Below are 57,671 nucleotides of genomic sequence, written 5' to 3'. Positions count from 1 at the left end.
GGCAGACACACCTGCTCCAGGCGGAGTTCGCCCGGCGCCGGCACGTCGACCTCGGGGACCGGACGCAGGTCCGGCGCGTGCCGCGACAGGTCGCGCAGGGCGTCCAGCAGCACACCGGTGGTCTTGTCGTCGTCCGCGTGGGTGAGCTGGGCGCTGATCCTGCGGTGGTCGGCGAGGTGCGCGTCGACGGCGTGGTGTTCGCGCAGCCAGTCGGCGGCCCGGTAGCCGGACGTGCCCAGCCCGCTGACGTCGATCACCACGGGCAGCGGGTCGAAGTCCTGGGCCAGCCCCGGGCCGCAGAAGTCGGCCCGGTCGTTGACGTGCAGTCCGTCGATGTCCTCGATGGCGGCGCGCACCCGCGCCGCCAGCTCCAGGGCCCGGCCGAGCAGGTCCCGTCCGTGCAGGGCCATCTGCCGCCGCCAGCCGTCGAGCCCCGCGTACAGCAGCACCGAGGGGCTGGTCGTGCCGAACAGGTCCGCGCGTGATTTCAGTACGGTCGGCCGGATCAGGTCGCCCTGGAGGTGGAACACGGAGCCCTGTTCCAAGCCGCTGCCCATCTTGTGGATGCTCGTCACGCAGACGTCGGCACCGGCGTCCATCGCCCAGGACGGCAGGTCGGGATGGAACGGCAGGTGGGCTCCCCACGCCTCGTCCACGATCAGCGGGCGGGAGCGCCGGTGGCACACCTCGGCCAGCGCGCTCAGGTCGGCGCAGCTGCCGTACGGTGTCGGGCTGGTCACCAGCGCGCCGCGGGCATCGGGATGCTCCTCGAACGCCCGCTCGAAGGCGTCGGCCGATGGCGGGTGGGCGATCCGGCGCTGTGCGTCCCACTGAGGGTCCAGCCAGATCGGCTCCACCCCGGACAGGATCAGGCCCGACACCACGGACTTGTGCGCGTCCCGGCCGACCAGCAGCTTCTCGTGCGGTCCCGCGACCGACAGCATCGCCGCCTTGACGGACAGGGAACTGCCGCACGTGGAGAAGAACGTGTGCGAGGCGTGCACCGCTTCGGCCATGAGCGCTTCGGCCCGCTCCAGTACCCGGCCCCGGCCGAGCCGGTCGTCCAGCCCGCCGGACGCGAGCAGATCGCTGTGGAAGACCGCGTCGCCCAGCACCTCGCGTACCAGCGGGTCGGCGCCGCGCGCTTGCTTGTGGCCCGGTGGGGTGAAGGACACCTCCTCGGCCCGCTGGTAACGGGCCAGTGCTTCCAGTACAGGGGCCTGGGTGTGATCGGCAGCCATGGGCGAGGGGTTCCCCGGCCCGGACGGGTCAATCACCACACCGCTCGATTGCGCCCGCGGCGGGCCCACCCGTACGGCACCGGGCCCACTCGTGCAGCGCCGGGTCCACCCGTACGGCACCGGGTCTGCTCGTACGGCACCGGGCGGACGCGCCCCCGCGGTACGGGCCGGGCCGCGGACCGGTGGATCTTTCCCTGCCCGGGCGGGTTTTCGCCGCCCACCGCGGGGAACCCGCCCTCGCGCCGCCGGCCGGGCACCGGCGGCACCGACGTGCCGCACGCCGGTGCACCGCCGGATGTCCCCGCTAGCAGCCGGGACGCCGACGGGCGAGCCTTGAGAAGGCACCCGCCGCCAGGGCCACCCGCCGTGGCAGACCGCAGACGCGCTGGAGGAGACGATGGGCGTGCGCAAACGGGTTCGCGACTGGCCCGTGTACCGGCAGCTGACCGGATCCGACCCGCTGGGCCGGGGCCGCGCCGCCATGTCGCCGCACACCGAACGGCTGCGCCCGCGCACCGGCACCGCCGACCGGGTGGTGCGCTCCGTCTGCCCGTACTGCGCGGTCGGCTGCGGCCAGCAGGTGTACGTCAAGGACGAGCAGGTCGTCCAGATCGAGGGCGACCCGGACTCGCCCGTCAGCCGGGGCCGGCTGTGCCCGAAGGGGGCGGCGACCCTCCAGCTCACCACCGGCGCTTCCCGCCGCCACCAGGTCCTCTACCGGCGCCCGTACGCCACGGACTGGGAGCCGCTGGACCTGGAGACGGCCATGGACATGGTCGCCGACCGGGTCGTCGAGACGCGCCGCCGCACCTGGGAGTGGGAGTCCGCCGAAGGGCTCTACACGGCGCGCACCCTGGGCATCGCGAGTTTGGGCGGCGCCACCCTCGACAACGAGGAGAACTACCTGATCAAGAAGCTGCTGACCGGCCTCGGCGTGGTCCAGGTGGAGAACCAGGCCCGGGTCTGCCACAGCTCCACCGTCGCCGGTCTCGGCACCTCCTTCGGGCGCGGCGGCGCGACCACTTTCATGCAGGACCTCCAGCACGCGGACTGCATCGTCATCCAGGGCTCCAACTTCGCCGAGGCACACCCCGTCGGCTTCCAGTGGGTGATGGAGGCCAAGGCGCGCGGCGCCCGGGTCATCCACGTCGACCCGCGCTTCACGCGCACCAGCGCCCTGGCCGACCTGCACGTACCCATTCGCGCCGGCAGCGACATCGCCTTCCTCGGCGGGATCGTCAACCATGTGCTGACCGAGGGCAAGGACTTCCGCGAGTACGTCCTGAACTACACCAACGCCGCCACGCTGGTCAGCGAGGACTTCCGGGACACCGAGGACCTGGACGGCGTCTTCTCGGGCCTGGAGGAGGCCGAGCACCACTACGACCCCACGAGCTGGCAGTACGAAGGTGTTGGCGTCCAGGCCCCGTCGGGCGAGGTGGACGAGCAGTACGAGACCCGCGTCCAGGAGGCCGGCGGCTCCGAGTCGCACGGCTCCGGCGGCCCGCCCACCGGCGACCAGGCGCCGCGCGACGAGACGCTGCGGCACCCGCGCTGCGTCTACCAGATCCTCAAGCGCCACTACGCCCGCTACACCCCCGAGATGGTCGAGCGGATCTGCGGCGTACCGCAGGAAACGTTCCTGCGGGTGTGCGAGGACCTGACCGCCAACTCGGGCCGGGACCGCACCAGCGCCTTCGCCTACGCCGTGGGCTGGACCCAGCACTCGGTCGGCGCGCAGTACATCCGGGCCGCCAGCATCCTGCAACTGCTCCTCGGCAACATCGGCCGCCCCGGCGGCGGCATCCAGGCCCTGCGCGGCCACGCCTCCATCCAGGGCTCCAGCGACATCCCCACCCTCTTCAACCTGCTGCCCGGCTACCTGCCCATGCCGCACGCCCACGCTCACGAAGACCTGGACACGTTCGTCGAGGCGGTCCGTACCGACAAGGGCTTCTGGGGCGACATGCGCGCCTACTTCGTCAGCCTGCTCAAGGCGTACTACGGCGACGCGGCCACCGCGGACAACGACTACTGCTTCGGCCACCTGCCCCGGCTGACCGGCGCGCACGCCACGTACGAGACCGTCATGGCGCAGCTCGACGGCGACTGCAAGGGCTACTTCCTGATGGGGGAGAACCCCGCCGTGGGGTCCGCCAACACCCGCCTCCAGCGCCTGGGCATGGCCAACCTGGAATGGCTCGTCGTACGGGACTTCTCGCTCATCGAGTCGGCGACCTGGTGGCAGGACGGCCCGGAGATCGAGACCGGCGAACTGCGGACCGAGGACATCGGCACCGAGGTGTTCTTCTTCCCCGCGGCCTCGCACACCGAGAAGTCCGGCTCCTTCACCAACACCAACCGCTGGGTGCAGTGGCACCACACGGCCGTCGAACCCGAGGGCGACGCACGCAGCGATCTGTGGTTCATGTACCACCTCGGCCGTCGCATCAAGGCGAAACTGGCCGCCTCCACCGACCCCATGGACCGGCCCGTACAGGACCTGACCTGGGACTACCCGGTGCAGGGGCCACTGGAGGAGCCGGTTGCCGACGCCGTCCTCGCCGAGATCAACGGGCACGGCCCGGACGGCGCCCCGCTGTCCGCTTACACCGAGCTCAAGGACGACGGCTCCACCAAGTGCGGTTGCTGGATCTACTGCGGCGTGTACGCGGACGGCGTCAACCAGGCGGCCCGCAGGAAGCCGCACACCGAACAGGACTGGGTGGCCAAGGAGTGGGCCTGGGCCTGGCCCGCCAACCGCCGCATCCTCTACAACCGCGCGTCGGCCGCACCGGACGGCACACCGTGGAGCGAACGCAAGGCATACGTGTGGTGGGACGCGGAGGAAGGCAAGTGGACCGGACACGACGTACCGGACTTCGTCCCCGACCGCGCGCCCGACTACGAACCGCCGGACGGCGCGAGCGGCCCCGACGCACTGCGCGGCGACGACCCGTTCATCATGCAGGCGGACGGCAAAGGCTGGCTGTACGTGCCCGCAGGTCTGGTGGACGGGCCGCTGCCCACCCACTACGAGCCGCAGGACTCGCCGTTCGGCAACGCCCTGTACCCGTCCACGCCGCGCTCGCCGGTCCGCCGCATCCACCCGCGCGAGGGCAACCGCTACCACCCGAGCGGTGACGAACCGGGGGCCGACGTCTACCCGTACGTCGTCACCACCCACCGGCTCACCGAGCACTTCACCGCGGGCGGCATGAGCCGCTGGTCGCCCTACCTCGCCGAACTCCAGCCGGAGTTCTTCTGCGAGGTCTCCCCGCAGCTCGCCGCCGAACGCGGCCTGGAGCACATGGGCTGGGCCACCGTCATCACCGCGCGCAACGCCGTCGAGGCCCGGGTCATGGTGACGGAACGGATCAAAACCCTGACCGTGCAGGGCCGTACGGTCCACCAGATCGGCCTGCCCTTCCACTGGGGCCCCAACGGCGTGGTGACCGGCGACGCCGCCAACGAACTCGTCGCCATCGCCCTCGACCCCAACGCCCACATCCAGGAGGACAAGGCGCTGACCGCCGACATCCGGCCGGGCCGCCGGCCGCGCGGCCCCGACCTGCCCAAGCTGGTCGCCGCCTACCGCGAGCGCGCCGGCATCGACGAGACCACGGGAACGGAGGCCCGCGCATGACGGACCACCTGCTCAGCGGCGTCGAACCCGACCCGGCCGGCGACGCGGGCCACTCCGGCGCGCCGCCCCGCGCCGGTTTCTTCACCGACACGTCGGTGTGCATCGGCTGCAAGGCGTGCGAGGTCGCGTGCAAGGAGTGGAACGCGATCCCCGAGGACGGGCTGACCCTCACCGGGATGAGCTACGACAACACCCAGGGCCTCGGCGCCTCGACCTGGCGGCACGTGGCGTTCGTCGAACAGCCGCGGCCGGCTCCCGAGGGCCGTACGGAACTGGCGCTGGCGGACGCGCCGGGCAGCGGCGGCCCCGCCGGCGACCTCCGCTGGCTGATGTCCTCCGACGTCTGCAAGCACTGCACCCACGCCGCGTGCCTGGACGTCTGCCCCACCGGCTCGCTCTTCCGCACCGAGTTCGGCACCGTCGTCGTCCAGGAGGACATCTGCAACGGCTGCGGCTACTGCGTCCCCGCCTGCCCGTACGGCGTCATCGAACAGCGCCCCGCCGACGGCCGCGCCTTCAAGTGCACGATGTGCTACGACCGGCTCGGCGCCGGGCAGGAACCCGCCTGCGCCAAGGCGTGCCCGACCGAGTCCATCCAGTACGGGCCGCTGGACGAACTCCGCGAACGGGCGGCGCTCCGCGTCGACCAGCTCCACGAGGCAGGCGTCACCGACGCGCGGCTGTACGGGCACGAGCCGACGGACGGCGTCGGCGGCGACGGCGCCTTCTTCCTGCTCCTGGACGAACCCGAGGTGTACGGGCTGCCACCGGACCCCGTCGTCACCACCCGCGACCTGCCCGCCATGTGGAAGCACGCGGGCGCCGCGGCGCTCTCGCTGGCCGGCGGCCTCGCGCTGTCGTTCGCCGCGGCCGCGCTGGCGCGCCCGGCCAGGCCGACCGGACGGAAGGGATGGCGATGAAAGGCTCCGATGCCGGGCAGGAGGGCCGTGGCTCGCGCGCGTCGCACGACGCACGTGACTCGCGCGGCACACGTGATTCTCGCGGCACACGTGATTCTCGCGGCTCTCGTGGTTCACGCGGCTCGCGCGGCTCGCGCGGCGAGCAACTCATGTCGCCGCCCGCCGACTTCGGCTCGTACTACGGCAGGCCGGTCATCAAGGCACCCGCCTGGCGCGCCAGGGACATCGCCGGGTACTTCTTCCTGGGCGGCCTGGCCGGCGCCGGATCGGTACTGGCGGCGGGCGCCCACGCGACGGGTCGCACCACCACCGCCACCGCGATGAAGATCTCCTCCCTCGCGGCGGTCTCCCTGTCCACCGCCGCGCTCGTCAACGACCTCGGCAGGCCGGACCGCTTCGGCAACATGCTGCGCGTCCTCAAGCCGACCTCGCCGATGAGCGTCGGCTCCTGGCTGCTGGCCGGATACGGACCGGCGGCGGGCGCCGCGGCCGTCACCGCGGTCACCGGCCGGCTGCCCAGGGCGGGAGCGGCCGCCACCGGCGCCGCCGCGCTCCTCGGGCCGGCCGTCGCCTCGTACACCGCGGTCCTCGCGGCGGACACCGCGGTCCCCGCCTGGCACGGCGCCCACCGCGAACTGCCCTACCTGTTCGCGGCCTCCGCGACGGCGGCCGCCTCCGGCATGGCCCTCGTCGTCGGCCCCGCACGGGAAACCGCGCCGGCGCGCTGCGCCGCCGTCCTCGCCACGGTCGCCGAGAACGCCGTGACCAAGGCCGCCGAACGACGCCTGGGCATGGTCGCGGAAACCTACCGCGAGGGCCGCGCCGGAAAGCTGCTCCGCGCGGCGAGCGCGCTCACCGCGATCGGCGCCGCCGGCGGTGCGCTGTTCGGGGGCCGCTCACGCCCGCTGGCCGCCGCGAGCGGGCTGGCCCTGCTCGCCGGCTCCGCGTGCACCCGCTTCGGGATCTTCGCGGCCGGCATCGCCTCCGCCGAGGACCCCAAGTACACCGTCGTACCCCAACGGGCGGCCAAGGAAGCCCGCCGCACCCACCCGCCGGACCCCGGCACACCGACCACCCCATCGCACAGCGCGGAGAGGACACAGCCCAGATGAACCGCACAACCCACAACGACGAGCCGGCGCAAGTGGTGCTCAGCGCCCAGTCCCCGGCCGACGCCGAGGCCGTGTTCAGCACGCTGCGGGCCTGCTTCGCGTCCGACCGCGCGGACGGCGACACCCCGCACGACCAGCAGAAGCAGCCGGGGCACCCGACCGTCTGGACCGAGACCTTCGAGACCTCCGAAGTACGCGGTGAGACCGGCGCCGCGTCGCTGTCCGACTCCGTCACCGTGAACCTCCAGGGCAGCCACCTGGCGGTCGACCGGCTGCGGGAGGTGCTGACCAGCGCGTTCTCCGTCCATTCGGAAGGCGCGGTGTCGGGCGACCAGGAAGTCGAACTGCAACTGGTGCTGGAAAGCGGCTGACCGCCCGGCGGAACACTGCTTGCCGCGGACCCGTCCCCGGCCCGCGGTAAGCGGCGTTCCGGTAAGCGGCGTTCCGGCAGCAGGGTTCGGGCAGCAGGGTTCCGGTAAGTGGCGGCGTTCCGGCAGGCAGCGTGCCCGCAAACCAGGGGCGTGCGATCAGAGTTGATCAGCAAGCGCTTAGACTCCCTCTGAAACCGGACCATGGTGGTACCGGTACGGCCGGAAGGGGCAGGGGAGTTGGAACAGGGCTACCCGGTGGACCGGATCGACACCGGTACGGCGCACTCGGCACGCGTGTACGACTACATCCTCGGTGGCAAGGACCACTACGCCGTGGACCGCGAGGCCGGCGACGCGATGTGCCGGGAGTGGCCCGCGCTGCCCGTCCACATGCGGGCCAACCGCAAGTTCATGCACCGCGCGGCCCGGTACCTGGCCCGTGAGGAAGGCGTCGGGCAGTTCCTGGACATCGGCACCGGCCTCCCCACCTCCCCGAACCTCCACGAAGTGGTCCAGCAGGTCCGCCCCGACGCACGGGCCGTGTACGTCGACAACGACCCGATCGTGCTGACCCACGCGCGGGCGCTGCTGACCGGCTCCGCCCAGGGCCGCACCGCCTACGTCGACGCCGACATGCGCGACCCCGAGGCCATCATCGGCTCCGCCCAGTTCCAGGAGCTGCTGGACCTGCGGCAGCCGGTCGGCCTGATGATCATCGGGATTCTCCACTTCATCCTGCCGCCCGACGACCACAGCCTGGTGCGCCGCCTCCTGGAGCCGCTGCCTGCCGGCAGCTTCGTCGCCATGACCATCGGAACCGCCGACTTCGCGCCGCGCGAGGTCGGCCGGGTCGCCGACGAGTACGCGCTCCGGGGCATGCCCATGAAACTGCGTACCCGGACCGAGGCCGAAGCGCTCTTCGACGGGCTGGAACTGGTGGCCCCCGGGCTGACCCAGGTCCACCACTGGCGGCCCGACGCGGACCAGGAGAAGGTCGACGACCGGGACATCGCCATGTACGGCGGCGTCGCCCGCAAGTAGTGCCGCCGTGCCGCGTATGGGATCGTGATCACGTGATACTGGAGGACCTCGTCCGGCTGCGCCGGGCCCGCGACCTGATGGACCGCGACTACGCGCAGCCCCTGGACGTCCCGGCGCTGGCGCGAGCCGCCCTCATGTCGCCGGGCCACTTCTCCCGCAGCTTCCGCGAAGCCTTCGGGGAGACGCCGTACAGCTACCTGATGACGCGCCGGATCGAGCGGGCCAAGGCGCTGCTGCGGCGCGGCGACCTGTCGGTGACGGAGGTCTGCTTCGAGGTCGGCTGTACCTCGCTCGGGTCGTTCAGCTCGCGGTTCACCGAGCTGGTCGGCGAGACCCCCAGCGCGTACCGGGCCCGCAGCCATGACGAGAGCGCCGCCATCCCGCCCTGCATCGCCAAGATCCACACGCGACCGGTCAGGAATGGAGAAGCCGGACCCGGCCGACGTCCGTAGCGTTGTACCCATGAACATCAACCTTTCCGCTTGCTTCATCGCCGTCGACGACCACGACAAGGCGCTCGCCTTCTACCGGGACGTTCTCGGATTCGAGGTGCGCAACGACGTCGGGTTCGAGGGCATGCGCTGGGTGACCGTAGGCTCGCCCGCACAGCCCGACGTGGACATCGTCCTCGAACCGCCCCTCGCGGACCCCAACGCCTCGCCCGCCGACAAGCAGGCCATGGCAGAGCTGCTGGCCAAGGGCCTGCTGCGCGGCGTCATCTTCCAGACCGACGACTGCGACGCCACCTTCGAACGCATCCGCGCCGCCGGCGGCGAGGTGTTGCAGGAGCCGGTCGACCAGCCGTACGGCGTGCGCGACTGCGCCTTCCGCGACCCCTCCGGCAACATGCTGCGCTTCAACCAGCCCCGCAAGCACTGAACCACGGCCCTGCGAACGGGGCGCCCCGGCGTCCGGCCCGCGATCACCAGACCGCCCTGTGCCGTCTGTGACCGCGGGCCGGGCCAGGAAGAGCAGGGACAGCAGGGACAGCAGGGAGAGTCAGCAGCGGCGCCAGCTGCCGGGCCAGCTGCCGTTGCCCCTGGGCCGCCACCAGCAGTGGTTGTCCGTGCCGATCGTCGCGACGCCGGTGGGGCTCGTGGCGTAGGCGCCGTTCGGGGCGGTCTTACGCGCCTTGCCGCCGAGCGGCTTCCAACCGCCGCTGCCGCGCCAGGCATGGAAGATGGAATAGTTGGTGCCGACGACAAAGTACTCGCGGTTGCCGCCGCCCCAGTCGTAGTAGAAGTAGTCGAATCCGCACACGCGCTTGCCGGCGTAGCCGTGCACCTTGATGGGGCACGAGAACGCGGCCGCGCTGTCCGTGCTTCCGGCCTTCGCCTTGTCACCGGGCACGTGGACGACGGAGAGCGGCTTCTTCCCAGTGGCACTGGGCGCGACGGTCGGCGCCGCGGCGGCAATATTCGGCACCGCCATCATGCACGCACCGGCAGTAGCAGTGGCCGTGGCCAGCGCTGCCAGCGCTCTCATCGGACGTACGCTCATTTTCGCACTCCTTTGTCGGGGAGTCTGAGCCGATTCGGTTGCGAGGACAGTAACGGCATCCGTGCGCCCCGTTCGTCCCACCAGAGCCGCAATTCCCGCAGAAACCTCAGCGGTACGTTTCGCAGCCGGTAAACCGACGGCGTAGGGAATAGCCGCGTCCGCCATTCCGCATACCGCCGGAGATGGACAGTTCACCCACCGGTAGACTGGCGGCCCATGCCGGAATTCCGTCAACCTCCCCCCGTACCCTCGGCACTTCCGGTGACGACATCCGGTGGCGGAGGCTGGCTCCCGCACGGCCACCACGTCGACCCCCACTCCCACCCCCTGGGGCAGCTGGTGTACGCGGCCGCCGGCGCCCTGGCCACCACGACCGAGCGCGGGACCTGGATCGCCCCGGCCAACCGGGTGACGTGGACGCCGCCCGGGTTCGCCCACTCCCATCGCTTCTACGGCAGGACCAACGTCCGTCTCGTCGCCGTTCCGGTCGGCTTGTGCGGTGAACTCGCGGCACACCCCAGCGTGTACGCGGTGAGCCCGCTGCTGCGAGAAGCCCTCCTGGCGCTGACGGACCGGCGGGCCTTCCGTCCCGGCGCCCGCGAACGGCTGCTCGCGGTGGTGATCGACGAACTCGCCGAGCCCCCCGAGCAGTCCCTGCACCTGCCCGAACCCCGTGACGGCAGGCTGCGTGCCGTCACCGACATGCTGCACGCCGACCCCGGCCGGAGTGCGACCCTGGCCCAGCTGGGACGGACCGCGGGAGCGAGCGAGCGCACGCTGAGCCGCCTGTTCCACACCGAACTCGGCATGAGTTTCCACCGCTGGCGCACCATCCTGCGCGTCCACCACGCCTTGGTCCATCTCACCAACGGCCGCTCCGTCACCGAGACCGCGATGGACTGCGGGTGGTCCAACCCCTCCAGCTTCATCGACGCGTTCACCGAGTTGGTCGGCCAGACCCCGGGCCGCTACCAAGCAGGTCTGCGTTAGGACCTGAAGTAGCGGTCCTGGAGTAGCGGTCACGACGTAGCAGTCCTGACGTAAGGGCACGGGCCTCGCGCCGCCAAGTTGGCGGGTTTTCAGTATCCGGTGTCCATTCAGCGGTTGGGGCGGTAGCCGCCGGAGCCCACAGTGGAATACATGAGTGAGACAAGTGAGAATACCGCCGTCGTCATCGTCGGTGCCGGAGTAGCCGGACTGGTGCTCGGTAACTTCCTGCTGCGCAAAGGAATCGAGTGCATCATTCTCGAAAAGCACGACCGGGAATACGTCGAACAGCGGCAACGGGCCGGATCCATCGACAGCCGCGGAGTGCGCATGTTCCGCGAATGGGGACTCGAAGAGGTACTGGAAGGGGACCCCGTCCCGGAGGTGGGCAACGGCTACTGGATCGACGGAGAAGAACTCCCGCTGGCATACGACAAGGACATCACCCGCGACACCCTTTTCTGCCCTCAGCAGGTCCTCGTCCGGAACCTCACGGATGTATTCCTGCGCGGCGGCGGCGACCTTCGCTTCGAGGCCGCCGACGTTTCCCCGGAAGCTCTCGAAGGCGAACGTCCCCGCGTACGCTACCGGGACACCGCCGGTTCGACGCGGGTCGTCACCTGCGACTTCATCGCCGGCTGCGACGGCTACCGCGGCATCAGCCGCGAGTCCGTCCCCGCCGGCGCCCTCACGCGTCACTCCCACGAGTATGGGTATTCCTGGCTCAGCGTCCTGGCCGAGGTGCCGGCGAATCCCCTGGGCATCGCCATACACTCCCGCGGACTCGCCGGAATGCTTCCCCGCGGCGCGCACGCCAGCCGTCTCTACCTCCAGTGCCCGGCCGACGACACCCCCTCGCAATGGCCGGACGAGCGCATCTGGAAGGAAATGGCGGCCCGTTTCGCCGCCCCCGTGCCGGCCGGCCGCATCGTCGACAAGCGGATTGTGCCTCTTCGGTGCGTGGTGTACAGCCCCATGCGTTACGGCAGGCTGTATCTGCTCGGGGACGCGGCCCACATCGTTCCTCCGATGAGCGCGAAGGGACTCAACCTCGCCCTCCACGACGCCGAGGTCCTCGCCCGCGCGATCATCCACCGGAACCGGAAAGGCGATGCGAGCCTGCTCGACAGCTACTCGGACACCTGCCTGCGCCACATCTGGAACTACCAGGCATTCGCGGCATGGATCACCGAGCTGATGCACAATGCCGGCGACGCCTCGTACGAAGGCGAGTTCCGCAAGCAGATCGCCCGCGCGGAGCTGGCCCGCCAAGTCGCGTCCCCCGCGGCCAACAAACTGTTCAGCGAGCTTCTCGCCGGGGTGAACTAAACGGCAGCCACCGGCTCATGCCAGGAGGGTGCGCCAGCGGTCGGCCGAGTCCATCATGTCCAGGACGACCCGCTCCAGGAACGTCCCCGACTTGGCCAGTCGCTGGCCCACGGGGCTGCCGGGCCCCAGCGCCTCCGCCGCCTCCATCGCTGCCCGCGCCGATTCGAGCGTCTGCCGCGCGCTGAACACGATCGCGTGGTACCAGGCGTCGTCGTCGACCACGTAGATATCGTGGCGCCGCTGCGAGTCGCGCTCGCGACGGACATAGCCGTGGTGGACCAGGTAGTTCACGGCCACGGAGACGGAGGCCGGGCTGACCTCCAGCCTGCGGGTCAGCTCGGCCGCGGTCCGCCTGCCGTCCTCGGACAGCAACAGGTCGACGTGCACGCGCGCCGTCGTCCTCGGCAGCCCCGACCTGACCGCCAGCTCGATGACCCCCTCTACCGCCGTGCCGCCCGGCGCTCCGGTCGCGCGCGGGGGCGCCGGCGTGTGACGCCGTGCCCGCTCGGCCGTCGCCTGGTGTGCCTGCTGGGGCCGGTAGGCGCCGGGGCCGCCGTTGCGCCCGACCTCACGGCTGACGGTCGAGGTCGGGCGGCCGAGCCGCCTGGCGATCTCGGCGTAGGAGAGCCGGTCGGCGAGTCCGGCCGCGATGCGCTGGCGCTCCTGTTGGGTCAGTCGTCCTCCTGGCATGCCGGCAGTATTGCCTTCGCTCCTCCTCATTGCAACGCTACGTTGCGTTAGAACGCAGCGTCATTGCATCAATTTACCGCCATTCACCTGGGGAAACGCCTACTACTCGATTGACGTCAATCCGAACGCAACGTAGCTTTCGTGCTGCGCAAAAACGCGCACTATCGCGAAATGAGGATGGTCATGGGGGAATCCCTGCACACCGTCACGACGTTGCCGACGACCCGCCGGCCCGGCTGCCCTTTCGACCCGCCGGCCGAATTGACCGACGCCCGCCGGCACGGCCCCATCAGCCGCTTCACGTTCCCCGGCGGCACACCCGGCTGGCTGGTCACCGGATACGACCTGGTCCGCTCGGTCCTGGCCGACCCGCGGTTCAGCTCACGCAAAGAACTCATGCGCTATCACCCGACCATCGACTACGGCGAGATCGAGGTCCCGCCGGCGCCGCCCGGCGAGTTCCTCCTCATGGACGACCCGGAGCACCGGCGCTACCGCAAGCCGCTGGCAGGCAAGTTCACCGTACGGCGGATGCGACTGCTCACCGAGCGCGTCGAGCAGATCACCACGGACTGCCTGGACGCGATGGAGAAGACCGGACCGCCGGCGGACCTGGTGACCGCGTTCGCCAAGCCGGTCCCCGCCATCATGATCTGCGAGCTGCTGGGAGTGCCGTACGAGGACCGGGGCTCCTTCCAACAGCAGGTCGAGTCGTTCATGAGCGGGGAGGCGAGCGACGAGGAGTTGCTAGCGGCCTATACCGCGACCCAGGCCTATCTCGGGGAACTGGTGGCCGCCAAGCGCGCGAACCCCACCGACGACGTCCTCAGCGAGCTCACCGACAGCGACCTGACCGATGAGGAGTTGCGGGGGATCAGTCTGCTCCTGCTGGCGGCGGGGCTGGACACCACCACCAACATGCTCGCGCTGGGCACCTTCGCGCTGTTGCGCAACCCGGACCAACTGGCCGCGCTGCGCGCCGATCCCGCGCTCGCCGACCGGGCCGTGGAGGAGCTGCTGCGGTACCTGAGCGTCGCGAAGACGTTCATGCGGGTGGCGTTGGAGGACGTGGAACTGGGCGGCCAGACCATCGAGGCCGGTACGACCGTGATCCTGTCGTACCACACCGCCAACCGCGACCCCGAGCGCTTCGCCGACCCCCACGTGCTCGACATCCGGCGCAAGAACGGCGGACACCTGGCCTTCGGCCACGGCATCCACCAGTGCCTGGGCCAGCAACTGGCCCGCGTCGAGATGCAGGTAGCGTTCACCGCCCTGGTCAACCGCTTCCCCACGCTGCGCCTGGCCGTACCGGCAGAAGAGGTCGGCCTGCGCCCCGAGACCGCGGACATCTACGGGGTCAAGAACCTCCCGGTCACCTGGGACGTCTGACCACGGGCCGGTGACAACGAAACTTCCCCACTGATGTCGGCCACCGGCGTCGGCCACGACGAGCGAGCCCTCGCCGAACGCGACCACCAGCGTGACGACGGGGTGCGGGAGTCCGGCGATGCGCTGGGAGTGTCGTCGCGCTCAAGTTGATCGACCACACGCTCAAACTGCCCACCCATATGAATCGTAGAGGCGACCGCGACCGCGACGGCGACACTCGCCAACGACAACCCGCCCTGGCATCGTCCTCCCCAGCCTTCGACGAACAGGCCGGCTGAGGCGCCGAACCAACCCCGACGGACCTGGCACACGACCAGCGAACCGCGCACCGCCGGCAACCAGCACGCCAAGTGACCAGCGACAGCCAGAAATTCTCCACCAACTGGACACTGACAGCTCGGCTGCAAGCTCTTGTGACCGTAGGCATCTTCTTCGACCGCACGCGTTCGGCGGCGCTCACGGCTATCGGACAGGCAATGCGGACGAGCAGTGCGGACAGGCATGGCGCACGGGCATGGCGGGCGAACCGATCGGCCGAAGTGGACCACTGGCACGCCACAGCCCGCTCGCCCGCGGGGGCGGAGCCCAGACGTCGTGGCTGGGCTCGGCATCCCGTGCCATGAGCACCGGGTGGGAACAGATGGCCCTGACCGCAGTTGTGTGAAGGCCAGAGCGGCAACTGTCCGGGGACGGCTGGCGCCATTGGGATTCGGCTGCCCCCCCCGCGTACGGCCACTGCTCCTGCTTCAGGGCCGGTAGACGCACTCCGCCAGCGTCGTGTGCTTCTTCCAGCCCAGCGTCTCGTACAGCGCGCGCCCGGCGTCGGTCGCGCCGAGAACGCCGAGGACCGCGCCTTCCTCCAGGGCGCGGTCGGCAAGCGTACGCATAACGAAGTTGCCCAGCCCACGCCGCCGATGGGCCTCCTCGGTCACCACCTGGTCCACGACCACAGCTTCCCCGAGGGAAGCCATCTGCCCCTGGGCCGCCTGCTCGCCCGCCGCATCCAGCACCCGAGCGTAGGTGACGCCTCCGATGGTCTCCACGGTCGCGGTGTACCCCTCAGGCGCGACCGGGTCCGTGGCCATCAGGTCAACGGCCATCAGATGGCCGCTCTCCGCCCAGGCCCACCCCTGGGGCAGCCAGGACTCGATCTGCTCCGGCTCCGCGGGCATCTTCATCCAAGTCCGCGGCACGGACACCGAGGCCGCAGCGCTGCGGACCAACAACTCGTCGGCCTCGGGCAGGACATGGCGTCCCACTTCGTTGGCGTTGCCGACCACCTCGATATAGAGCCCCCAGGGCTTCTCGACAGGCGGGGAAGTCCGCCGGGATACGGCCCAGCCCGCCACCCAAGTCCTGACTATGTCCTCAACCATCAAGCCCTCCCGAAGCTGTGGCCGTACAACGGCCAGGTAATAGACAGCAGCCGGGATCACACATTACGTCGCCGTGCAGTCCGGGGCATCTGTTTTGCCGGGGCGCAGCTCCTGAAGGGCAGTCGCGAAAGATCACAAACAGCAGGCTCGCCACCAGCCGGCACCTCTTACGAGGACACCGCCGCCCTATCCACCTACAGCCCGAAGGCACCCTGGACTGCGCCTGCGGCCTCTACCCCGCCACCCCAACGTCCGACCCGGCACCGCACACGAGACAGGCTCAGAAGTCAACCCCCGAAGTCAACCCTTGAAGGTCTTACGGAGCCGACCGCTTACTCCGCTCACGGCGGTACCGAGAACGCGCACGCAACGTTGTACCTCGGCGGCGGCGCGGACGCACGCGGAGCACCTGGTCCGCAACGTGGACGGGACAGAGGGGGCTCTAGCCAAACGCATCCTGACCACCGGCCATGAGCGCTACGACCATGCTTTCGGCAAGGCGTGCCTGGCAGGGTCCACGGCGACGCTGACCAATGAGGAGCGGGCCGCCCTGGCGATGGGGGCCGATGCCACCGGAGCGTTCGCGGTGCCCTTCCAGCTGGCCCCCACGGTAACCCTCACCGGCGGCGGGGTGGCCGACCCGATGCGGCAGATCGCCCGCGTTGTTCCAATCACGGGCAAGACCTGGGACGGGCTCACCAGCGCCGGTATCACGGTGACCCGTGAAGCCGCCGGCGTCGCGTCCGGCCAGCAGATCGAGACCGCCGCAGCCACCCCGTTCACCGTGGCCGACAGGTACTCGCCGGTCGACGCGCTGCCGCCGTGTCACACGCCGAACGCCTCCTGAATGGTGAACAAGGCGACCTACAACAAGACCAGGCAGTTCGACACTGCGGGCGACGCCAACCTGTGGGAGCGCATCGGTGCGTCCACCCCTATCAAGATCCTGCTGCTGGGCGATTTCAAGTGGTTCCTGATCGTGGACAAGTTCGGCACGTCGGTAGAGCTGATCCCGCACCTCTTCGGCGGGACCGCGGACTATCCGACCGGACAGCGCGGCATGTACGCGGTCTGGTGCAACAGCTCCAAGACGCTGGACTCGAACGCGTTCCGCCTCCTCAAGGCCAAGACGTGATTCAACGCGCGAGAACGTCGACTGCGCCCGGGCCTGGTTGTCCGTGCGCAGTCGGTTTCGAGTTGACGGTCAGCGGCCCAACCAGTTCCTGAGGAAGGGCCACGCAACCGCTACTTGCTCCGGACCGGCAAAAATCGCGGAATCGGTGAAGACGATACGTTCATTCCCCTTGATGAACATGTACTTCCATATGCCGCCTTCCATCACCACGGACGCCGCGTCGAGGTCACTGGTGAAGCGGGCCGGAAGGAAGCGCCACTTCGTGGCTATGAGCCCTGGGCCCTCATTGATGCCCTTGTCCGTGAAGATCACGTACTCGCTGCCGGACAGGGCGAGGTGCTTCCAGAGCCGCCCTTCCATGACGGCCGTGATTGCTTGGATTTGCTTACTCATCTTTTCCCTTCCCGTCGCGAACGATGGGAGAACGTGCGCGGTACTCCATGCAGGTAGCCAGCAGACCTGAGATGACGTTTTATTTCAAGGGAATGGACATGCCGTAGGCATGATTAAGCCACGAACCCCCGAAACCCGTACGCGCTTCCTCTTCACTTTCGTCACGAGACAACGAGATGCAACTCACGGGCCCGCTGGACTGCGAGCCCGCACCTGCCGTGGGCAGGACAGGCAGGGGCGACCGTGCGGGAGACGGTTTCATGCCCGAGACATTTACGTAGCGGCTACAAGTGGCAGCATTCACTTGAGCGACGGCACCGTGGTCCGGATCCACCAAGACGTGACTCGGGTGCGTGCCGGTCATCCTCTGTTGGTAGGCAAGGAGCCCATGTTCCGGCTGCTCGAAGTGCATTACGACGTAGAGCAGGCCACGGCGCGTCCGGCAGAGAAGTGCGGACCGGGACGGCCGCCAAGCGGTAAGCAGGGCTCGTGATGGCCAATGTCATCCAGCGCTGTCCAGCGAGGCGCGGCAGTTCACCGTGCTGCCGCTCGCCGCGCGGACCCTCGCCCCGAATTTCCAGGAGTTCGAGGTCGCGGGCCGTGGCTACGGCTACCGGGCGCTGTACTTGGTCATCGATGTCACGGCCATTATCGCATCACCCGGCATCACGGTCACCGTGACCGGCGTCGCCCGCCTGAGCAGCAAGACTTTCACCGTTTTTGCGCCAGCGTCACTCGTGACCACGGGAACCGTACCCCTGCGGGCCGGGCCCGGTCTCACGCCCGCCATGAACCTGACGGTGGATGACTTTCTCCCGCCGGTTTTCCGTGTCAGCATGACGCACGCAGACACGGACTCCACCACGTATTCCATCGGCGGAATGCTGGCGCCCTAAGATGCCCCTGCCGCGCAGCTTCATCTGACAGGGGGCGTCGCGACGATGGGTGATCCGTACGCCTCGCTGGCCGAACTGAATACGTACATGGCCATCGAGCAGGACCTGTACGACGACGTCCTGGCGCAGGCACTGGATGCGGCAAGCCGTGAGATAGAGACCCACCGCAACCGCCAGTTCAGCAAGGACGTGACGGCCACGTCCCGCAAGTTCGACGCGAATGACCAGTCGTGGACCGATGTGGACGCTGGACCACGCTGCGTCCGCTGAACGGATTCGTCAGTGGGCAGGGCGGCTGGCTGTTCTCGCAGATCGAGGGCGCCCCTTTCGGTTGGCCGGGATGGACCAGTTCGGGGCGGTCGGCGTCCGTGACAACCGTATGGCTCAGTTCAAACTCCGGCGTTACTGCCACGATCCGGTTCTTGTGGGGTGACATGGCGTTGCTGATGGAAATCTGTGCTGCTCTGAAATCAGGACTCAAGGCCAGTATCCCCAACCTGTACACCTATGACATGTGCCGGACGTAGTGCAGGTGCCAGCCGTGGCCAACAGAGTGCCGCCGGGCTCGCGTGCGAATTCAACGGCGCATTCCGCCGGGGCCTTGATACTTGGCACTTGAACGTCTACGTGCTGGTGCCGCGCACGGAAACGGGTCTCGCGCAGCAGGCGCTGGACGCCTATGTCACCGGCAGTAGTCCGCGCAGCATCCAGCGGATCACTTACGGGCCCCCGGTCTCGGGCTGAGCGACGGCACCGATGCTCACACCGAAGGCATCCGCGCGTACGGCGGCAAATTTTCCACGGCAGGAATTGACCATGTCGGCGCGGTCGTGCGGCTTACAGTGCGGACCTCCGGCGCATAGGGGCGGGCAGCACCATGCTATTTAGGGCGACGCAGGTCATTGCGCCTGCGGGGACCGCGCCGATCTCTTCGGCCGCCACCGCATCCGACACGACGGAGGTGGGAGACCGGGAATTCGCCGTGTAGACGTTCACCGCGCTGTCCGGCACGCTTACCGCACTGGTGCGGACACGACGTCAACGTGGACCGAGGTTGCCGTGCAGGAAGCGCAGCAGGCGGCACAAGCCGCCCAGGATGTCCAGACCCAGGCCGTCCGCGATCTCGCCACGGACATCTCGAAGCAGACGCTGCTCGACTTCGACCCGGCGACGATCCGCAAGGGCACCGTGTCCAGTATCATCGCCTGGTTTGGCCGGTGGCGCCATCGCTTCGGAGTTTTCCGCCCGGTACAGCTCCCAGGTGTGCCGCTTGCCCATCTGGTCGCTTATCGGGTGAAGTTGCAGGCTGTCCAGCTTCAGCCGCCGAAGACGTCCTTCATGCCGCCTGCGTCGGCGATGGCCCTGGCGCTGCGGGCGGCTCCGCCGAAGGAGCAGGCCGGTTAGGCCGGCGTCCTGGATCTCGGTGACGTTGATGCCCTTTTGTTCGCCGAGCAGGTTGCGTCCGCTCTGGGCGACGGCCACGTCCACGGTGATTGCTTCGATGCTGCCGATGGCGGCTGTGGCCAGAATGCTTCCTGCGATCTCGGCGACCGTTGTCGAGATGGCGACGTCGGCCGCGCTGGCGGCAGCCAGGATCTCCGTACTGGCTGCCGCGGCCGCGCCCGCGGTGAGGCCGCCGGAGAAGATCGCCAGCGCGGTCCCGACCACGAGGACCGCCGCCCCCGAACACACGAAACTTTTCGCGCCGTTGCCGGTGACGCTGTCGTGGGGCGACCCCCCCGTCCGCTCGAGACGTCGGTGGAGGCAAAGCGCCGGAGGCCGAGGATGTTCCACCTCTTGGTGGCTGGGCGCAGGCGTATTGCGATCGACCGCAAGAGCTACGACACGTATGTGTGGGGCCGGCCTTGGCTAGAGCGGGTGTGATCGTTCCGCTGCACGAGGGCCGCCGAAGACGGTCTCGTGTGGGAGCCGCCCAGGGCCCCACTTCCACTTCCTGCCCCGCGCCAGTGCGCCGGGCGCGGCCGCCATGGACGCGGTCTTCGCATGGATCGGATTGGGGCGCACCAAGTCCGGCCTCGGCTTGGGGGAGAGGCGGCTGGTCTCGGCCGGTGGGTGAAGTCCCAGAGGAGTCCCACAGCTCCGTCGCCCCTCAGGCTGCCCGGCGTTTGCGTTGGCGGTGGGTGGTGAGCTTGCGGCGCTCCTCCTCGTCCGTACCGCCCCAGATGCCGTAGAAGAGACCCTACGGGGCTGTGACTTGCTGCGATGGGTGGTCGGAGGGTGCTGACCAGGCAGATCGAGCTTTCACATCTTTCACGCCGATGCCCGTTGATCTGGACGAAAGTCCCAGAGAAGTCTCAGAGAAATCTCAGGGGGGCGCTGGCTCACGACCACTCCGGCGGCTGTGTGCGTGGTACGGAAGCAGCTCATGGAAGACGCTCCCTGTACGCCACTGGCCCGCTAGTCGGCAGCTGGTACCCCTCTGGCCGGGTTGCTCTCGGCCGGTCCGGCACGAGAGCGCGTGGGGAGGAGGCGGCCCGCTTCACGCGAGGGATGAGCAGGGCCACTCCTTCAGATCGCCCCCTTGTCGACGCTGCTCGTCATCGAAGGGCACGGTGATCGGCCGGGTACTGCCCACCCGAAGTTGTACAGGGGAGACGGCTGTCCAAGCGGTTGACACCGCCGGCCTTCGTCTCCGCGCCCGAGCCGTTGGCTGCCTACGCCCCCAAGAGACTTTTCTGCCATGAAGTCCTCTACCGGGGTGCCCTGACCTGCGGCTATGCGGCCTTCAGCGTCTCTGGCCCGAGGAAATCGGGGTACGCTGAGTGACGCGGCTCAGCCAGTCGTGAAGCCGAAGTTACACGCAGTCGTTTGGCTATACCGACGTCTCATGGGATCAGGCGCACATTCCGTGAGGGCGATCGACGGGGGCGGGACCAGAGCCTCATCGGGGGCGGTGGTGTTCAGGCAGCCCGGCCGCCGGTCCGACGTCGATCCTGAAACCTCAGGGCGCGGCGATCGAGTGGCTCTCCGGCGACGCGGAAGTCATGGAGGCCCTGGACGCCTACTGCGCGACCGGCGCCCTACGGCGGGCCGCCGACCTGCTCCACCTGCATCACCGCAGCGTCGCCCGCCGACTCGAACAGATCGGCAGGCCCTGGATATCGAACTCACCGAGCCCGCCGGACTGATGCGGGCACGGTTCGCCCTCACCACGTGGCGGCTGCTCAATGGCTGAACCGGTCACTCGGCCGGCGAAGACCGAGACGCGCGCCGCGCTCCACCGGGCGGCGCTACGACTGGCTGTCGAACGCGGACTGGACAACGTCAAGGGCGAGGACATCGGCGAGGCCGTCGGCGTCTCGCCGCGAACGATTCAACAACTACTTCTCCAGCAAGGGCGAAGCGATCGCCACCCACCACCTCGACCGTTGTCTGCGCATCGCCGCAGCCCTGCACGAGCACCCGGCGGAGCCGCTGTGGGACGCGATCACGCACACCGTGCTGCCGCAGTTCGCAACCCGTACGGCCGCGGCCGCCCTTTGTCCCGCATGTACCCGCACCTCGCCGCGTCCGCGGTGGTGGCCGCGATGAACACCGCCATGGCACACCACCTGCACCGGTCCGCCGGTACCGGCGGACCGCGTGTTCGCGGACGCCCTCGCGCGCATCACGGCGGGGCTGCCCACCCCCGTACACGGAAGAGGAACCCGTCCGTGATCGACGTCGTGATCGCGGGCGCCAGCCCCGACGGCTTGATGCCGGCCTGCGAACTCGTCCTGGCCGGCGCCCGTCCGTTCGTCGTGGAACGCCGCACCGGGCCGACGACCGAGCAGCGCGCGAACGGCCTGGTCGGCCAGGTCGTCCCGATGCTCGACCGGCGCGGGCTGTACGAGTGCCTGACCGCCCCCTGCGCCACACCCGAACCGGCACCCGGCTTCGTGTTCGGCGCGTTCCCGCTCGACCTGAGCGATCTGCCGGGCCATCCGCTCCGGCACGTTGAGGGTGCCGCATCGCCGGAATCAATGCGTGCTCGCCGAGCGCGCCGCCGAACTGGGTGTCGAGGTCCGCCACGGGCACGAGGTCACCGGCCCGGCACAGAGCGACAAGTCGGTGACGGTCGAACTGAACGGACGGCAGCCGGTCGAAGCGGCGTTCCTGGTCGGTGCCGACGGCGGCCTGACCGTACCCGGTTTCGGTGTCGTACCGCCGTTCCGGCGTGAGGCGTCGCTCGACGGCCTCCGGGATCGCGTCGCGGTACCGGGCAGGCCGGGTCTTCCTGCTCGGGGATGCCGCGCATGTGCGCTCGGCGATCGGTGGCCCGGGGCTCAACATGGGCTTCAGAACGCTGTCGACCTGGGCTGGAAGCTGGCCGCGGCCTTGCGCGGCCACGCCCCGGAGGGGCTGCTGGACACTAATGAGTCGGAGCGGGCCCCGTGGCGCGACGGGTCGCCATGCACACCCAGGCCCAATAGCTGCTCACCCGGCCCGGCGGCGATGTGACGGCGTTGCGCGAACTGTTCGGCGAGTTGCTGACCCGGTCGGCGTCCCGGCGGTACATCGCGGATCTGCCGGCACCCCCGACATGGGTGCTTGAACGGCTCACGTCGACACCGTGACCGTCCAAGAACTCGACGCCGCACTGCCGCTCCGCTCCGCCTGCGACGTCACCTGGCAAGGCAGTACAGGCGACGGCCTGTACGACGCGCTGGGAGCCTGGTTTTCGGTGGAGTAGCTGTTGCCGAACCGGACGTTGTCCGCGGTGCGCCCCGAACGGCGGTTCCGGACCGCGGGCGGCGGTATCGCAGAATGCCCGCGCGCACTCCCCCTCGCGCCCAAAGGGCAGAATTGACCGGTTGGACAGCACGCCGCGAGTTCCGGATTCTGGCGCGGCAAGTGTCACGGCCTTCCCGGAAGGAACGCAGGCGGCCCGCTCCCGACGCCGTCGGCACGGCCGCCGAGTGCTGTTTCGCGAATACGCAGAAGCGGTCGTTCCGAATTCCTGCGCCCAGGCTCTCCCGGGTCCTGAAGAGGGAAAGCAATTTCCGGCTCATGGAGTGCCGCGCCGAATCCGCGAAACAGTTGGACAGTGCGGGGATTCACCGGACCGGTGCCATGCTGAGCGCCCGGTGTCAGAAACCGGAAATGGCCTTCATCAACGTGATGCCGGGCGGGAGAGTTGATGTCTGGACAGAGCGCCGGTGCTCGCGCGCGGCCGGCCCGCGAGGGGCTGCCGGCTGCCCCGCGCCGTCCGTACGACGGTTTCTTCGACGTCGAGCAGATCTTCGACTACCTGCGCGGGTACCTTGGTCACGAGGCGGAGCGGGGGCGTTCGCCGGAACGGGTTCGCACCCTGATGTACCAGTACGGCCCTGTCGCCGGGCAGATCCGCGAGATCATCGCCGATTCGTTGCGCGTGGAGGGCACCGACGTACCGGCCGGGTTCGTGGTGGTGACCGTCGGGGCCCAGGAGGCCATGCTGATCGTGCTGCGGGCGCTGGTCACCGGTCCCGACGACGCCTTCCTGGTCTCCAGCCCCTGCTTCATGGGCATCACCGGCGCGGCCCGGCTGCTGGACATACCGGTGACGCCGGTGGAGGAGGACGCGGGCGGCTTCTCGCTCGCCGCGCTGGAGGAAACGATTGTCCGGGAGCGGGAGCGGGAGCGGGAGCGGGGGCGCCGTCCCCGCGCCTTCTACGTCACCCCGGACCACTCCAACCCGTCCGGCACCAGCATGAGCCTGCGGGACCGCACCGCCCTGCTGGACCGCGCGGCCCGCCACGACCTGCTCGTCGTGGAGGACAGTCCGTACCGGCTGGTCAGCCACGGCCCCCTGCTGCCCACCCTGAAGCCCCTGGACCGGGACCACCGGGTCGCGCACCCGGGCTCCTTCGCCAAGGCCGTCTTTCCCGGCGCCCGCCTGGGCTACGTCGTCGCCGACCAACCGGCGACGGGCGGGCGCCCGAGGGCACGTTCCGGGGCGTGTCGTTCCGCTACCCCAAGGCCGTCGACGTCTCCCTGGCCTCGCCGGAATCGATCGTCGCGCCCATGCAGGAACGTACCGACAACGCCTGGACACTGCGCGACCTGACCCTGCGGTCCCTCTCCACCATCCGGGACGCCGACCGGATCCTCGTCATCGACGAGTGCCGGGTCAAGGAACGCGGCACCCACGAAAAACTGCTGCGGCAGAGCGGCCTCTATGCCGAGCTGTACCGCACCCAGTTCGCCAGCCAGTCCCGCAACGGCGACATGCCGGCTTCGTCTTCGCTCCCGCCTCCAATGGGGCCGGGGACGGGGTAAAAGCACCGGGCGGTCCCGGGCATGCGGTGCCGGACGTGCCTCGTGCGTTTGCAGGCCCTGTCGTATTCGTCCAAGCGGGGAAGGTGTCCGGTTAGACGCAGGTGGGATTCCCTCCGCGCACTGCGTATCGTTCTGTGCCATCAAAGCTGTGCCGACAGCAATCTCTCACCACTTATGCGTGAATACTCGACCGCAGTCGACATGTGATCGGTCCCCAGTCACCGGAGTTGACCGGAGACGCGCGAATCGGGCCGCTCCGGGAGAGGGGAATCATGAACGGCCGAACTGGTGATGCTGCGCCTCTGCCCGAAAGCCAGGGCAGGCGGCAGACGCGGAGCGAAGAAAGCGGTTCCGATCCTCTCGGCAGCGTCGGACAAACCGTCGAAATATCAGGTGCGTTGGACGTCGGCCTCTTCGAGCGCGCGTTACGGCAGGTCGTCACCGAGACGGAGACCCTGCACGTGCGATTCACGGAGGGTCCCCAGGAGCCCACCCCGGTCCGCGCCGGGCCGCCGGACTGGCAGCTGGCGTACGCCGATCTCCGTACGGAAAGCGATTCCCGGAGCGTCGTCGAGGAGGCGGTACGGGCCGAGGAGCGGCGGGTGCGGAATTCACTCGGGGAGCGGCTGTTGTCGCACACCCTGTTCCGCCTGGCGGCCGATCGATACCTGTGGTTCCACTGCTACCACCCCTCGCTCCTGGACGGTTTTGCGTGCGCACTGCTTGGGCGGCGCGTGGCAGCGGTGTATACGGCGCTGTCGCGGAACGAGCCGTACGGCGCGCCGGAGGGCGTATCGCTGCGCGAGGCGGCGGAGCAGGAGTCGGCGTACCGGAATTCGCGCCAGTACGACCGCGATCGGGAGTATTGGCTGGCGAGGTTCGCGGACCGGCCGGAAGCGGCCGGAATACCGGCTCACCGGCCGGGCGGTTCCGGAAAGGCGGACCGGGAAGGGCCGACGCCGGTGCGGGCGACCGGCCGATTGCCGCAGTCCACGGTGGCCGGCCTGCGCGCGGCGGCCACCCGCGCGGGGGTGGGGTGGCAGCGGCTGGTGATCACGGCAATCGGGGCCTTCCTGGGCCGGATGACCGGGGCACATGAGGTGGTTTTGAGCGTGCCCCTGACGGGACACGGGGGCGACGTGGCACTGCAGCCGCCGCGTCCGCCGTACGCCCTGGCGAATTGTTCCCTGCCCCTACGGCTCCCGGCCAGGCCGGAATGCAGCCTGGCCGAGCTGACGGAAGCGCCGGAACGGGAGTATGCCGCACTGCTCGAACACGGTCGCTTCCGGGGCGAATGGCTGCGCCGGGAACTGGGATGGCCTGAAGGGGACCGCCGGGGCTTCGGACCGTACGTACATGTCGCGGAGGACAGTACGGAGCTGTGGTTCGGCGAGCACCGGGGCGTCGTCCGAGAGGAGTCCGGCAGGCCGGTCGAGGAGTTCGGCGTGCTGGTGCACATGTCCCCGAAGGGCGAAGGGCTATCGCCGGAGATCGAAGGGCGGGAGATCCACATCACCTTCGAGGCTGATCCCCGTCTCTTCGACGCCGCCTGGGTCAAGTCCGTCCACCGCGCGTTCCTCCGCTTCCTGGAACGGGCGGTGGCCCACCCCACCCGGCCGGTGGGCCGGATCGACGCACTGGACACGGCGGAACGCACGCAGGTGGTGGGGGAGTGGAACGACACGGGACGTCCGGCATCGGCGGGCACGGTGCTGGAGCGGTTCGGGGCGTGGGCGGCGCGGATGCCGGTGGCGGTCGCGGTGCGGTGCGGCGCCGATGAGCTGTCGTACGGGGAGCTGGCGGCGCGCTCGAACCGTCTGGCGCGGTACTTGGTGCGCCAGGGGGTGGGCCGGGAGTCGCGGGTGGGGCTGCGTCTGGCGCGGGGTGTGGACATGATCGTCGGCATTCTGGGGGTGTGGAAGGCGGGGGGCGCGTACGTTCCGCTGGACCCGGAGTATCCGGCGGAGCGGCTGGCGTTCATGGTGGCGGACAGCGGCGCGTCGGTGGTGCTGGACGAGTTCCCGGCAACCGCGGAGGCCGAAGCCCCCGATGAGCTGGGAACCACCGTCGATCCGGCGGGGTTGGCGTATGTGATCTACACATCCGGTTCCACGGGGCGACCGAAGGGCGTCGCGGTCGCTCATGGCGGAGTGGCGAATCTGGCGGAGGCGATGCGCCTGGTTCTGGGCGTGGAACCGGGCGTGGTGGCCTTGCAGTTCGCGTCCTTCTCCTTCGACGCGGCGGTGCTGGACGTGGCGGTGACACTGGCGGCCGGTGGCACGCTGGCCATCGCCTCGCGCGAGGAACGTGCGGAGCCCGCCGGGCTGGAGCAGATGATCCGCACTGCGGGTGTGAGCGTGGCCAGCGTGGTGCCGTCGCTGCTGCGCGCGCTGGAGCCCGACTCCGTCCCCGGCGTGGGGAACTGGGTGCTGGGCGCGGAGCGGCTGAGTGCGGACCTGGCGGCGCGCTGGCGCGCCGGGGCACGGCTCTGGAACACCTACGGCCCGACCGAGGCCACCGTCATCACCACGGCGATGCCGCTGCCCGCGGACGTCTCCCCGCAGGACGCGCCGCCGCCCATCGGCCGTCCCGTCGCGGGCGCCCAGGTCTTCGTTCTGGACACCTGCCTCCAGCCCACCCCCGTCGGAGCGGTCGGCGAACTGTACGTGGCCGGGGCCGGCCTGGCGCGCGGCTACGCGGGACGTACGGGTCTGACCGCCGAGCGGTTCGTGGCGAGCCCCTTCACCGAGGGCGGGCGGATGTACCGCTCGGGCGACCTGGCGCGGTGGACGGCCGACGGGCAGCTGGAGTTCGTCGGGCGGTCGGACGACCAGGTCAAGATCCGCGGCTTCCGGGTCGAGCCGGGCGAGGTCGAAGCCGTCCTCGCCGCGCACGAGGACGTACGTCAGGCCGCCGTTGTCGTACGCGAGGACCGGCCGGGCGGGAAAAGCCTGGTGGGTTACGTCGTTCCGCGGACACCGGACATCGACCTCCAGCAGCTCCGTGCACACGTCACCCGCGCGGTTCCCGGCCATATGGTGCCGGCCGCGCTGGTGACGCTGGAGGCCTTGCCGCTCACGGTCAACGGCAAGCTGGACAAGGCCGCCCTGCCCGCCCCGGCCCCGGACGGCCACCCCGGCGGCCGCGCTCCGCACACCCCCGTCGAGGCGCTGCTGTGCGAGCTGTTCGCCGAGGTGCTGGGCCTGGAACGGGTGGGTGCCGACGACGGGTTCTTCGCGCTGGGCGGCGACTCGATCCTGTCGATGATGCTGGTCTCCGGCGCCCGCCGCGCCGGGCTGGCCCTGAGCACCCGGGAGATCTTCGAGCGACGGACCCCGGCGGAGCTGGCGGCCGTGGCCGTCCCGATGACGGAGTACGCGGCGCCCGGGACGGCGGCCGCCCCCACGGGCGAGGTGCCGCTGACCCCGGCCATGCACGAACTGCTCGAACGCCTGGGCCCGGGTGGCCTGCCCGAGACGTACCGGTCGGCGCTGGTGACGGTTCCGCCCGGCCTGGACCGCACCGCCCTGACGCGGGCGATCGGGGCGGTGGTGGAACGGCACGAGCTGCTGCGGGCACGTCTGGAGACCGGCCCCTCCGCGCGCCTGGTGGTGCCCGAACCGGGCCCGTTCGACGCGGCCCGGCTGGTACGGAGGGTGGACGCGGCGCGGACCGGAGTGGCAGAGCAGACCCGCGCGGCGGCCGGGCGGCTGGACCCAGCCTCAGGGGTGATGCTTCAGGCGGTGTGGCTGGACGCCGGGCCGGAGGCTCAGGGACAGCTGCTCCTCGTCGCGAATCACCTCGTCCTCGACACGGTTTCCTGGCGCGTTCTGCTGGCGGATGTGCGGGCCGCCTACGAGGAACTGGCGGCGGGCCGCGCGGCGGCGCCGGAACCCGTACCGGTCCCGTACCGGCAGTGGGCGCGGGAACTGTCCGCCCGGGCGAGCGCCGAGGAGCAGGTGGCGGAACTGCCGCATTGGCGCGAACTGCTCGGCGGAGCCGAGCCGTTGCTCGACATCACCGGCCCGGCGAGTGCGGGCGGCACCGTACGGGAGGTGTCGGTGACCCTCCCCGCCGAGGTCACCTCGGCCCTGTTGACCGAGGTGCCCGCCGCCTTCCACGCCGAGGTCGACGACGTCCTGCTGGCCGGGCTGGCGGCGGCGGTCGCCGAGTGGCGGGGGCAGGGCCCACACGGCGGCTTCCTGGTGGATGTGGAGAGCCACGGCCGCGAACCACTCGGGTCCGGACGGTTGGACCTGTCCCGTACGGTCGGCCGGCTCGCCGGCAGCCACCCCGTACGGCTCGACCCCGGAGCATTCGACGCCCAGGAGGTGCGGGCGGGCGGCCCGGCGGCAGGACGGGTGCTCAAGAGGATCAAGGAGCAGCGGCGCGCGGTCCCCGGCGACGGCCTGGGGTACGGTCTGCTGCGCCATCTCAACCCCAACACCGCGCCGGAGCTGGGCGAAGCCCCGTCCGCGCAGGTCGGCTTCAGCTACCTCGGCCGCTTCAGCGGCCGCAACGGGCCGTGGCAGCTCGCCGGGGGCGGCCCGGGCGCGAGCATCGTGGCCGACGCGCCCGTCCTGCACGCTCTGGAAGCCGTCGGCCTGGTGCGGGACCTGCCCGCCGGCCCGGAGCTCACGCTGACCCTGGCCCGTCCGGAGCACGCTCTGGGCGAGGCGTCGGCCCGGGCCCTGCTCGGCGGCTGGGCGGCGATGCTCACCGGCCTGGCCAGGCCATCCGTCGAAGGCGGCCACACGCCCTCCGACTTCCCCCTTGTCGGGCTGGAGCAGGAACAGGTCGAGGAACTGGAAGCGGGCGTACCCGGGCTGGTGGAGGTGCTGCCGGTCTCCCCGTTGCAGGAGGGTCTGCTCTTCCACGCGCTCTTCGACGAGCAGGGCACGAATGTCTATGTCGAGCAGTTGGTCCTCGACCTCGACGGGGCGCTGGACGCGGGCGTCTTGAGGGCATCGTGGCAGGCGCTGCTGGAGCGGCACACGGCCCTGCGGGCAGGCTTCCGGCAGCTGCCCGGGAGGGAACAGCCGGTGCAGGTGGTCGCGGGGGACGTGGCACTGCCATGGAGGGAAGTGGACCTGTCGGGCCTGGATCCCGACCTGGCCCCGGCGCGGTCCCGGCGCATCGAGGACGCGGAACGCTCCCGCCGGTTCGACCTCGCCCGGCCTCCCCTGTTGAGGGTCCTGTTGTCCCGCTTGGGTCCGGACCGTCACCGCATGGTGATCACGCTGCACCACCTCCTCCTGGACGGCTGGTCGCTCCCGTTGCTGCTGCGGGAGCTGTGGGCCTGCTACGCGGCGGGCGGCAGTACGAGCGCGATGCCCGCCGTTGTGCCCCACCGCGAGCACCTGGCCTGGCTGGCCCGCCAGGACGAGCAGGCTGCCCGGGAGGCGTGGCGGCATGCCCTGGCCGGAGTGGAGGAGCCCACCCTCGTCGCCCCCTCCCTGCCCACCCATACCTCCATCACGGTCGAGCGGACCGTGGCACGTACGGGAACCGACATGGCGGCGGCCCTGCGGGGTACGGCCCAACGGCTCGGTGTGACCCTGAACACCGTGGTGGAGGCCGCCTGGGCGGTGGTGGTCGGGCAGTTGGCGGGACACCGGGACGTGGTGTTCGGCGTGGCGGTGGCCGGACGGCCCGCCGAGCTGCCGGGTATGGCGGACATGCTGGGCCTGTTCATCAACACCGTCCCGGTTCGCGTCGCTCTCGACGCGAACCGGACGATCGCCGAGCTGCTGACCGGGCTCCAGACCCAGCAGGCCGCCGTGCTCGACCACCAGCACCTGGGTCTGAGCGCCATCCAGCGGGTGGCGGGTCCCGGCGCCACTTTCGACACCCTCATGGCGTTCGAGAACTACCCCGGCGACCTCGCCGCGCCCCCGCCCGTGGAAGACCTGGCCCTGACCGGCACCGCGCTACGCGGGTCCACCCACTTCGCGCTCGCTCTCAGCATCATTCCGGCCGACGACCTGGAATTGCGCCTGGAGTACCGCACCGACGTCCTCGACCGGCCACGAGCTGAACGGCTGGGGTGCCAACTGGTGCGGGTGTTGGGGCAGTTGGCGGCGGATTCGCAGGTTTGTGTTCGCGATGTCCAGTTGGTGGGCGGGGACGAGCGTATGCGGGTGGTCGAGGCGTGGAACGACACGGTGCGGTCGGTGTCGGCGGGGAGCGTCGTCGATCTGGTTGCCGCCCGGGTTGCGGCGGCTCCGGGGGTGGTTGCGGTGCGGTGCGGTGCGGATGAGCTGTCGTACGGGGAGTTGGCGGTGCGTTCGAACCGTCTGGCGCGGTACTTGGTGGGTCGGGGGGTGGGCCGGGAGTCGCGGGTGGGGTTGTGTCTGGCGCGGGGTGTGGACATGGTCGTCGGGATGCTGGGGGTGTGGAAGGCGGGTGGGGCGTACGTTCCGTTGGATCCGGAGTATCCGGCGGAGCGGCGGGCGTTCATGGTGGCGGACAGTGGTGTGTCGGTGGTGTTGGAGGAGATTCCGGAGGCCGTGGAAGCCGAAGCGTCCGATGCGCTGGGTGTTGCTCTTCATGCGCTCCAGTTGGCGTATGTGATCTATACCTCGGGTTCGACCGGCCGTCCGAAGGGGGTGGCGGTGGCGCACGGTGGGGTGGCGAATCTGGCCGAGGTGATGCGTCCGGTGCTGGGTGTGGAACCGGGTACGCCGGTGTTGCAGTTCGCGTCGTTCAGCTTTGATGCTTCCGTGCTGGACGTGGTGGTTACGCTGTCCGCCGGTGGCACGCTGGTCATCGCCTCGGAGGAGGAGCGTGCCGAGCCCGAAGCGCTGTCCCGGATGATCCGGGAGGCGGGCGTGCGGGTGGCGAGCGTGGTGCCGTCGCTGGTGGGCGTGTTGGAGCCGGAAGCCGTGCCTGGTGTGGAGAACTGGGTGCTGGGTGCGGAGCGGCTGAGCGCCGTGCTGGCGGCGCGCTGGCGGGCCGGGGCGCGGGTGTGGCACGCGTACGGTCCGACCGAGGCCACGGTGATCACCACGACCGCGCTCCTGGACGAGGGCATTTCGCCGCAGGACGCACCGCCGGCGATCGGCCGCCCGATCGGTAACATGCGGAACTTCGTGCTGGACGGCTTCCTGCGGCCGGTTCCGCCCGGCGTGACCGGTGAATTGTACGTCGCGGGGCCGGGGGTGGCCCGTGGCTACACCGGCCGCCCGGATCAGACGGCGGAGCGCTTTGTGGCCTGCCCCTTCGCCGACGGCGGGCGGATGTACCGCTCGGGCGACCTGGCGCGGTGGACGGCCGGCGGGCAGTTGGAGTTCGTCGGGCGGTCGGACGACCAGGTCAAGATCCGCGGCTTCCGGGTCGAGCCGGGCGAGGTCGAAGCCGTCCTCGCCGCGCACGAGGGCGTACGTCAGGCCGCCGTTGTCGTACGCGAGGACCGGCCCGGCGAGCAGCGGCTGGTGGGTTACGTCGTCCCGCGGGCGCAGGACATCGATCCCCGAGAACTGCGTACGTACGCGGCCAGGTCCCTGCCGGAGCACATGGTCCCGGCCGTCGTGACGGTCCTGGACGCGCTGCCGCTGACGATGAACGGGAAGCTGGACAAGGCCGCCCTGCCCGCTCCCGGCCGTGAGGCCAGGAGCGACCGTGTTCCGCGCACGCGCACCGAGACCGTGCTGTGCGACCTCTTCGCCGAGGTGCTGGGCCTGGAGCGGGTCGGCGTCGACGACAGCTTCTTCGCGCTCGGCGGCGACTCGGTCCTCTCCATGCTGCTGGTGTCGAACGCCCGGCGCGCAGGCCTGGCAGTGACGAGCCGTCAGGTCTTCGAGCGGCGGACGCCCGCTGAACTGGCGGCCGTGGCCACCACTCCCGCCGAGACGGACACCCCCACCGGCTTCTCCCTTGTCGAACTGAGCCCTCGTCAGGCGAGCGAGTTGAAGTCGGACGTGCCCGGGCTGGTGGAGGTGCTGCCGGTTTCGCCGTTGCAGGAGGGTCTGCTCTTCCACGCCCTCTTCGACGAGTTCGACGAGGTGTCTGAGGACGTCTACGTCGAGCAGATGATCCTCGACCTCGACGGCGCGTTGGACGCGGGGGTTCTGCGGGCGTCCTGGCAGGCCCTTGTGGACCGGCACGCCGGCCTGCGGGTCGGTTTCCGGCAACTGGCCGGGCTGGAGCGGCCCGTACAGGTGGTCGTACAGGACGTGGTGCTGCCCTGGCGCGAGGCGGACCTGTCCGGGCCGGACGCGGAAACCGCCGAGGCTGAGTCGGAGCGGCTGGCCGGTGAGGAGCGGGCCAGGGGCTTCGACGTCGCGGTGCCGCCGCTGCTGAAAGTGTTGCTGGTCACGATGGGCGCGGACCGCCACCGCATGGTGATCACGCTGCACCACCTCCTCCTAGACGGCTGGTCGCTGCCGATCCTGCTGGGTGAGCTGTGGGCCTGCTACGCGGCGGGCGGCAGCGCGGACGGGCTGCCCGCCGTTGCCCCGTACCGCGACTACCTGGCCTGGCTGGCCCGCCAGGACCAGTACGCCGCCCGGGAGGCGTGGCGGCACGCCCTGGCCGGAGCGGACGAACCCACCCTTGTCGCCCCGCTCGCCTCGACGGTCTCGTCGGTTCCGGGGCGGATCCACACCTTCACGGCGGGCGAACGGCTGGCGGCCGCGCTGCGGGAGACGGCCCGTGGGCTCGGCGTCACGCTCAACACGGTGCTGCAGGCTGCCTGGGGGATCATTGTCGGACAGCTGGCAGGGCGTTTGGACGTGGTGTTCGGCATCACCGTGGCCGGGCGGCCCGCCGAGCTCGTGGGCGTGGAGAACATGCTGGGGATGTTCATCAACACTGTCCCGGTGCGGGTGGGCCTCGACGCGCGGCAGACGGTCGCCGGACTGCTCACGAAGCTGCACGCACAGCGGTCGGTGCTGCTGGACCACGACCACCTGAGCCTGACCGCGATCCAGCGGCTGGCCGGGCCCGGCGCGACCTTCGACACCTTGATGGTGTTCGGGAACTACCCGGGCGACCCGTCGGCCCAGCCCCCCGTGGAAGGGCTGACGCTCACGAAGGTGGGGGCGCGGGAGTCGACCAACTTCGCGCTGACCCTGGGTGTGGACGCCGTCGAGGGCCAAGGTCTGCGGCTCCGGCTGGACTACCGGCCGGACCTGTTCGGCGAGGAGGCCGTACGGACCGTTGCCGCCCGCCTGGTGCGGGTGTTGGGGCAGTTGGCGGCGGATTCGCAGGTTTGTGTTCGCGATGTCCAGTTGGTGGGCGGGGACGAGCGTATGCGGGTGGTCGAGGCGTGGAACGACACGGTGCGGTCGGTGTCGGCGGGGAGTGTCGTGGATCTTGTTGCCGCTCGGGTCGCGGCGGATCCGGGGGTGGTTGCGGTGCGGTGCGGTGCGGATGAGCTGTCGTACGGGGAGTTGGCGGCGCGTTCGAACCGTCTGGCGCGGTACTTGGTGGGTCGGGGGGTGGGGTGTGAGTCGCGGGTGGGGCTGTGTCTGGCGCGGGGTGTGGACATGGTCGTCGGGATGCTGGGGGTGTGGAAGGCGGGTGGGGCGTACGTTCCGCTGGATCCGGAGTATCCGGCGCAGCGGCGGGCGTTCATGGTGGCGGACAGTGGTGTGTCGGTGGTGTTGGAGGAGATTCCGGAGGCCGTGGAAGCCGAAGCGTCCGATGCGCTGGGTGTTGCTCTTCATTCGCTTCAGTTGGCGTATGTGATCTATACCTCGGGTTCGACCGGCCGTCCGAAGGGCGTGGCGGTGGCGCACGGCGGGGTGGCGAATCTGGCCGAGGTGATGCGTCCGGTGCTGGGCGTGGAACCGGGTACGCCGGTGTTGCAGTTCGCGTCGTTCAGCTTTGATGCTTCCGTGCTGGACGTGGTGGTTACGCTGTCCGCCGGTGGCACGCTGGTCATCGCCTCGGAGGAGGAGCGTGCCGAGCCCGAAGCGCTGTCCCGGATGATCCGGGAGGCGGGCGTGCGGGTGGCGAGCGTGGTGCCGTCGCTGGTGGGCGTGTTGGAACCGGAAGCCGTGCCTGGTGTGGAGAACTGGGTGCTGGGGGCGGAGCGGCTGAGCGCCGTGCTGGCGGCCCGGTGGCGGGCCGGGGCGCGGGTGTGGAACACGTACGGTCCGACCGAGGCGACCGTGATCACGACGGCGACGCCACTGACCGAAGGCATCACGGCCCGGGACGCCCCGCCCGCCATCGGCAGGCCCCTCGGGAACACCCAGGTCTACGTCCTGGACGGCTTCCTGCGGCCGGTTCCGCCCGGCGTGACCGGGGAGCTGTACGTGGCTGGGGCCGGGCTGACCCGCGGCTACACCGGCCGCCCCGGTCCGACCGCCGAGCGGTTCGTGGCCTGCCCCTTCGCCGACGGCGGGCGGATGTACCGCTCGGGCGACCTGGCGCGGTGGACGGCCGACGGGCAGCTGGAGTTCGTCGGGCGGTCGGACGACCAGGTCAAGATCCGCGGCTTCCGGGTCGAGCCGGGCGAGGTCGAAGCCGTCCTCGCCGCGCACGAGGACGTACGTCAGGCCGCGGTCGTCGTCCGCGAGGACCGGCCCGGCGAGCAGCGGCTCGTCGCTTACGTGATCCCCGCCGAACGTGACACCGCCGATCCCGCCGCGCTCCGTTCCGCCGCCGCTGCCCGGCTGCCCGGCCACTTGGTGCCGACGGCGGTGGTCGTGCTGGACGCTCTGCCGCTGACCGTCAACGGCAAGCTCGACCGGGCCGCCCTGCCCGCCCCCGGGACCGACGGCCACGCGACGACGGGCCGTGCGCCGCGCACGCCCCTGGAGACGAGGCTGTGCGACCTCTTCGCCGAGGTCCTGGGCCTGGAGCGGGTGAGCGCTGACAGCGACTTCTTCGCCTTGGGTGGCGACTCGATCCTCTCCATGCTGCTGGTGTCCCGCGCCCGGCGCGCCGGTGTGATCATCACGAGCCGTCAGGTCTTCGAGCGGCGGACGCCCGCGGAACTGGCGGCCGCCGCCACCGTCACCGAGGCCGATGCCACGCGGACCGTGGTGTCCGGCACCGGTGAGGTGCCGCTGACGCCGGTGATGCGCGAGGCGCTGGAGCGGGTCGGCCCGGAGCGGATCGGCCGCGTCGTGCAGCCCGGGGTGGTGGTGACGCCGCCCGGCCTGGACCTCGCCGTGCTGACACGGGCGGTCCAGGCGGTGCTGGAGCGGCACGAGATGCTGCGGGCACGGCTGGAGACCGAGCCGTATGCGCGACTGGTGGTGCCGGGACCCGGCACGCTCGACCCGGCGCGGCTGGTACGGCGGGTGGACGCGGCCAGGACCGGGTTGGGTGAGCAGGTACGGGCGGCCGTGGACCGGCTGGACCCCGCCGCCGGCGTGATGCTCCAGGCGGTGTGGCTGGACGCGGGGCCCCAGGACCGGGGACGGCTGGCCGTGGTCGCGCATCACCTGGTGGTGGACACGGTTTCCTGGCAGGTCCTGTTGCCTGACCTGGCGTACGCCTACGAGAAACTGGCGGCGGGCAGCGAGGCCGCGCTGGAGCCTGTACCGGTGTCGTACCGGGAGTGGGCACGGGAGCTGACCGCTCAGGCGACCCACCCGGACCGCCTCGCGGAACTGTCCGGTTGGCGAGAACTCCTCTCCGGCACCGAGCCGCTGCTCACACCTGAGCAGGCGTGCGCGGGCGGCCCGGTGTGGGAGGTTTCGGTGACCGTCCCGGCCGCGGTCACTTCGGCCCTGCTCACGGGCGTCCCGGCCGCCTTCCACGCCGGCATCGGCGACGTCCTGCTCGCGGGCCTGGCGATGGCGGTCACCCGGTGGAAGGGCCGGGCCCCGCAGGGTGGGTTTCTGGTGGACGTCGAGAGCCACGGCCGGGTGCCGACAGAGGACGAGACGGACCTGTCCCGGACGGTCGGCTGGTTCACCGGCGTTCATCCCGTACGGCTCGACCCCGGTGCGGACGCCGTCGACGGGCTGCGACCGGACCGGGTACTCAAGAGGATCAAGGAACAGGTACGGGCCGTGCCCGGCGACGGGTTGGGCCACGGACTGCTGCGTCACCTCAACCCCGAAACGGCGCCGCTCCTAGCCGAACTCCCCGCCGCCCAGATCGGGTTCAACTACCTCGGCCGTATGCCCCGCCGCGAGGGCGACTGGCAGCCGGTGCCCGCCGTCGGGATCGAGGGGGACGCCGCAGACGACCTCCCGGCCATGCACCCCCTGGAAGTCCTGGGGGTCGTCAGGGACCTGCCCGGTGGCCCGGAGCTGACGCTGACCCTGGCTCTGCCCGCACACGTCCTGGACGAGGCGTCGGCGCGGGCCCTGCTCGGCCATTGGGCGACGGCCCTGGCCACCCTGGCCACTGGCCCCCTCACAGGCGGCCACACACCCTCCGACTTCCCCCTCGTCGAGTTGGACCAGCAGCAGGTCGAGGAGGTGGAGAACGCCGTCCCGGACCTGGTGGACATCTGGCCGCTCTCCCCTCTGCAGCAGGGCCTGCTGTTCCACGCCATGTACACCGACGAGGGCCCGGACGTGTACACGGGCCAGCGGGCGCTGGCGTTCGACGGGCCACTGGACGCGGCCCGGCTGCGTTCCTGCTGGGAGGCGCTGCTGACCCGGCACCCCACCCTGCGGGCGAGTTTCCACCAGTGCGCGTCGGGCGCGACGGTACAGGTGATCTCACGCGACGTGGAGCTGCCCTGGCGCGAGGCCGACCTGTCGGGCCTGGGGCAGGCCGAGGCCTCGGCCGAGCTGGCCTGCCTGTGCGAGCGGGAACTCGGGGAGGGGTTCGATCTGACCACGGCGCCCTTGCTCCGGCTGCTGCTCGTGCGCCTCGCTGACGATCGTCACCGGCTCGTGATGACGACACAGCACGTCATCCTCGACGGCTGGTCACTGCCCGTGCTGTTCGACGAGCTTCAGACGCTCTACGCGGCCGGCGGCGACGCGCGGGCCCTGCGCCCCGCACCGTCCTACCGTGACTATCTCGCCTGGCTGAACCACCAGGACCCGAACGTTTCCCGGGCCGCATGGCAGGCCGCGCTGGCCGGCACCGAAGAGGCCACACGCGTGATGCCCGCCGCTCCGGGCGGACGACCGGTGCGGCCGGAGGCGGTGCACAGGAAGTGCAGCACGGATCTGACCCAGGCCGTGGCGGACCTCGCCCGCACCTGTTCGGTGACGGCCGCCACCGTGATCCAGGGTGCCTGGGCGCTGGTGCTGGGGCGGCTGGCACGGCGGGGCGACGTGGTGTTCGGCAGTACGGTGGCGGGCCGTCCCGCGGAAGTGCCGGGTGCGGAGTCGGCGGTCGGGCTGTTCATCAACACGATTCCGGTCCGGGTACCGCTGGTGGCCGGGCAGTCGGTGCGGGAGATGCTGGCCGGGCTGCAGGAGCGCCGGATCGGCCTGATGGCGCATCAGCATGTGGGGCTTGCGGATATCCGGCAGACCGCCGGTGCGGGGGCGGAGTTCGACACGCTGGTGGTGTACGAGAACTATCCGAGTCTTCCGGAGCGGCCCGGCGGCGCCGACGCGCTGCGTTTCCGTCCGGTGGGCCAGGCGCGGGATGCGAGTCACTATCCCCTGGCGCTGATCGTCGGCCCCGGTGAACGCCTGGAAACGCAGCTGGACTACCTTCCGGGTCTTTACGATCCCACCACCGCCGAGCAGATCCTCGACCGGCTGGCGCGCGTGCTGGAGCAGATGACAGCCGATCCCTCGACGCCCGTCGGGCGGATCGACGTACTGGCGCCGGGCGAGCGCGAGCGGCTGACGAGGGACTGGACCACCACGGCCACGACCGCCGCGAAACCGGACGCCACCGCTCCCTCGGTACTGGAGCTGGTCGCCGCGCAAACGGTCCGCAGGCCGGACGCGGTGGCGGTGACCGACGGGAAGCGCACGATCTCATACGGCGGATTGGATGTGCTGTCGAACCGGCTGGCCCGGCACTTGGTCTCTCTCGGTGTCGTCAGGGGCGACCGGGTGGCGGTGGTGATGGAGCGCTCGGCGGAGCTGCTGGTGACGCTCCTGGCCGTCTGGAAGGCGGGCGCCGCGTACGTTCCCGTGGACACCGGTTACCCGGCCGAGCGGGTGCGGCTTCTGCTGACCGATGTCGCGCCCGCGGCGGTGGTGTGCGCCCGGAGCACCCGGGGCTCGCTGCCGGAGGACATCGCGGCGCCCGTGCTGGTGCTCGACGACCCACGTGCGACCGCCGCCGTGGCCGCCTGCCCGGCTGACGGTGCACCCGTCACCGTGAGCGCGGAGGACCTCGCATACGTCATGTACACCTCGGGCTCGACGGGCGTGCCCAAGGGCGTCGCGGTGCCGCACGGCAGCGTGGCCGCCCTGGTCGGTGAGCACGGATGGCCTGCCGGTCCGGGCGAGTCCGTCTTGATGCACGCGCCGCACGCTTTCGACGCCTCCCTCTTCGAGGTGTGGGTGCCGCTGGCGGCGGGCGCCCGGGTGGTCGTCGCCGGGCCGGGAACCGTGGACGCCGAGCGGATTCGTACGGCCATCGCGGACGGTGTGACGGCGCTGCATGTGACGGCGGGACTGCTCCGGGTGGTCGCGGAGGAGGCGCCGGAGTGTTTCACCGGCCTCCGGGAGGTACTGACCGGCGGCGATGTGGTGCCTGCCGCGGTCGTCGCCCGCGTACGGGAGGCTTGCCCGGACCTTCCGGTCCGCCACCTGTACGGACCGACCGAGACCACGCTCTGCGCCACCTGGCACCGCCTGCGCCCCGGCGACGCCTCACCGGGGGTGCTGCCGATCGGCCGCCCCCTGACGGGCCGCCACGTCTACGTCCTGGACCAGTTCCTGCAGCCGGTGCCTGCGGGTGTGGCCGGTGAACTCCACATCGCGGGGAACGGACTGGCGCACGGCTACCTGGGCCGCGCAGACCTGAGCGCGGAACGGTTCGTGGCCTGCCCCTTCGCTGATGGTGCGCGGATGTACCGGACCGGCGACGTGGTGCGCTGGACCGACGACGGGCGGCTGGAGTTCGTCGGCCGGGCGGATGAGCAGGTGAAGATCCGCGGCTTCCGGGTGGAGCCGGGTGAGGTCGAGGCGGCGATGGCGGCGTGTCCGGGCGTGGCACAGGCCGTGGTGACCGCGTACGGGACCGGAGCCGGCGACAGGCACCTGGTCGGCCATGTCGTGCCCGACGGAGCGGCGGTGGACGCGGAATCCGTACGCGCGCACGTGGCGGCGGTGCTGCCCGAGTACATGGTCCCCGCCGCCGTGCTGGTTCTGGAGACGTTGCCGGTGACGGTGAACGGGAAGGTGGACCGGGCCGCACTGCCCTCGCCGAACTTCGCCGGGCGGACGTCGGCCCGCCCGCCCCGCACAGCGGCGGAATCGGCCCTGTGCGCCCTCTTCGCCGAGGTGCTCGGCCTGGACCGGGTCGGCCTCCACGACAGCTTCTTCGCGCTGGGCGGTGACTCGATCATGTCGTTGCAACTCGCGGCGCGGGCCCGGCGCGTGGGCTGGGCGGTCACGCACCTCCAGATCTTCAAGGAGCGGACTCCCGAGCGGCTGGCGCTGGTCGCCGAAGCGGTGGGCGGACCGGCGACGGCCGGGGCGAGCGACACCGGTGTCGGCGAGGTGCCCCGGACGCCCGCCATGCGGGTGCTCGGGGAGCAGGTGACGGAGTCGCGGTTCGCGCAGTGGACCGTGGTGGGTGCCCCGGCGGCACTGGGGCTCGATGTGCTCGCGGCGGGTGTCGGCGCGCTGCTGGACACGCATGCCATGTTGCGGGCTCGTACGCGCCGGAGTGCGGCGCAGGAGCCGGTCCTCGTGGTGGGCGAGCCGGGCTCGATGGATGCGTCGGAGCTGGTGAGCCGGATCGACGCGGCTGATGTCGCGAGTGCTGAGCTGGATGGTGTCGCGGGGGCGGCTGCGAAGGAGGCGGTGGAACGGCTGGACCCGGCGAGTGGCGTGATGGTGCGGGCAGTATGGGTGGATGCCGGTCCGGGCCGTGTCGGCCGGGTGGTGCTGGTCGTGCATCACCTGGCGGTGGACGGGGTTTCGTGGCGTGTCCTGCTGCCGGATCTGCAGGCGGCTTGCGAGGCGGTGGCGGCCGGGCGCGAGCCCGTCCTCGAACCGGTACCGACATCTTTCCGGCAGTGGGCGAGGGCGCTGGCCGCACAGGCCCGCAGCCCGCAACGCCTGGCCGAGCTGGAACAGTGGCGCGCGCTGCTGGAGGGTGCCGAACCGTTGCTGCACGGGCGAGCGCTGGACCCGGGCCGGGACACGGTGGCGTCGGCGCGGGAGCGGTCGTGGACGGTTCCCGTATCGCAGGCGGCCGTTCTGGCGGGCCGTACACCAGCCGCCTTCCACTGTGGTGTGCGTGAAGTGCTGCTGGCCACGCTGGCCGGTGCGGTGGCGCAGTGGCGACCAGGAGTCGGCCGTGGGCTGCTGGTGGACATCGAGGGCCACGGCCGCGAGCCGTCGCCGGCGGGAAGGGAACTGACCCGCACCGTGGGCTGGTTCACCGCCACCCACCCGGTCCGCTTGAAGACGACCGGTATCGACCTGCGCCGGGCCCGGTTCGGAGGCATGGCGGCCGGCGCCCTCCTGAAAACCGTGAAGGAGCAGGTGCAGGCGGTTCCCGGTGATGGGTTCGGCTATGGTCTGCTGCGCCACCTCAACCCCGGTGCGGGAGCGGTCCTCGCCCAGCTTCCCTCCTCCCAGATCGGTTTCAACTACCTCGGCCGGTTCACCGCTACCGCGCACACCGGCCCGGCAGAAGCCTGGCAGCCAGCTGGTGCGTCGGCCGTGGCCGGCTCGGCCGGCCCCGACATGCCGGTCCTGCATGCCCTGGAAGCCGGTGCGGTGATCCGGGACACGCCGGACGGGCCCGTTGTGACACTCTCCCTCAGCTGGCCCGACCGGCTCCTGTCGGAGGCGGACGCAGGGCAACTGGGCGAGTTGTGGCTGGGCATGCTGGCCGGCCTCGCCGCTCACACCGAAGACCCCGCCGCAGGCGGACGCACCCCCTCCGACTTCCCCCTTCTCTCCCTGACCCAGGACGAGGTCGACGACCTCGGCGACGAGTTCGCCGACGACATCAGGTGACCCCTGCTCCCTGCCCAGCGTGCCTATCCGCAAGCAAACCGTTGTGAGGAGACAGAACGATGACCCGATCCCCTGCCGACGTGTGGCCGCTCTCGCCATTGCAGGAGGGCATGCTCTTCCACGCCTCCTTCGACGATGACGGCCCGGACGTCTACCAGGGACAACATGCGCTGGAACTGGTCGGCCCGCTGGATGCGGGCCGCTTGCGCCGAACATGGGAAGCACTGCTGGCCCGGCACGCCGCACTGCGGGCGAGCTTCCGCCGCCGTAAGTCCGGCGGGGCGCTCCAGGTCATCGCGGGACACGTGAGCCTGCCGTGGCGGTACGAGGACCTGAGCGACCTCCCCGAAGCCGACGTCCCCAGCGCACTGGACGAGCTCACCGCCCGGGACCTGGCCGACCGCTTCGACCCCGCGTCCGCGCCCCTGTTGCGCCTGCTGCTCGTACGGCTGGGTGCGGAGCGGCACCACCTGGTGCTCACCCACCACCACATCCTGATGGACGGCTGGTCGCTGCCCGTCCTGCTCAACGAGATGGTCGCGGTCTACGCGGCGGGCGGCAGCGCCGCCGCACTGCCGCGCGCCACCTCCTACCGGGACTACCTGGCCTGGCTGGACCGCCAGGACAAGGACGCCGCACGGGCCGCGTGGCGGGCGGAGCTGGCGGACCTGGACGAACCGACGCTCGTGGCACCCGCGGACCGCGCCGGAACTGCCCGGGCGATCGATAAGCTGCGTACCCGCATCCCCGCGAAGCTCAGCGAGGACCTGGCGCACTGGGCCCGCAGCCGGAACCTGACCGTGAACACGGTGATGCAGGGTGCCTGGGCGCTGGTGCTCGCCCGGCTGACCGGGCGCAGCGACGTGGTCTTCGGCGCCACCTCGGCCGGCCGGCCCGCGGAGCTGCCGGGCGTCGAGTCGATGGTCGGCTTGGCCATCAACACCCTGCCGGTACGGGTGCGCCTGGCGGGCGGGCAGCCGATCGGGGAGTTGCTGACGCACCTGCAAGAACGCCAGTCCGCGATGATGTCGCACCATCACCTGGGGCTGTCGGAAGTCCAGAGGATCGCGGGCCCCGGAGCGGTCTTCGACTCGCTGGTGGTGTACGAGAACTTCCCCCGCCCCCCGGTCGAGGCGCCCAGCCAGGACACCTTCGCCGTCCGGCTCGCCGGCGGGCGGGACGCCGCACACTATCCGCTCACGCTGCTCGTGGACCCCGGCGAGCGGATCTCCTGCGAGATGGACTACCGGCCCGACCTGTTCGACCGCGACGCCGTCCAGTCCCTCCTGGACCGGCTGATCCGGGTGCTGGAGCGGATCGTGGCCGATCCGGCGGCGCGGGTCGGCGACATCGACGTGCTGGCGGAGGCCGAGCGTTCGCGGGTCGTGAGCCGGTGGAACGACACTGCCGGGCCGGTACCGCCGGGCACGGTGACGGACCTGATCGCGGCGCAGGCACGGCGGTCGCCGGGCGCGGCAGCGGTGCGATGCGGTGCGGACCTGCTCACCTATGGGGAACTGGAGGAACGCGCGAACCGGTTGGCGCGGTACTTGACACGTCAGGACGTGGGCCCGGAGTCGCGGGTCGGGCTGTGTCTGCCGCGGGGGGTGGACATGGTGGTGGCGCTGCTCGCGGTGTGGAAGGCGGGCGGCGCGTACGTCCCCCTGGACGCGGAGTATCCGGCGGACCGGCTGGCGTTCATGGTCGCCGACAGCGGTGTGACACCGGTGCTGGCGACCGTCGCCACCGCCGCGCGGGTGCCGGCCGGGGCCGCGGACGTGGTGGTGCTGGACGAGCCCGCCGTCGGGCGGGCGGCCGCCGCCGAGCCCCCGACGCCTCCGGACATCTCCGTACGTCCCGGCCAGCTGGCCGGCGTGATCTACACCTCGGGCTCGACGGGGCGGCCCAAGGGCGTGGCCGTGACACACGCCGGCGTACGGAACATGGCGCACACCGTGCGGCCTGTGCTGGGCGTGGAGCCGGGCACGGTGGCGTTGCAGTTCGTCTCGTTCAGCTTCGACGCCGCGCTGCTGGACGTGTCGGTGACGCTGGCCGGAGGCGGCACCCTCGCGATCGCGTCGAGCGAGGAACGCCAGGACCCGGAGGCGCTGGCGGAGATGATCCGGGCCTCGGGAGTGACCGTGGCCAACGGGGTGCCGGCCTTGCTGGACCTGCTCGATCCCCGATCCGTGCCCGGCGTGCGGAACTGGCTCGTGGGCGGGGAGCAGCTGACCGCGGAGCTGGCGGCCCGCTGGCGGCCCCGGTCCCGGGTGCGGAACGCGTACGGGCCGACCGAGGCGACCGTGATCGCGACGACCGGCCCGGTGGACCAGGACGGCCCGGCGCAGGACGCCCTTCCGACGATCGGCCGCCCCATCGGCAACACTCGCGTCTTCGTTCTGGACGCCTTCCTGCGCCCGCTGCCTCCTGGCATGACAGGTGAGCTGTACGTGGCCGGGGCGGGCCTGGCCCGCGGCTACCTCGGCCGCCCGGGCTGGACGGCGGAGCGCTTTGTCGCCTGCCCGTTCGCGGGCGGCGGGCGGATGTACCGTTCGGGCGACCTGGCGCGCTGGACGCCCGAGGGCCGGCTCGCGTTCGTGGGCCGGGCGGACGAGCAGGTCAAGATCCGTGGCTTTCGCGTCGAGCCGGGTGAGATCGAAGCCGTTCTCACCGGGCACCCCGATGTCGCTCAGGCAGCGGTCGCCGTTCGCGAGGACCGGCCCGGCGGCAAACGCCTGGTCGCCTACGTGGTCCCCGCCGACGCCGGGCGGCTCGACAGCGCACGACTGCGTGACTACGCGAGCGAGCACCTTCCCGGACACATGGTTCCCACCGCGATGGTGGAGTTGGAAGCACTGCCGCGTACGGCGAACGGCAAGGTCGACAAGACCGCACTGCCCGCCCCCGACTTGGCCGTCCGCGAGGGCCGCGCCCCGGCGACGCCGACGGAGGAGGTGCTGTGCGGCCTGTTCGGCGAGGTGCTGGGGCTGGAGCGGGTAGGCACCGAGGACGGCTTCTTCGCCCGGGGCGGAGACTCGCTGCTGGCCATGCGCCTCATCGGGCGCATGCGGGCGGTGCTGGGCACCGCGGTGACCATCCGCGAGCTGTTCGACGCCCAGACCGTGGCCGGTGTTGCCTGTTTGGTCGCCGGCGCTGCAGGTCGGGCTCGGGCCGCTCTGGTGCGGCGATCGCGCCCGGGACGGTTGCCGTTGTCGTTCGCGCAGTTGCGGATGTGGTTTCTGAATCAGGTGGAGAAGGGGCCGGCTGCGTCGGCGGCGTATAACTTGCCGATGGCGTTGCGGGTTTCCGGTGCCTTGGATGTGGCGGCGCTGGAGGCGGCACTCGGGGATGTGGCCGACCGTCACGAGAGTTTGCGGACGGTGTTCCCGGATGTGGGGGGTGTGCCGTACCAGGAGGTGCTGGAGGGCGTGGCGGGCCGCCCGCCGTTCGACGTGGTGGAGGTCGGTGAGGGCCGGCTTGAGGAGGCCCTTGCCGAGCATGCCGGGCGGGGTTTCGATGTCAGCGCCGAAGCGCCGTGGAGGGTTCGGCTGTTTGTTCTGGCGCCTGTGGAGCATGTGTTGCTGCTGGTGGTGCATCACATTGCGTCGGATGGCTGGTCCATGGGGGTGCTGGCGCGGGATCTGCAGGAGGCGTATGCGGCGCGGCGGGCGGGCCGGGCGCCGGGTTGGGGGCCGCTGTTGGTGCAGTATGCGGACTATGCGCTGTGGCAGCGGGACGTGCTGGGGGAGGCGGATGATCCGGACAGCTTGTTGAGTGAGCAACTCGGCTATTGGCGGCAGGCCCTGGCGGGTGCCCCGCAGGAACTGGTGCTGCCGGCCGACCGGCCGCGTCCGGCGGTCTCCTCGTTCCGCAGCGGCTCGGTCCCGGTGGGGGTCGACGCGGCCACGCACACCCGCCTGGTGGATCTCGCCAGGCAGGGCCGGGCGACGATGTTCATGGTCCTGCACGCCGCGATGGCGGTTCTGCTGGCCCGCATGGGCGCGGGCGAGGACATCCCGATCGGAACCCCGATCGCGGGCCGTGGCGACGCGCGGCTGGATGAACTGGCTGGGCTCTTCGTCAACACTCTGGTCCTGCGCGCCGACCTGAGCGGCGACCCGTCGTTCGCGGAGTTGCTGGGGCGGGTGCGGGAGACGGACCTGGCGGCGTACGCGCATCAGGACGTGCCTTTCGAGCGCCTGGTGGAGGAACTGAACCCGGCCCGCTCGATGGCCCGCAACCCGCTGTTCCAGGTCACGCTCACCCTCGCCAACGTCCCGGAACCGGCGTGGGAGCTGCCCGGCCTGCGGGTGAGCGAGGTGCCGCCGTACACCGTGCTGCCGGCGCGGTTCGATCTGTCGGTCACCTTGAGTGAGCGACGCGACGGCGACGGGTTCCCGGCCGGCCTCGACGGCGGCATGCTGTACGCGGCCGATCTGTTCGACGAGGAGACCGTCCAGGCCTTGGCCGCGCGGCTGGCCCGGGTACTCGAACAGGTCGCGGACATCCCCGGTATCCGCCTCAGCGAGATCGACATCCTGGGCCCGGTGGAACGCTCGCGGGTGGTGGCGGAGTGGAACGACACCGCCCGACCCGTACCGTCGGGGACCGTGGTCGATCGCATCACCGCGCGCGCATCGGCAGCACCGGATGTCCCGGCGGTGCGGTGTGGCTCCGAGGTCCTGTCGTACGGGGAGCTGGCGGCGCGTGCGAATCGCCTGGCCCGGTATCTGGTGGGTCAGGGGGTGGGCCGGGAGTCGTTGGTGGGGTTGTGTCTGCCGCGTGGGGTGGACATGGTGGTCGGTGTTCTGGGGGTGTGGAAGGCCGGTGGCGCGTACGTTCCGCTCGATCCCGAGTATCCGGCGGAGCGGTTGGCGTTCATGGTCGAGGACAGTGGTGCGTCGGTGGTGTTGGACGAGATTCCGGTAGACGTCGACGCCGAGTCCAGCGAGCCCCTGGGTATGGACGTCAGCCCCGGTCAGCTGGCGTATGTGAGCTACACCTCCGGTTCGACGGGCCGCCCGAAGGGCGTGGCCGTGGCCCACAGCGCAGTGGCGAATCTGGCGGAGGCCATGCGTCCCGTTCTGGGGGTGGAGCCGGGCACGGTGGTGTTGCAGTTCGCGTCGTTCTCCTTCGATGCGGCGGTGCTGGATGTGGCGGTCACGCTGGCTGCCGGTGGCACTTTGGCGATCGCCGCCGGTGAGGAGCGTGCGGAGGCCGGGGCGCTGGCGGACATGATCCGTGCGGCAGGTGTGACCGTGGCCAGTGTGGTCCCCTCGCTGCTGGGCGTGCTGGATCCCGAGTCCGTGCCCGGTGTGGAGAACTGGGTGCTGGGTGCGGAGCGGTTGAGCGCTGACCTGGCGGCGCGCTGGCGGGCCGGGGCGCGGGTGTGGAACACGTACGGGCCGACCGAGGCGACCGTGATCACGACGGCGACGCTGCTGGGCGAGGGCATCACGGTGCAAGACGGCCCGCCGGCGATCGGCCGCCCGATCGGCAACGTCCAGGTCTTCGTGCTCGACGAGTTCCTGCGGCCCGCTCCCGTCGGCGCGGTCGGTGAGCTGTACGTGGCGGGCGTGGGGCTGGCCCGCGGCTATACGGGACGTGGGGGCCTGACCGCCGAGCGGTTCGTGGCCTGCCCGTTCGCGGACGGCGGGCGGATGTACCGTTCGGGCGACCTGGCGCGCTGGAGGGCCGACGGGCAGTTGGATTTCGCGGGCCGGGCGGACGAGCAGGTCAAGATCCGCGGCTTCCGCGTCGAGCCGGGTGAGATCGAAGCCGTTCTCACCGGGCACCCCGATGTCGCTCAGGCAGCGATCGCCGTCCGCGAGGACCGGCCCGGGGACAAACGCCTGGTCGCCTACATCGTCCCCACGACCGGCCGTGAGCCTGACGCCACGGCGCTGTGTGACCACGCCCGTACCCGGCTGCCCGACTACATGATCCCGGCCGCCGTCGTGGTGCTGGACCGGTTTCCCCTGACGGCCAACGGCAAGCTCGACCGGGCAGCGCTCCCCGCGCCGGAGACGGCCGGCCGCGCGCTGGGACGGGCACCCGAGACCCCCGCCGAAGTGGTGCTCAGCGATCTGTTCGGCGAGGTGCTGGGCGTGGAGCGGGTGGGTGTCGAGGAGTCGTTCTTCGACCTCGGCGGAGACTCGCTGCTGGCCATGCGCCTGATCGCCCGGATCAGGTCCGTACTGGACGCCGAGGTGCGCATTCGCGACCTGTTCACCTCGCCGACGGTCGCCGGTGTTGCCTGTTTGGTCGCCGGCGCTGCAGGTCGGGCTCGGGCCGCTCTGGTGCGGCGATCGCGCCCGGGACGGTTGCCGTTGTCGTTCGCGCAGTTGCGGATGTGGTTTCTGAATCAGGTGGAGAAGGGGCCGGCTGCGTCGGCGGCGTATAACTTGCCGATGGCGTTGCGGGTTTCCGGTGCCTTGGATGTGGCGGCGCTGGAGGCGGCACTCGGGGATGTGGCCGACCGTCACGAGAGTTTGCGGACGGTGTTCCCGGATGTGGGGGGTGTGCCGTACCAGGAGGTGCTGGAGGGTGCGGGGGGCCGCCCGCCGTTCGACGTGGTGGAGGTCGGTGAGGGCCGGCTTGAGGAGGCCCTTGCCGAGCATGCCGGGCGGGGTTTCGATGTCAGCGCCGAAGCGCCGTGGAGGGTTCGGCTGTTTGTTCTGTCGCCTGTGGAGCATGTGTTGCTGCTGGTGGTGCATCACATTGCGTCGGATGGCTGGTCCATGGGGGTGCTGGCGCGGGATCTGCAGGAGGCGTATGCGGCGCGGCGGGCGGGCCGGGCGCCGGGTTGGGGGCCGCTGTCGGTGCAGTATGCGGACTATGCGCTGTGGCAGCGGGACGTGCTGGGGGAGGCGGATGATCCGGACAGCTTGTTGAGTGAGCAACTCGGCTATTGGCGGCAGGCCCTGGCGGGCGCCCCGCAGGAACTGGTGCTGCCGGTCGACCGGCCGCGTCCGGCGGTCTCCTCGTTCCGCAGCGGCTCGGTCCCGGTGGAAGTGGACGCGGCCACGCACGCACGCCTGACCGAAGTGGCCGGGCGGGGCCGGGTGACGCTGTTCATGGTCCTGCACGCCGCGATGTCTGCACTGCTGGCCCGGATGGGCGCGGGGAACGACATCCCTTTGGGCACTCCCATCGCGGGCCGTGGTGATGCGCAACTGGAGAAAATGTCGGGATTCTTCGTCAACACTTTGGTCCTCCGGGCCGACGTGAGCGGGAACCCGTCGTTCGCGGAGTTGCTGGGGCGGGTGCGGGAGACGGACCTGGCGGCGTACGCGCATCAGGACGTGCCTTTCGAGCGCCTGGTGGAGGAACTGAACCCGGCCCGTTCGACGGCCCGGAACCCGCTGTTCCAGGTCATGCTGTCCCTGGGGAACGTACCCGAGGCGCGATGGGAGCTGCCGGGCCTCCAGGTGCAGCCGATGCCGCCGCTCTCGGCGCCGCCGACCCGCTTCGACCTGGCGGTGGCGCTCGCCGAGCGGCACGGTGCCGACGGGGCTCCGGACGGCCTCGACGGCGGCATGCTGTACGCGGCCGACCTGTTCGACGAGGCGACCGTCCAGGCTCTCTCCGCCCGGCTGGCGCGAGTGCTGCGACAGGTCGCGGCCGATCCCGGGACCCGTCTCTCCGACCTCGACGTACTGGGGGAGACCGAGCGCTCCCAGGTCGTGCGGGAGTGGAACAACACCGCGGGGCCGGTTCCGGCGGGGACGGTGGTGGAGCGGTTCGAGGAGCAGGTGCGGCGGCGGCCGCAAGCCCCGGCGGTGCGGTGTGGCTCCGAGGTCCTGTCGTACGGGGAGCTGGCGGCGCGTGCGAATCGCCTGGCCCGGTATCTGGCGGGCCAGGGAGTCGGCCGTGAGTCGCGGGTGGGGCTGCGTCTGCCGCGGGGCATGGACCTGGTCGTCGGCATTCTGGGGGTGTGGAAGGCGGGCGGCGCCTATGTCCCGCTCGATCCGGAATATCCCGCTGAGCGGCTGGCGTTCATGATCGAGGACAGTGGCGCGTCGGTGGTGCTGGAGAACATCCCGGAGGCGGCCGGGACCGAGTCGCCCGACGCGGTGGAAGCCCCTGCCGATACGGCCCAGCTGGCGTATGTGATCTATACGTCGGGTTCGACCGGCCGTCCCAAAGGCGTCGAGGTGGCCCATGAGGGAGTGGCGAATCTGGCGGAGGCTCTGCGCCCTGTCCTGGGTGTGGAGCCGGGCACGGTGGTGTTGCAGTTCGCGTCGTTCTCCTTCGACGCGGCGGTGCTGGATGTGGCGGTCACCCTCGCTGCCGGTGGCACTTTGGCCATCGCCACCAGTGGCGCACGTACCCAGCCGGAAGCACTGGCGCGGATGATCCAGGATTCCGGCGTCACCGTGGCCAGTGTGGTCCCTTCGCTGCTGGGCGTGCTGGATCCCGAGTCCGTGCCTGGTGTGGAGAACTGGGTGCTGGGTGCGGAGCGGTTGAGCGCTGACCTGGCGGCGCGCTGGCGGGCCGGGGCGCGGGTGTGGAACACGTACGGGCCGACCGAGGCGACCGTGATCACGACGGCGACGCTGCTGGGCGAGGGCATCACGGTGCAAGACGGCCCGCCGGCGATCGGCCGCCCGATCGGCAACGTCCAGGTCTTCGTGCTCGACGAGTTCCTGCGGCCCGCTCCTGTCGGCGCGGTCGGTGAGCTGTACGTGGCGGGCGTGGGGCTGGCCCGCGGCTACACGGGACGTGGGGGCCTGACCGCCGAGCGGTTCGTGGCCTGCCCGTTCGCGGACGGCGGGCGGATGTACCGCTCGGGCGACCTGGCGCGCTGGAGGGCCGACGGGCAGTTGGATTTCGCGGGCCGGGCGGACGAGCAGGTCAAGATCCGCGGCTTCCGCGTCGAGCTCGGAGAGGTGGAGTCCGCGCTCGCCTCCCACCCCGACGTCGCCCGGGCGGCGGCGGCAGTCCGCGAGGACCGGCCCGGCGACAGGCGCCTGATCGGCTACGTCGTCCCCGAGGCGGCGGACATCGATCAGCACGCGCTGCGCGAGCACCTGGCCGAGACCCTGCCGGACTACATGCTTCCGGCGGCGGTCCTGGCGCTGGAGGCGCTGCCGCTGACCGCGAGCGGCAAACTCGACCGGGCCGCGCTCCCGGCGCCCGACCGCGCCGAGCGGGTCTCCGGGCGGGCACCGCAGAGCGAGACGGAAAAGGCTCTGTGCGCCCTGTTCGCCGAGGTCCTCGGCCTGGAACGGGTCGGCGTGGACGACAACTTCTTCGACCTGGGCGGCAATTCGAACCTGGCCATGCGTCTCGCCGCTCGCGTACGGACCGAATTCGGCGTCGAGCTGAACATGCGACTTTTCTTCGGCGCCTCGACCCCCATCGGCGTGGCCCGCATGCTGGAGTCCAAGCTGCGCCCGGAACTGCGCCCCTTCGACCGCCCGGACACCATCCCCCTCTCGGCACACCAATTGCGCACCTGGGACCTGGCCCAGCGTGACCGGGCAAGGGCGGACCAGCAGCTGTCGCTCGCGCTCCGCCTGGTCGGTGAGCTGGTCCCGGCCGCTCTGGAAGCGGCGCTCGGGGACGTCGCTGCCCGGCACGAGATCCTGCGCACGGTTTTCCCGGGAACCAGCGCCGCTGACGTACACCAGAACATCCTGGACGCTGACAGCGGCCGCCCCGCACTCATCGTGGTACCGGCGACCGACGCGGACCTGCCGGACCTGTTGGCGACCCACGCGCAGCACCACTTCGACCTCACCCGGCACACACCATGGGCTCCGTGCCTGTTCCGCCTTTCGGACAGCGAACACGTCCTGCTCATCGTCGTCCACCGGATCGCCTCCGACGACTCCTCACTGGATGTCCTCGTCCGCGACCTGGCCGTGGCCTACGGCGCCCGAAAGGAGGGGCGGGTGCTGGAACGGGCTCCGCTGCCCCTGCAGTTCGCCGACTACGCGCTGTGGGAGCGCGAACTGCTCCAGGGCGATCGGGAAGCGGACAGCCTGATCGCCGACCAGCTCGCCTACTGGAAGGACACCCTGGCGGACGCGCCGGCGACGACAGTGCTGCCCGCCGACCGGCCCCGGCCTGTGCGGCCGTCCCACCGTGTGGACATGGTCCCGCTGCGCCTTGACGCCGAGACGCACGACCAGTTGATGGAGGCGGCGGAAGACCCCGGGAGCACCGCGTTCACGGTGCTGCACGCCGCGCTCGCGCTGCTGCTCACCCGGCTCGGTGCGGGCACCGACCTCACCCTCGGAACGCCGCTCCCACGGCAGGACGTGGAAGAGGGCCTGGACGGCATGGCCGGCCCGCTGACCGACAGGCTGGCGCTGCGCACGGACACCTCCGGCGACCCGACGTTCACCGAACTGCTCGGCCGGGCACGGGAGATCGCCCTGTCCGCCTCCACGCATAACGACGTGCCATTCGAACGTGTGATGGCGGAGTTGGAGCTGCCGTCCTCCGAAGCGGCCCACCCCGTCTTCCAGGTCCTGCTCGACGTGCGGGACGACATAACGGAGAAATGGAACGTGGTGGAGCTGCCGGGACTGAAGGTCACTCGTCTCCAGCGCGGCACCGGCACCTCCGAGATGGACCTGTCGTTCAGCATCGTCGTGCGGGAGGAGGACGGCACTCCGGCCGGGCTCGACGGTCACCTGTGCTATGCCACGGACCTCTTCGCCCGCTCGACCGCCACCGCGCTCGCGGACCGGTTTGTCCGAGTCCTGGAGCAGGTGGCGGCCGACCCCGGGCTGCGGCTGAGCGAGGTGGACATCCTGCTCGGCCCCGCCGAGCACCACGCGCTGGTGACGCCCGGGAACGGCATGGCCGCCCGGGCCCCGGACGGCACCGTGCTCGACCTGCTGGCCGGACAGGCGGCCCGCACACCCGACGCGGTCGCCGTGACGGATCCTGACGGCACGCTCACCCACAGTGCACTCCAGGCCGCATCCGACGCGCTCGCCCACCGGCTGGCCGAGCGGGGGAGCGGGCCGGAGGACGTCGTCACCGTCCCCCTGCCACCGGGCACCGGACTCGTCGTGGCGCTGCTCGGCGTCCTCAAGGTCGGGGCCGCCTGTCGCCTCACCGGTCCGGCCCGGTCCGCCGACGGGGCGGGCGCCGACCGTACGGTCCCGGTCCTGCGCGCGGACGATCTGGTGTGGGCCGTGACGACCGGTACGCCACGGACACCAGCCCCCGGCGGCCGGCCACTGCCCGGCCACGCGGCCTTCGTCTTCGACACCACGACACCGGACGGCGACCTTGTGAGCACGGTCGTCGAACACCGGGCGCTGGTCAGTCAGGTCACGCACCGGATGCGCACCTCGCCCGCCGTCGACGAGACAGAGCTGGACGTACGGACCCCCGCTCCCACCCTCGTCACACAGTTGCTCGCGGCCCTGTGCGCCGGGGGCCGGGTCCGCCTGGGCCCGCCCGGATCCGACGCCGCGATGGTGAATGGCCATGGCGCGCCAGAGACCCTGAGCCTCTGGCCCGGCCACCGCAGCGCCGCCGCCGCGTTCGTCCTCGACGATCTGCTGCGCCCGGTCCCGGCAGGCGTCAGCGGCGACCTCTACCTCGCCGGGGCCTCGCTGGCCCGCGGCTACGCGCACGCACCGGGGCTGACCGGCCGGCGGTTCGTGGCCTGCCCGTTCGGCACCGGCGGGGAGCGGATGCTCCGTACCGGCGAGCGGGCCAAGCGGACCTCCACAGGGCTGCTCACGGTCGTGGACTCGGACGGATCTGGCGGCGCCGGACAGGACGGAACGCTTTTGCGCCCCGTCCGCAACCGCGACGACCTGGGCGTGCTGCTGCCCCTGCGGCCGGAGGGCAGCCGCCCGCCGCTGTTCTGCGTGCACCACGGCAACGGCCTGGGCTGGGGGTACGCGGCGGTCCTGCCGTATCTGCCGTCGGACCAGCCCGTGTACGGGGTACAGGCGCGGGGACTGGCCGGTCCGGAGCCCCTGCCGCGCAGCGTCGAGGAGATGGTGGCCGACTACGCCGACCAGATCCGGTCCGTCTGCCCGTCCGGCCCGTACCACCTCCTGGGATGGTCCGTCGGCGGACTGTTCGCCCAGGCCCTCGCCACCCGGCTGGAGGAACTGGGCGCAGAGGTGGGACTTCTCGCGGTGCTCGACGGCTATCCCGGCTCCACGCGCGGCTTCACCGCGGACGGCGAGGCGGGGCCGGTGCGCGGGGATGCCGGCGACGCACCGGAAGACGGTGGCTTCCCTGCGGTCCATCACGCGGAAGTGACCCTCCCGGAGGGAGTGAGCGGCCCGCTCGTGACCAATATGCGAGAGATCGTGCGGAACGTGCAGCGCATGTCGCAGGGCCACACACCGCGTCGCTTCCGGGGGGACCTCACGCTCTTCGTCGCGACCGGGGGCGGGCCGGCGAGCCGGCGGGTACCGGACGCGATCGCGAGCTGGCGACCCTACACGGGAGGGGAGATCGTGGCGCACGACGTTGCCGCCGGCCATGAGGACATGCTCCAGGCGGCGCACCTGCCACAGATCGGTCGCATCATCGCGGACACCCTCAGTGCGGCAGGCGGGCGTGGGGACGACCGCACATGACGAAGTCGGAACATCCCTCCTCGCAACGGCGCCGCAATGAGCCCAAGCGGGTCGGAAACCCCTGGGTACATGCGACGGCAAGGGGGAACCCTTTGCCCGAGCTGATCCGGATGCGGGCGGAATTCCCGTCCGTCGACGAGGCCGGGGTCGGCAACTCCGCCGGCCGCTGCGCCCTTTCTCCGGACTGCGGCCGAACGTACCACGGGAAAAGTGCGCTTCCGGCCACTGGCGAAAAGCCCCTAAGGAGTCGAGAAGCTGCCGCTCGCCTGGTAAGTGCGCGGCGGATGCCCGATTTCTTCACGGCGAGGCACGTGAGGTACGAGCGAAAAGGTAACCGACTGCCATGACGGAACGAGAACAACTTTCCCCGCGACGGCGGCGGAGTGAGCCGAAGCCGGCGGACTTCCCCGTACACCTGCAGCGGAACGGGCTCGATCCCGTGCCCGGACTGAGCCGGATGAGCGTGCACACACCGCTCGCCAGGCACAGCGACAGTGGAGTGCACCACCGGATCGACTGGATCGCCACCGGCCTCGATGAGGTGCGGGCGGTCCTCGGCGACGCCGACCGGTTCAGCGTCAACCCGCCCGCGGACAGTGCCGAGGAAGCCCGGCGGCTGGCCCAGAACGGTAATCCGTTGCAGAACGACCCGCCGGAGCACACCCGGATGCGCAAGATGCTGACACCGCAGTTCACGGTGCGGCGGATGCGCCGGATGGAGCCGGTGATCGAGGAGATCGTGACGGAACAGCTCGACGTCCTGGAGCACGCCGGGCCGCCCGCCGACCTGATGCGGCACCTCGCCTGGCCCGTACCCGGCCAGGTCGCCTGCGCGCTGTTCGGCCTCCCTCGCGACGACCTGCCCCACCTGGCCTGCACCATGCTCCTCGCCCGGGGCCGCGACCGCTCGCGGAAATCAGTGCTGGCCGCGGAGCACGCCTTCACGGGCTACCTGGACAGGTTCGTGGCGCACAAGCGCCAGAACCCCGTGGGCGACGACATGATCAGCGCGCTGATCAGGGAGCACGGGCAGGACATCACCGACGCGGACCTGGTGGGACTCATCGACGCGACCCTGGCCGCCGGCCTGGAGAACATGGCCGGGATGCTGGGGCTGGGCACGTTGGTGCTGCTGGAACACTCCGACCAGTCGGCGCTGTTGCGGAAGCGTCCGGAGCTCATGGGCCAGGCGGTGGAGGAACTGCTGCGCTACGTGGCGGTCGTACCGATGGCGAACTTCCGTACCGCCCTGGTGGATGTGCCGATAGCGGACCACGTGATAAAGGCCCGCGAAATCGTGGGATGTTCGCTGCTCGCGGCGAACCGCGCCGCAAAACCCGACGACCCGCGCGATGTATTCGACGTCACCCGGGAGAACATCACCCACGTGGCGTTCGGGCACGGCATCCACTTCTGTGTCGGCGCGGCTCTGGCCCGTATGGAACTACGGATCGCTTTCGCGAAGCTACTGGACCGCTTTCTGGCGTTGCGGCTGGCCGTACCACGGGAGGAACTGCGCTTCCGGAACCTGAAGCTGCCCATTTACGGCATCGAAGAGTTGCCACTCACTTGGTGAACCACCCATGGTCTGTTCATGTACAACCGTTTCGCCGCGGTTTCCCCACCGGCCGGGAGAAGAAAGGGAACCAGAAATGCCGAAACCAGCGGACATACCCCTGCACCAACGCCGTGACGGACTCGATCCCGTGCCCGAACTGAGCCGGATGAGCACGCACGCCCCGCTCGCCGATGACACCGGCTCCGGAGTGCATCACTGGATCGCCACCGGCTTCGAGGAGGTGCGGGTCATCCTCGGCGACGCGGAACGCTTCAGCACCAAGCCGCCCGCCGACAGCCCGGAGATAGCCGCGCAGCGGGTCCAGGTAGGAAATCTGCTGCACTACGACCCCCCGGAGCACACCCGGCTGCGCAAGATGCTCATTCCAGAGTTCACCGCACGCCGTATGCGCAGGATGGAACCCCTTGTCGAGGAGATCGTGGCGGACCGGCTGGACGTGCTCGAAGGCGCCGGGCCGCCCGCCGACCTGATGCGGCACGTGGCCTGGTCCGTGCCCGGCCCGATCGTCTGTGCCCTGCTCGGCATACCCCGCGACGATCTGCCCGAGCTGATGCGCATCCTGGATGTCCGTGCCCTGGGCAACACCGGGAAGAAAAGGATCGCCGCGAGGGCGTTCGACAAGTACCTGCTGGGATGTGTGGCACACAAGCGTGCCGCCCCCGGCGACGACCTTCTCGGCATGCTCCTGCGCACCCATGGCGAGGAACTCACCGACGAAGAGCTGGCGGGTGTCGCCTCGTCCTTCGTGGCCGCCGCGCTGGAGAACACCGCCCAGATGCTGGGACTGGGCACCCTGGCACTCCTCCAGCACCCCGCCCAGCTCGCCCTGCTGCGCGAGCGCCCGGATCTGATGGACCAGGCGGTGGAGGAACTGCTGCGCTACGTCGCCGTGGTGACGCTCGCCTCACCTCGCACCGCCCGGGTGGACGTGGAAGTCGCGGGCCAGGTGATCAAGTCCGGACAGACCGTCGGCTGTTCACTGCTCGCGGCCAACCGCGCCCAGGCCGCCGGCGCCCCACGCGACACCCTGGACATCACTCGTGAGAACACCACCCACATGGCCTTCGGCCACGGCATCCACTTCTGCATCGGCGCCCTCCTGGCCCGCATACAGCTGCGATGCGCCTACAGGCAACTGCTGGAACGCTTCCCCAGGCTGCGGCTGGCCGTGCCGCCGCACGAGCTGCGCTTCCGGCCGCTGACTCCCCAGTACGGCGTGGAAGCCCTGCCCGTCGCCTGGTGAGACATCAAGGACCAATCGGCCACCGTCCCACCTGTTCACATGGCGAAGGCGGGCGGCCGGCCATCGAGCCGGCGAACCGCCGTAGTGGCAACCTGGCCCCACTGGCGTCCGTCGGTACCGTAACGCGGCCGGACGCCGGTTCGAACCGTGGCGGTGACCGCCAGGCCAACATCGCGCTTCGCCGGATCGCCCGCAGCCGCTCATGATGGGATGACCGTTCCCAGGGACCATCTGCGGTGACGGCTGGCCGAAGGCAGCACGCGCACGGCTTCCACGCCTTGCGCCACGTCTACGCCTCTGAGGAAATTGGAGGCTGGTGAGTCCGTCGTCTCCCTGGCGCGGTGGCTGGGGCACTCGGATCCCGGCTTCACGCTGCGGACGTACTCTCACTTCCTGCCCCGCGCCGGCGCGCGGGGCGCGGTCGCTATCGACGCGGTCTTCGCGTGGATCGGATTGGGGCGCACCGAGTGCGGCTTCGGCTTGGGGGAGAGGCGGCTGGTCTCGGCCGGTGAGTGAAGTCCCAGAGAAGTGCCACAGCTCCGTCACCCCTCAGGCTGCCCGGCGTTTGCGTTGGCGGTGGGTGGTGAGCTTGCGGCGCTCCTCCTCGTCCGTGCCGCCCCAGATGCCGTAGTTCTGGCCGGTTTCCAGGGCCCAGTCCAGGCACTCGGCGGCCACCGGGCATCGGTGGCACACCGCCTTGGCGTCCGCGTGTTGTTGGGCGGCGGGGCCTGTGACCCCTACGGGGAAGAACAGCTCCGGGTCCTCGTCCAGACATGCTGCTCGCTGCCACCACTCCATGATTGCCTTCCCTCGCCGAATCGCCGGGAGATCCTTGCCGGTATGTGTCCGGTATGTGCGGGGCCCCCAGGGCAGTGCGTCGCGGGGCCGGGCCCGCGCGCCGGACGGCGCGTCAGCCGGCCCGGCGCCGGAAGCGGCGGGCTGTCGGGTCCGGCTGTTGTG

29 protein-coding genes and 3 pseudogenes (1 of these 32 only partly in view) are annotated in these 57,671 nt (G+C 70.7%); 25 read left to right on the top strand and 7 right to left on the bottom strand.

Annotation, left to right across the window (positions count from 1 at the left end; genetic code table 11):
- Positions 1 to 1,241, bottom strand: the 5' portion of a protein-coding gene (locus ACH4OW_RS25820) for an aminotransferase class I/II-fold pyridoxal phosphate-dependent enzyme (protein WP_398030220.1). The gene continues 238 nt to the left of window position 1, outside the view; only the first 1,241 of its 1,479 coding nucleotides appear in the window; the start codon lies at positions 1,239 to 1,241; the stop codon falls past the left edge of the window.
- A gap of 397 nt (positions 1,242 to 1,638) precedes the next feature.
- Between ACH4OW_RS25820 and fdh the strand changes: the two genes are divergently transcribed.
- The 7 genes from fdh (at position 1,639) to ACH4OW_RS25785 (ending at position 9,210) form a co-directional block, all read left to right on the top strand.
- A complete protein-coding gene (gene fdh, locus ACH4OW_RS25815) occupies positions 1,639 to 4,887 on the top strand; it encodes a formate dehydrogenase (RefSeq protein WP_360130069.1) in 3,249 nt (1,082 codons plus the stop codon).
- On the top strand, positions 4,884 to 5,807 hold the full coding sequence (locus tag ACH4OW_RS25810) for a 4Fe-4S dicluster domain-containing protein (RefSeq protein ID WP_360130072.1): 924 nt from the start codon (positions 4,884 to 4,886) through the stop codon (positions 5,805 to 5,807). Before fdh ends, ACH4OW_RS25810 begins: the two co-directional genes overlap by 4 nt.
- Before the next feature lie 149 nt (positions 5,808 to 5,956).
- Positions 5,957 to 6,919 (top strand): NrfD/PsrC family molybdoenzyme membrane anchor subunit, encoded by a 963-nt coding sequence (gene nrfD / locus ACH4OW_RS25805; RefSeq protein WP_398030219.1) that lies wholly within the window; start codon positions 5,957 to 5,959, stop codon positions 6,917 to 6,919.
- Positions 6,916 to 7,290: a hypothetical protein gene (locus tag ACH4OW_RS25800; protein WP_360130078.1), complete on the top strand. Its 375-nt coding sequence runs from the start codon at positions 6,916 to 6,918 to the stop codon at positions 7,288 to 7,290. The genes nrfD and ACH4OW_RS25800 overlap by 4 nt, the downstream gene beginning before the upstream one ends.
- Positions 7,291 to 7,491: 201 nt before the next feature.
- A complete protein-coding gene (locus tag ACH4OW_RS25795) occupies positions 7,492 to 8,331 on the top strand; it encodes an SAM-dependent methyltransferase (protein ID WP_398030218.1) in 840 nt (279 codons plus the stop codon).
- Positions 8,332 to 8,363: 32 nt separating this feature from the next.
- On the top strand, positions 8,364 to 8,783 hold the full coding sequence (locus ACH4OW_RS25790; protein WP_360130084.1) for a helix-turn-helix transcriptional regulator: 420 nt from the start codon (positions 8,364 to 8,366) through the stop codon (positions 8,781 to 8,783).
- Positions 8,784 to 8,793: 10 nt separating this feature from the next.
- On the top strand, positions 8,794 to 9,210 hold the full coding sequence (locus ACH4OW_RS25785) for a VOC family protein (protein WP_360130087.1): 417 nt from the start codon (positions 8,794 to 8,796) through the stop codon (positions 9,208 to 9,210).
- A 120-nt stretch (positions 9,211 to 9,330) separates the two neighbouring features.
- Here ACH4OW_RS25785 and ACH4OW_RS25780 read toward each other — a convergent pair whose 3' ends face one another.
- On the bottom strand, positions 9,331 to 9,831 hold the full coding sequence (locus tag ACH4OW_RS25780; protein ID WP_398030217.1) for a hypothetical protein: 501 nt from the start codon (positions 9,829 to 9,831) through the stop codon (positions 9,331 to 9,333).
- A gap of 216 nt (positions 9,832 to 10,047) precedes the next feature.
- Between ACH4OW_RS25780 and ACH4OW_RS25775 the strand changes: the two genes are divergently transcribed.
- Positions 10,048 to 10,821, top strand: coding sequence for a helix-turn-helix domain-containing protein (locus ACH4OW_RS25775; protein WP_398030216.1), 774 nt, complete (start codon positions 10,048 to 10,050; stop codon positions 10,819 to 10,821).
- A 150-nt stretch (positions 10,822 to 10,971) separates the two neighbouring features.
- Positions 10,972 to 12,147: a 4-hydroxybenzoate 3-monooxygenase gene (locus tag ACH4OW_RS25770; protein ID WP_398030215.1), complete on the top strand. Its 1,176-nt coding sequence runs from the start codon at positions 10,972 to 10,974 to the stop codon at positions 12,145 to 12,147.
- 15 nt (positions 12,148 to 12,162) lie between these two features.
- Here ACH4OW_RS25770 and ACH4OW_RS25765 read toward each other — a convergent pair whose 3' ends face one another.
- A complete protein-coding gene (locus ACH4OW_RS25765; protein WP_398030214.1) occupies positions 12,163 to 12,837 on the bottom strand; it encodes a helix-turn-helix domain-containing protein in 675 nt (224 codons plus the stop codon).
- 183 nt (positions 12,838 to 13,020) lie between these two features.
- Between ACH4OW_RS25765 and ACH4OW_RS25760 the strand changes: the two genes are divergently transcribed.
- Positions 13,021 to 14,229 carry a cytochrome P450 gene (locus ACH4OW_RS25760; protein WP_398030213.1) on the top strand — a complete coding sequence of 403 codons (1,209 nt, stop codon included), beginning with the start codon at positions 13,021 to 13,023 and terminating at the stop codon, positions 14,227 to 14,229.
- 746 nt (positions 14,230 to 14,975) lie between these two features.
- On the opposite strand, the gene ACH4OW_RS25755 is transcribed toward ACH4OW_RS25760, so the two are convergent.
- Positions 14,976 to 15,605 carry a GNAT family N-acetyltransferase gene (locus tag ACH4OW_RS25755; RefSeq protein ID WP_398030212.1) on the bottom strand — a complete coding sequence of 210 codons (630 nt, stop codon included), beginning with the start codon at positions 15,603 to 15,605 and terminating at the stop codon, positions 14,976 to 14,978.
- A gap of 421 nt (positions 15,606 to 16,026) precedes the next feature.
- Here ACH4OW_RS25755 and ACH4OW_RS25750 point away from each other — a divergent pair, with 421 nt between their 5' ends.
- Positions 16,027 to 16,452: a hypothetical protein gene (locus tag ACH4OW_RS25750; RefSeq protein WP_398030211.1), complete on the top strand. Its 426-nt coding sequence runs from the start codon at positions 16,027 to 16,029 to the stop codon at positions 16,450 to 16,452.
- The gene (locus ACH4OW_RS25745; RefSeq protein WP_398030210.1) at positions 16,453 to 16,740 is read left to right on the top strand and encodes a hypothetical protein; all 288 of its coding nucleotides are present in this window, start codon (positions 16,453 to 16,455) and stop codon (positions 16,738 to 16,740) included.
- A gap of 69 nt (positions 16,741 to 16,809) precedes the next feature.
- On the opposite strand, the gene ACH4OW_RS25740 is transcribed toward ACH4OW_RS25745, so the two are convergent.
- The gene (locus ACH4OW_RS25740; RefSeq protein ID WP_398030209.1) at positions 16,810 to 17,133 is read right to left on the bottom strand and encodes a hypothetical protein; all 324 of its coding nucleotides are present in this window, start codon (positions 17,131 to 17,133) and stop codon (positions 16,810 to 16,812) included.
- 539 nt (positions 17,134 to 17,672) lie between these two features.
- Here ACH4OW_RS25740 and ACH4OW_RS25735 point away from each other — a divergent pair.
- The 3 genes from ACH4OW_RS25735 (at position 17,673) to ACH4OW_RS25725 (ending at position 18,773) form a co-directional block, all read left to right on the top strand.
- Entirely contained in the window at positions 17,673 to 18,029 is a 357-nt protein-coding gene (locus tag ACH4OW_RS25735) for a hypothetical protein (RefSeq protein ID WP_398030208.1), read from the top strand.
- A gap of 45 nt (positions 18,030 to 18,074) precedes the next feature.
- Positions 18,075 to 18,299, top strand: coding sequence for a hypothetical protein (locus ACH4OW_RS25730; RefSeq protein WP_398030207.1), 225 nt, complete (start codon positions 18,075 to 18,077; stop codon positions 18,297 to 18,299).
- A 345-nt stretch (positions 18,300 to 18,644) separates the two neighbouring features.
- Complete coding sequence (locus ACH4OW_RS25725) at positions 18,645 to 18,773, top strand: hypothetical protein (protein ID WP_398030206.1); 129 nt, start codon at positions 18,645 to 18,647, stop codon at positions 18,771 to 18,773.
- A gap of 294 nt (positions 18,774 to 19,067) precedes the next feature.
- Here the strand turns inward: ACH4OW_RS25725 and ACH4OW_RS25720 are convergent, their stop codons facing one another.
- Positions 19,068 to 19,697 carry a hypothetical protein gene (locus ACH4OW_RS25720; protein ID WP_398030205.1) on the bottom strand — a complete coding sequence of 210 codons (630 nt, stop codon included), beginning with the start codon at positions 19,695 to 19,697 and terminating at the stop codon, positions 19,068 to 19,070.
- A gap of 1,337 nt (positions 19,698 to 21,034) precedes the next feature.
- On the opposite strand from ACH4OW_RS25720, the gene ACH4OW_RS25715 reads away from it, so the two are divergent.
- The 10 genes and pseudogenes from ACH4OW_RS25715 to ACH4OW_RS25670 all read left to right on the top strand — a co-directional run bounded on the left by ACH4OW_RS25715 (position 21,035) and on the right by ACH4OW_RS25670 (position 56,711).
- Complete coding sequence (locus ACH4OW_RS25715) at positions 21,035 to 21,178, top strand: hypothetical protein (RefSeq protein WP_398030204.1); 144 nt, start codon at positions 21,035 to 21,037, stop codon at positions 21,176 to 21,178.
- Between the two features lie 39 nt (positions 21,179 to 21,217).
- Positions 21,218 to 21,835: pseudogene (locus ACH4OW_RS25710) on the top strand (FAD-dependent monooxygenase); the annotation flags it as partial.
- A gap of 157 nt (positions 21,836 to 21,992) precedes the next feature.
- A pseudogene (locus ACH4OW_RS25705) lies at positions 21,993 to 22,106 on the top strand (hypothetical protein); the annotation flags it as partial.
- Positions 22,107 to 22,185: 79 nt separating this feature from the next.
- Positions 22,186 to 22,490: pseudogene (locus tag ACH4OW_RS25700) on the top strand (FAD-dependent monooxygenase).
- Positions 22,491 to 23,169: 679 nt separating this feature from the next.
- The gene (locus ACH4OW_RS25695) at positions 23,170 to 24,078 is read left to right on the top strand and encodes an aminotransferase class I/II-fold pyridoxal phosphate-dependent enzyme (protein ID WP_398030203.1); all 909 of its coding nucleotides are present in this window, start codon (positions 23,170 to 23,172) and stop codon (positions 24,076 to 24,078) included.
- Entirely contained in the window at positions 24,036 to 24,290 is a 255-nt protein-coding gene (locus ACH4OW_RS25690; protein WP_398030202.1) for a hypothetical protein, read from the top strand. The genes ACH4OW_RS25695 and ACH4OW_RS25690 overlap by 43 nt, the downstream gene beginning before the upstream one ends.
- 272 nt (positions 24,291 to 24,562) lie before the next feature.
- Positions 24,563 to 41,320 (top strand): amino acid adenylation domain-containing protein, encoded by a 16,758-nt coding sequence (locus ACH4OW_RS25685; protein WP_398030201.1) that lies wholly within the window; start codon positions 24,563 to 24,565, stop codon positions 41,318 to 41,320.
- 59 nt (positions 41,321 to 41,379) lie between these two features.
- A complete protein-coding gene (locus ACH4OW_RS25680) occupies positions 41,380 to 53,889 on the top strand; it encodes an amino acid adenylation domain-containing protein (RefSeq protein ID WP_398030200.1) in 12,510 nt (4,169 codons plus the stop codon).
- A gap of 457 nt (positions 53,890 to 54,346) precedes the next feature.
- On the top strand, positions 54,347 to 55,465 hold the full coding sequence (locus ACH4OW_RS25675) for a cytochrome P450 (RefSeq protein ID WP_398030199.1): 1,119 nt from the start codon (positions 54,347 to 54,349) through the stop codon (positions 55,463 to 55,465).
- A 76-nt stretch (positions 55,466 to 55,541) separates the two neighbouring features.
- A complete protein-coding gene (locus ACH4OW_RS25670; RefSeq protein WP_398030198.1) occupies positions 55,542 to 56,711 on the top strand; it encodes a cytochrome P450 in 1,170 nt (389 codons plus the stop codon).
- A 549-nt stretch (positions 56,712 to 57,260) separates the two neighbouring features.
- On the opposite strand, the gene ACH4OW_RS25665 is transcribed toward ACH4OW_RS25670, so the two are convergent.
- A complete protein-coding gene (locus tag ACH4OW_RS25665) occupies positions 57,261 to 57,509 on the bottom strand; it encodes a WhiB family transcriptional regulator (RefSeq protein ID WP_360128873.1) in 249 nt (82 codons plus the stop codon).
- Positions 57,510 to 57,671: the final 162 nt, after the last annotated feature.

Source organism: Streptomyces sp. NPDC017056, assembly GCF_044332485.1.
GTDB lineage: Bacteria > Actinomycetota > Actinomycetes > Streptomycetales > Streptomycetaceae > Streptomyces.
The sequence above is the reverse complement of the archived record's forward strand: the minus strand, read 5'-3'. Positions and strand labels throughout refer to the sequence as shown.

What these genes read in the sequence shown, in the direction of transcription:
- fdh (WP_360130069.1), top strand. Translation starts at nt 1,639, where the DNA reads ATGGGCGTGCGCAAACGGGTTCGCGACTGGCCCGTGTACCGGCAGCTG.
- ACH4OW_RS25810 (WP_360130072.1), top strand. Translation starts at nt 4,884, where the DNA reads ATGACGGACCACCTGCTCAGCGGCGTCGAACCCGACCCGGCCGGCGAC.
- nrfD (WP_398030219.1), top strand. Translation starts at nt 5,957, where the DNA reads ATGTCGCCGCCCGCCGACTTCGGCTCGTACTACGGCAGGCCGGTCATC.
- ACH4OW_RS25800 (WP_360130078.1), top strand. Translation starts at nt 6,916, where the DNA reads ATGAACCGCACAACCCACAACGACGAGCCGGCGCAAGTGGTGCTCAGC.
- ACH4OW_RS25795 (WP_398030218.1), top strand. Translation starts at nt 7,492, where the DNA reads ATGGTGGTACCGGTACGGCCGGAAGGGGCAGGGGAGTTGGAACAGGGC.
- ACH4OW_RS25785 (WP_360130087.1), top strand. Translation starts at nt 8,794, where the DNA reads ATGAACATCAACCTTTCCGCTTGCTTCATCGCCGTCGACGACCACGAC.
- ACH4OW_RS25780 (WP_398030217.1), bottom strand. Translation starts at nt 9,831, where the DNA reads ATGAGCGTACGTCCGATGAGAGCGCTGGCAGCGCTGGCCACGGCCACT.
- ACH4OW_RS25775 (WP_398030216.1), top strand. Translation starts at nt 10,048, where the DNA reads ATGCCGGAATTCCGTCAACCTCCCCCCGTACCCTCGGCACTTCCGGTG.
- ACH4OW_RS25770 (WP_398030215.1), top strand. Translation starts at nt 10,972, where the DNA reads ATGAGTGAGACAAGTGAGAATACCGCCGTCGTCATCGTCGGTGCCGGA.
- ACH4OW_RS25765 (WP_398030214.1), bottom strand. Translation starts at nt 12,837, where the DNA reads ATGCCAGGAGGACGACTGACCCAACAGGAGCGCCAGCGCATCGCGGCC.
- ACH4OW_RS25760 (WP_398030213.1), top strand. Translation starts at nt 13,021, where the DNA reads ATGGGGGAATCCCTGCACACCGTCACGACGTTGCCGACGACCCGCCGG.
- ACH4OW_RS25755 (WP_398030212.1), bottom strand. Translation starts at nt 15,605, where the DNA reads ATGGTTGAGGACATAGTCAGGACTTGGGTGGCGGGCTGGGCCGTATCC.
- ACH4OW_RS25745 (WP_398030210.1), top strand. Translation starts at nt 16,453, where the DNA reads ATGGTGAACAAGGCGACCTACAACAAGACCAGGCAGTTCGACACTGCG.
- ACH4OW_RS25740 (WP_398030209.1), bottom strand. Translation starts at nt 17,133, where the DNA reads ATGAGTAAGCAAATCCAAGCAATCACGGCCGTCATGGAAGGGCGGCTC.
- ACH4OW_RS25730 (WP_398030207.1), top strand. Translation starts at nt 18,075, where the DNA reads ATGGGTGATCCGTACGCCTCGCTGGCCGAACTGAATACGTACATGGCC.
- ACH4OW_RS25715 (WP_398030204.1), top strand. Translation starts at nt 21,035, where the DNA reads ATGGAGGCCCTGGACGCCTACTGCGCGACCGGCGCCCTACGGCGGGCC.
- ACH4OW_RS25695 (WP_398030203.1), top strand. Translation starts at nt 23,170, where the DNA reads ATGTCTGGACAGAGCGCCGGTGCTCGCGCGCGGCCGGCCCGCGAGGGG.
- ACH4OW_RS25690 (WP_398030202.1), top strand. Translation starts at nt 24,036, where the DNA reads ATGCAGGAACGTACCGACAACGCCTGGACACTGCGCGACCTGACCCTG.
- ACH4OW_RS25685 (WP_398030201.1), top strand. Translation starts at nt 24,563, where the DNA reads ATGAACGGCCGAACTGGTGATGCTGCGCCTCTGCCCGAAAGCCAGGGC.
- ACH4OW_RS25680 (WP_398030200.1), top strand. Translation starts at nt 41,380, where the DNA reads ATGACCCGATCCCCTGCCGACGTGTGGCCGCTCTCGCCATTGCAGGAG.
- ACH4OW_RS25675 (WP_398030199.1), top strand. Translation starts at nt 54,347, where the DNA reads ATGAGCGTGCACACACCGCTCGCCAGGCACAGCGACAGTGGAGTGCAC.
- ACH4OW_RS25670 (WP_398030198.1), top strand. Translation starts at nt 55,542, where the DNA reads ATGCCGAAACCAGCGGACATACCCCTGCACCAACGCCGTGACGGACTC.
- ACH4OW_RS25665 (WP_360128873.1), bottom strand. Translation starts at nt 57,509, where the DNA reads ATGGAGTGGTGGCAGCGAGCAGCATGTCTGGACGAGGACCCGGAGCTG.